The organism is Ensifer sp. ENS03, from assembly GCF_014852035.1.
Classification (GTDB): Bacteria; Pseudomonadota; Alphaproteobacteria; order Rhizobiales; family Rhizobiaceae; genus Ensifer; species Ensifer adhaerens.
Map to the genome: position 1 here is coordinate 393,490 of NZ_JACVAV010000004.1, position 48,092 is coordinate 441,581.

Below are 48,092 nucleotides of genomic sequence, written 5' to 3' on the forward strand. Positions count from 1 at the left end.
GAACCACAATGAACTGCTGTCGGCGGCCGAATGCGCCGACCGTCTCGGCCTTACCATCCGCGCTCTCAAGGTCTATGAGGACCGCGGCCTGATCACGCCGCGGCGGACGCAGAAGAAGTGGCGGCTCTATGGTGTGGTCGAAATCGCGCGGCTGACCGAGATCATGGCTTTGAGGCGGCTTGGCCTTAGCCTCACCCGGATTACCGAAATGCTCGCCGGTACTGCGCCGGCCCTCGGACAAACGCTAGCCGTTCAGCAATCGGCGTTCTTGGACCTGCGCGGCCGTGTCGAACACAGCCTGTCCTTGATCGATGCGGCGCTCCAGAAGATCGAGCACGGCGATGCCCTGTCGATCGACGAACTCGCCATGCTCGCCCGAAAAACCGAGATGACCGGCCTGTCACCTGACGCCGTCGCATGGAACCGCTACGAGCAGACGCGCCCACGCCGCGAGGTCTCCTTCGTCCCCGAGAATGGCTGGGCCTGAAACAGGCGCAAGAAGGGCAGCGCGCTCTGCGCCGATGACATGCGACCGATCACGGCTTCAGGCGCCGCCGGTGCCTCCAAAGGACCATAGTGAGTTTGCTGTCGAGCGGGCAACACAGGGGCTCTGGAGCCGGTGGATCGCGATCGACCCACCGGCTTCCTTGTGATGCGGGCGGGACAGGCGTGCTTACGCCCGCCGCCACTCAATATTCCTTTTCGAAGAAGACGCCGCCCGAGGCCGAACCGTCGCCGGCGGCCGAGCCCTTGAGCTTCACGCCCTTGCCGACATCGAGATTGATGACCGCCTTGCTGGAGGCGGAATCGGAACCCTGCTGCAGCTCGATATAGGTGCGGTCGTTGAGATACTTGCCGGCGCGCACGGACGCGCCGCCATTCTCGTCGGTGGTGACGTCGAGATCGTCGACGCCGAGCTTGTTGCGCAGGCCGTCGAGCAGCGAGGTCGATCCGCCACCGGCAAGCTGGCTGACGGCCGAGGCGAGCTGGGCGATCTGGAAGGCCGAGAGGTTTGACAGCGACCGGTTGAAGATGAGCTGCGCCAGGATTTCGTCCTGCGGCAGCGCCGGGGAGGAGGAGAAGGCGATCTGCGGATTGTTGGCGAGGCCCGCGACAGCGACGGTGATGGTGGTCGCGCCGACGCTGGAGGTCGCCTTGAGGTCGAGCGTCGGGATCAGGTCGCCGCCAAAGCCGATATTGCCGTCGGTGAAGGTCAGGCGCTTGCCGAGGATTTCGAGCCGTCCGCGGCGCATCTCAAAGCCGCCGGAAACAATTGGCTGCACGGCGGTGCCACGGATCGTCAGGTCGCCGCCAAGCTCCGCGTCGATGCCGCGGCCGCGCACGAAGATCTGGTGGGCGTTGACGCCGAGATCGAAGGCAATCACGCCGCTGGCATTGGCGCCTGCGGCCGGCACTTCGTCCTTGCGCAGGTCCTTGACCATCTTCCGCACCTTGGGCGGTGCATTCTTGTGCTTGATGTCGATGGCCGAAAGCGACGTCGGCAACTTCTCCGGAATGGTGATCGATGCCTTGCGGATCGTCACCTTGCCGCCGAGCGTCGGGGTCGCGACCAGGGGACCGGTCAAGGTCATCTCGCCGGCAACGTTGGCGTTGAACAGGGTGCCATCGACGTAGGTCGCGTTGTTCAGCTTGATCGTCAGGTTGGCCGGGAAGCCGGAGCCGGGTACGGTGCCGACGGTACCGCTGGCTTCGACCGAGCCGCCGGTCGCGAGATTGGCCGAGAGCCTGGAGATCGTCGCCTGCTTGCCATCGAGCGCGACATTGGCGGTCAGGTCGTTGAGCGCCAGGTTGCGACGCACGTCGACGAGGCGCCCGCCGGACGTGGTGATCGTGCCAGCGATCTGCGGCGCCTTGGCGGAACCGGAGATTGCCACATCGACATTTGCCTGGCCCGTCAGCGTGAAGCCTTTCTCCGCCATCAGGTTGGCGATGAGGGCGAAGGGGACGTTGCCGTTGAACTTCATCGCGATCGGCATGTTGCCGCCGATGTCGACATTGCCGCCGCCCTTGAAGGAAAGTCCGCCGGCGCCCGAAAGCGTCGTATCGAGCGTCACTTTGTTGTTGGCAAACTTGCCGTCCGCCGTCACATCGAAGGCCGCAACGCCCGCGGTGCGGGCTGCCGCGAGCGAGGCGCCCGACCATTTGAGGTCGTAGGCGACGACCGGGGCAGACGCTGCGCCCTCGACATCGACGGTGCCGGCGATCGTGCCCTCAGCGCCGAGGTCCGGTGCGAAGGCGTTGACCAGTGCTGCGGGCAGGGCGTTGAGCTTCGCAGTGATGTCGAGCTTTTCGCCAGCCGTGCCGTTGACTGCGATCGTGCCTTTCGATGCCTGGATCGTCAGCGCGTTGAGACGGACGGTGCCGTTTTCGATGGCGATCACCGTCGGCTGCGCCAGTTTCAGGGCAATGCCCTTCGGCGTTGCGCCAAAGGATGCGAGGCGGATTTCGGTGCGGCCCTTGGCGCTCGCAAGGTCGCCCTTCATCGTCAGAGGTCCGCCGTCATATTTGCCGTCGACGGCAAAACCGGTGCGGCCGGCCTGTTGCTCGAAATCGACGGCAAGTCCGGAAACACGGTTTTCGCCCTGCGCCACCGTTTCGGCGCGGATGCTGCCCTTGATCGCCAGGGCCGCGAGGTCGGCGATGGTGATGTCGGCGGTCGGCCTGGAGATGGTCAGCTGGTCGCGTTTGATGCCGCTGCCGCCGGCCTTGACGACGACGGAGGTGATGCCGTTTTGGGTCTTGATGGCCGCCGAGCCGTTGAGGTCGCCGGAGGCCTTCTGCCCGGCCATGGCGGCCAAGAGGCCGAGATCGGGCAGGTCGAAGCTGACCGTGCCGTCCGGCTTGAAATCGGGGGTGAAGCTGATTGCCCCGGTCAGCTTGTTCTCGCCGATCCTGGCCTCGAGCACCGGGATTGCGGTCTGGCCATCCTTCGAGACGACGTCGGCCTTGACGTCGATGGCCTGGCCGTCGAGTGCACCGGTCGCCGTCAGGCTTGCCTGCGGGCTCGAAGGGTTGGCCTTGGCGTCGGCCTTGACGTTGAGGTCGCTGAGCGTGCGTCCGGCCAGTGTCGCGCCGCTCGACGTCAACTCGGCCTTGATGCCGAGTTCCGAAAGCGGGCCGGTCACGGCGGCGGTAAAGTCGGCCTTGCCCTTGGCATCGGCAAGCAGCTTGCCGAGATCAGGCAGGGTACCCCTAAGGTCGGCCGTCAGGTTGCTCTGCGCGAGCGCAACGGTGCCGGCGGCCTCGATCGTGCCCGACTTGAGCTCGAGGCCCTCCACGGTGACGCCGCCGTCGGTTGCCGTCTTCACTTCGCCCGAGAGTGCGATCGTGCCATCGAATTTCGCGGCGGCCGCCGGCGGCAACGCGTCCGGAACGGCGAAGAGCTTGAAGGCCGCGGAAACCGTGTTCTCGTCGCGATAAAAGGCGCCGGTGAGCGAACCGCCGATACCGGGGCTTTCGATCGTCACCGGGTTGAAGGCGATGTTTTCCTTCGTCACGGAGAGGATTGCGTCCACCTTCAGCGGCACCTGGACCAGGCGGGCGAGGTTGGGGTCGTTGAAGCCGGCTTCGCCCACCTCGATTGCCGCCTTCACCGGACCGGATTGCGCCTGGAGATTGAAGCCGTCGCTGCGTGCCGAAAGCTTGACTGCGCCGAGCGCCACGTCGGGCACCGCCAGGGAGGTGACGTCTGCGGTAAGATCGAGGATCGCGGCTTGCGCGTCGCCGATCAGCGAGAAATCGACGGCATTGATCTTGGCCTGCGCTTCACCCTTCTGCAGCGGCCAGCGGAAGTCGACAGGGCCGCTGGTGCCGGCAAGCCTGGCCTTGAGGTTGTTCTCGCCCTTGCTGTCGTAAGTACCGAAAGCGGCAAAGGAGAGCGCGCCCGTCGTCACATGAGCCTTGTCGACCTGAACCAGCCCCTGGTCGTTGAACGCGGCGGCGATGTCGAGACTGGTGTCACCCTCGAACATCGGGCGCAGCGCCGGCGGCATCAGCGAGCCGAACCCGCCGCCGCCGTTGACGGTCAGCCGGTGCATTCCGTCGGGCGTCTGGACGTGGCGACCGTCGAGCTTGAGAATTTCGCTGCCGTCGAGTGCGGCCGTGGCGCTGCCGGTCCAGTCGGAAAGGGGGCCTTCACCGGTCAGCTTGATGTTGACTGCGGGCTCGTTGGGCAGGCGAAGAAGCTTTGCCAGCACGCCGTTGTTGGGCTCGTCCACGGTCGCCTCGAGCTTCAGTTCGTTGCCCGCCGGATTGAAGACGATATCGGCGACCGCGCGCGCCTCCGGCCGGTCGCGCTGGGCGGCCGCAAGCTGAAGGGCGATGCTCTCGTTGGTCGCGTTCACCTTGCCGCTGGCGGTCAGGAACTGGTCCTCGCCGGCGATCGCCTTGCCGATGATAATCTCCTTGAGATCGATCGCGTCGATCTTGACGTCCACGGGAAGCGCAAAGGTCGAGCGGACTTCCTTGGTCTCGGTGGAGGGGATCGGCAGGCGCTCGACGCGCACCGAGCCGGCCGAGAGCGCCGCGGCTTCGAAACGGAAGGAGAGAAGGGCGGCGGGCGACCAGGTGAGATCGAGGTCGCGCACTTCGGCATAGACGCCCTCGCCATCGAACAGCGTGATGCTTCCGGCCGTGAACTTGCCGGTCAACAGCGCGCTCGGATCGGCGATCCGCACGATCTGGTCAGGGGTTGCCGCATACTTCTCGATTGCCCAGGCGACGAGCCTTGCGCCGGGTGTGGTGAAGCCCACGAAGGCGACGAGAAGAAGGGCAACGACCGCAATCACGCCAAGCACACGAAGGCCATAGCGCAGCGTCGCGCGAAGGAAGCGGACGACCTGATTCATGATCTACCCATAACGCAAGTTGCTCCCAAGCGGAATCGCCGCCGGCAGAAACTATCCGGCAATGGCGGCGATTTGCCGGTTCTGGTGGAAGAAACGGCCCGGATCAGAAGGATTGGCCGATACCGGCATAGATGCCGTACTTGGTGCCGCCGGGATATTTGTTAAGCGGAACGGCAAAGTCGAGGCGGATCGGGCCGAAGGGCGTGGCGTAACGCAGGCCGATGCCAGCGCCAGCGCGGATGTCGGAGAAATCCGGCGTCGTCTTCGCAGACACCGTACCGGCGTCGATGAACGGAACAACCCCGATCGTGTCGGTGATGGCGATGCGGGCTTCGAGCGAGGCGTTGACATAGGAACGTCCGCCGGTCTCCTCGTTGTCGGAATTGCGCGGGCCGATCTCCTGGTAGGAATAGCCGCGTACCGAGCCGCCACCGCCGAGGTAGAAGCGGCGGTTGGCAGGAATGTCTTCGAGCCCGCTGCCGCCGACGAGCATGCCGGCGCCGATCTTGCCGGCAAGCACGAAGCGCTTCTCGTCGCCGAGCGCATGGTAACCGGATGCCGAGGCTTCGAAGGACGAGAAGAAGGTCTGCCCCTTGATTTCGTAGCTCGGCTTGGCGTTTATCATCGCCCGGTAGCCTTCGGTCGCGTTCAGCTTGTCGTTACGGGTATCGCGCACATATTCGAGCGGGATCGCGGCCGTCAGATAGGAGTTCGAGCCGAAGGCGTCGTCGATATTGGCCCAGCTGAGCTCGCCGCCGCCTGAGACGGTGTCGGTGTCCGAGAGCTCGAAGGTGGCGCCGGCCGCTGCCGTCAGGATCTTGGCGCGGTAGGCGTCTGGGTCCTGGATGTTGGCCTTGACGCTCGCGGTAAAGGTGGAAGCCGGGCCGAAGGCACCGGGTTTGGCAAACAGGATGCCAACCGAATAGTCGAGCTTGTCCAGTTCCTTGGTCTCGCCGATGCGGTCGACCGATCCTTCGATGCGCAGCGATTCGGCGCGGCCGAAAAGGTTGCGGTGTCCCCAGTAGCCCGAAAGCCCGAGGCCGTCGGTGGTCGAGACCTGGGCGCCGAAGCCGAAATACTTGTGCTTGCCTTCGGACACCTCGATCTTCATCGGGAGAGATCCATCGGGCGAAAGCGCATTGGCTTCCTTGATGGTGACGCTCGAGAAGACGCCGAGCTGGCGCAGGCGCTCGGAGGCTTTGCGGATGTCCGCGGGCGAATAGGGACGGCCTTCGTTGAGGCGTGAGTAGTCGCGCACGAAACCCGGATCGACGGTCTTCGTTCCGTCGACGCTGACTTCGCCGACTGGGGCAACCGGGCCGCCGCTGGCGCCGATGACAATGTCGACGGTCGAGTTGGCGTGGTTGGCGACAGCGCTGCGTTCGGTGAGCTTGGCCAGGGGGCGACCCTGCTCGCGCAGATCGTTCACGACCTTTTCGCCGGCCTTGATGATCAGGGTGGAATCGGCACGCGCGCCGGCGGGCAGGCCGTAATCAGCGGGACTGAAACCGGCCGCATCGCCTTCGAACTTGACGGAACCGACGTTGAAGACCGGGCCCGGCGTCACGGTCACGGTGACCGGAATCGGCTTGCCATCCGGGAAAGACGGATCCGGCGGCAGACTGTCGATATCCTGGCCGTTGATGCGGATCGCGATGGTGCCGCCGTAGCGGGCCTTTTCGTAGAGTGCGGCAAGCAGCCGGTCGCGGTCGTCGCGCGCCCGAATTGCCAGGCCAAGATCGCCGGAGACAGGCTTTTCCTGGCCCTGCACGAGCTGCGAGCTGTTTTCCAGCGCTTCCTTTAGTTCCTTGTCTTCGGTGCCGGCGTCGAAGGTGAGAGTATAGTTGACCGGGTCGATGACCGGCGTCTCTTCCTCGTCGCTCTCGAAAAACTTCATGCCGAAGAGCTTGAAGGCAAAGGCCTTCTCGGCGGAAAGCGGGCCGAGCGCGCACGAAAAGGCAACAGCAAGCGAAGTCGCTGCCTTCCAGTACGCAATACTCGACCGTGGTGGGGACATTCGCTTCCGCATCCCGTCTTCAGGCGACCCAATACAAACTGCCTGCTTATGCGGCTGGGTCACTATCGCATGCCTAAGGTTTTCCATCTGTTAACGATGACGATCCGCTGCATCCACCCCTGATGCCGAATTTCGGTGCCGATTCCGTCGAAAAAGCGCGGAAATGTTGTCGGCGCAGCACAACCACCGCCGACAACCAGTAGGGCGCTGCGCCTTTTTGGAGGCTTAAATGCCGCCTTGTCCGCTGTATCGAGCCGCTACGCCGCCTCGGGCAGCGCCCGCAATTGCGGTACGCCGGAAGCGATGATGACGAGGAACTGGATGAGGAAACCGACCGCTGCGACGGCAAGGCACGCCTCGACGCCGAAGCGTGTGGCGACGACGGCGCCGAGCGCTGCACCGATCGGCCGGGCCCCGAAGGTGGCGGTGGTGATGAAGGCCGATACGCGCCCGAGCATCGCATTGGGGGTGACGGCCTGCCGCAAGGTGAGCGTGGCGATCGACCAGAGCACCGGGCCGGCGCCGAACAGGAAGAAGCTCAGACCGGCAAGGGCGCCTGAGGGAACCCAGATGGTCGAGAGCATCACGGCCGCAGCCGTCAACCCGCCGAGCGGGCCGAGGGCGATCATCAGGCCGAAGGGGATCCGGCGCGCAATGGCGGGGGCTGCGAAGGCGCCGATCATCATGCCGGCGCCATAGATGCCAAGCGTGATGCCCACGCCGATCGCCGTCAGCCCGAGGGCCTGAATGGCATAGGCGACATAGACCGCCTGCAGCACGAACCAGGCAGTGTTGAAGACGATGGCGGTCACCAGAATGGGCCTGAGCAGCGGGTGGCCGCCCAGGAACCGGGCGCCTTCGGCGAGATCCTGAAGGAGGTTGCGCCTGGGAGCGGTCGGTTGCTGCTGGTCGCCAAGGCCGGCGAGCAGGACGACAGAGAGAAGGGACAGGGATGTGGCGGCGACATAGGCGAGCGATGCGCCGGTCCATGCGACGATCGCGCCGCCGATCGCCGGTCCGCCGGAATAGGCGAGACTGCGGGCGAGCTCCAGCCAGCGATTGGCGTCGGCGAGTTGGTGACGGGGCACGATCGCCGGCACCAGGGCTGGGGCGGCGACATTGTAGCAGACCGTGCCGATGGCGCCGACGAAGCCCATGACGGCGAGCAGCGGCAGCGACAGAAGGCCGCCGAGCATCAGCAACAGCGTGGCAACCAGCGACAGCGCGCGCAGCATTTCCGAGGAAACCATCAGCTTGCGCCGCGATGCGCGGTCGGCAACGAGACCGGCGGGAATGGAGAGCAGAAGGAATGGCAGCGTCTGCGCCATCTGCAGCCATCCGGTTTCCGCAGGGCCTGCGGCGAGCAGAAGCACGGCGGCGAGCGGAGCGGCGGCCAGCGCCATCTGCTCGGAAAACTGTGCGAACAGGTTGGACCAGCCGATGCGCTTGAAGGCCGGTGGCAGGGTGTCGCGTGGTGGGTTTGGCATGGAAGAACCTCGATCATGAAACGTCGAGGTCAGCAGACGAGATTGCTTCGGCGGTTGCCACCCGTTTTCGGCGCCTTCGTTGGCCGTTGCGTGTTGTGTGCGGCAGAGGATGCGGTTGCCGCAACGAAAAACCCCCTCAGGGCGGTCAGCCGTGAGGGGGAAACATCAAACCAGACCGTCGGGCGGCTCAAGCTGCAGCCGACGGCAGGCTGCCTGTCGCCTTAGCGCGGGCAGGAGTCGATGTAGCGGCGGCCGTAGCGGTCGCGATAGTAGCACTGGCCGGGCTGCTCGGTGACGTTGCCGATGACTGCGCCGGAAACACCGCCGATTGCCGCGCCGACTGCAGCGCCACGGACGTCGCCGGTAACAGCGCCGCCGATGATCGCGCCGGAAACGGCACCGATGCCGGCGCCCTTTTCCGTCTGGGTGCAGCTTGTGACCGCCAGGGCGACCAGCACAAGTGCGATGGCTTTCTTCATGTTGTTCTCTCCGATGTCTACGGATCTCAAGCCTATCGCTCAGTCCGTCCCGTGGATGATGGCGAAGCCGGGAACATCCCGCTCCACCGGAACTTGCGGTTCGGAAAATACGCGGTCCCCATCGAAAGTCTACGGGAGCGCTGCGGTTTCTTCCTGCCGGCAAGATAATGATATCGTTCCTGAACGGGACATGAAGGCAGTTCCCTTCGGCACAACCGGCGTGGAAAAATTTTGTCGTTCGGCGGGCAGGGGCGGTTGCGGCATTCCAAAAAAAGACAAATGATACAAACAAGCCTGCGAAAATCCGGAGGAGCGGATCCGTGGGCGACGGGCATTGATATCAGTTGGCGCGTCCCCTAGTCGCGTGAACCATCTCACCCGACTTTCCGGCCGCGCTCGTGTTGGCATTGACCGACCCCGGAGGAGCGAAATGGCGAAAGTAACAATGACGGTCAACGGCCGTCAGGTGAGCGGTCATTGCGACGACCGCACATTGCTGGTGCAATTCATACGCGAAAATCTCGGACTGACCGGCACCCATGTCGGCTGCGATACCTCGCAGTGCGGCGCCTGCGTCATCCATTTGGACGGAAAGTCGGTCAAGAGCTGTTCCATCCTCGCCGCGCAAGCCGCAGGCTCTACGATCACCACCATCGAAGGGCTGGCGGCCGATGGCGAACTGCATCCGGTACAGGCGGCCTTCAAGGCCAATCACGGCCTGCAATGCGGCTTCTGCACGCCCGGCATGGTGATGACGGCCGTTGACATGATCCGCAGGCATCAGGGTCAATTGGACGAGGCGACGGTACGCGCCGAGCTCGAAGGCAACATCTGTCGTTGCACCGGTTACCACAACATCGTGAAGGCGATCCTTGCCGCCGCCGCCGAAATGAGCGGCGCCCGCGTGGCCGCAGAATAGCGGCAGAACGGGGGCGGGATCTCGCCCCTGACGCATGTCACTCAGGACCGATGCATGGCCGTCGGGACTGTCGCTGGATATCTCGGGAGGAGATAGGCAATGGGCGTTGAAGGCATTGGCGCGCGCGTGGCGCGCAAGGAGGACAAGCGGTTCCTGACCGGCAAGGGCCGCTATACGGACGACATGTCCGTGCCGGGGATGAAATATGCGGTGTTCGTGCGCAGCCCGCATGCGCATGCGAAGATCCTCAAAGTCGACGGGTCGGCGGCGATCGGCATGCCAGGCGTGATCGGCGTGCTCGACGGCAAGCAGTTGCTCGCCGATGGTATCGGCAACCTGATCTGCGGTTGGATGATCCATTCCAAGGACGGATCGCCGATGAAGATGGGCGCCTGGCGGCCGCTCGCGCACGAGACCGTGCGATACGTCGGCGATGCTGTGGCGATCGTCGTTGCCGACAGCGTCGCCGAGGCGCGTGATGCTGCCGAAGCCGTCGTCGTCGAATACCAGGAGCTTCCCGTCGTGATCGACGCCTCAAAGGCGCTTGAGTCAGGACAGCCGCAGCTTCACCCGGAAGCGCCTGGTAACCTGATCTTCGACTGGCAGATCGGCGACGAAGCGGCGACCGACAAGGCGATCGGCGCTGCGGCGCATGTCACCGAAATCACCATCCACAACAACCGGCTTTCGCCCAACCCGATGGAGCCGCGTGCGGCGCTCGGCATCTACGACGCCGGCGACGACCACTATACCTGCTACACCACCAGCCAGAACCCGCATGTGGCCCGGCTGGTGATGAGCGCCTTCTACAATGTCGCGCCGGAAAACAAGCTGCGGGTGATCGCGCCCGATGTCGGCGGCGGCTTCGGCTCGAAGATCTACATCTATCCGGAGGAGATCGTCTGTCTCTGGGCGTCGAAACGCACCGGCGTGCCGGTCAAATGGACGTCGGACCGCACCGAAGCGTTCCTCACCGATGCGCATGGTCGCGACCATGTGTCGAAGGTGAAGATGGCGTTCGATGCGAGCAACCGCATCATCGGGCTCAAGGTCGATACGATCGCCAATCTCGGCGCTTACATGTCGCTGTTCTCCTCGGCGGTGCCGACTTATCTCTATGCGACGCTGCTCTCCGGGCAGTACGACATCCCGGCGATCCATGCGAATGTGCGCACCGTCTATACCAACACCGCGCCCGTCGACGCCTATCGCGGCGCCGGGCGGCCGGAGGCGACCTATCTCTTGGAACGCACGATGGAGACGGCGGCCCGCGAACTCGGCGTCTCGCCTGCCGAATTGCGTCGGGTCAATTTCATCCGCTCCTTCCCGCACCAGACGCCTGTCATCATGAACTATGACGCCGGCGACTACGACGCTTCGCTCGAAGCGGCGATGAAGGCGGCCGACTGGAACGGCTTTGCCGGTCGCAGGGCGGAAGCCGCCGGTCGCGGCATGAAGCGCGGCATCGGCATGAGCTGTTACATCGAGGCCTGCGGCATCGCACCGTCGGCAGCGGTGGGTTCGCTCGGTGCTGGCGTCGGCCTTTGGGAATCGGCCGAAGTGCGGGTCAACGCCGTCGGTACGATCGAGGTCCTGACCGGCTCGCACAGCCATGGCCAGGGCCACGAGACGACCTTTGCCCAGCTCGTCGCCGACCGCTTCGGCGTGCCGCTCGACAGCGTCAACATCGTGCATGGCGATACCGACAAGGTGCAGATGGGCATGGGCACCTATGGTTCTCGTTCCGGTGCCGTCGGCATGTCGGCCGTCGTCAAGGCGCTCGACAAGGTCGAAGCCAAGGCGAAGAAGATCGCCGCACATCTGATGGAAGCGGACGAAAGCGACATCGTCATCGAAAACGGCGAACTGAAGGTCGCCGGCACCGATAAGGCCGTGCCGTGGTTCCAGATGGCGCTTGCCGCCTATACCGCCCACAATCTGCCGGCCGGCATGGAGCCGGGGTTGAAGGAAGGGGCCTTCTACGACCCTGCCAACTTCACCTTCCCGGCCGGCTGCTACATCTGCGAGGTGGAGGTCGATCCGGAAACGGGCCGAACCAAGATCATCCAGTTTGTCGCGGCCGACGACTTCGGCAACATCATCAACCCGATGATCGTCGAGGGACAGGTGCATGGCGGCATTGCCCAGGGCATCGGCCAGGCGCTGCTCGAGGGCGTGCACTACGACCCATCCGGCCAGCTGCTGACGGCGAGCTACATGGATTACGCCATGCCGCGCGCCGACGATCTGCCGTCATTCCAGGTCTCGACCTCGAACACGCCCTGCCCGAACAATCCGCTGGGCATCAAGGGCTGCGGCGAGGCCGGCGCCATCGGCTCGCCACCGGCGCTGATCAACGCCATCACAGATGCCATTGGCAACAACGCACTTACCATGCCGGCGACACCGCAGAAGGTGTGGGCGGCGGCGCACGCGGCCAAGTGAACGGGAGGACACCTCATGTACGAGACCCAATATCACCGGGCGTCCTCGGTTCAGGACGCCGTCAGCCGAATGGATGCGGCCGGCGAAGGCAAGTACGTCTCCGGTGGCATGACCCTCATTCCGACGATGAAGCAGCGGCTGGCGTCGCCGAGCGATCTGATCGACCTTCGGCACATCGCCGAGATGCAGGGCATCTCAGTCAACGGCCGATCCGTGCGGATCGGCGCGGCCACGACACATTATGAGGTCGCCTCGTCGGCGGCGCTCAAAGCTGTGTGTCCGGCGATCTGCAGCCTTGCCAGCCATATCGGCGATCCGCATGTGCGACACATGGGCACGATCGGCGGCTCCATCGCCAACAACGATCCGGCGGCGGATTATCCGGCAGCGATGCTCGGGCTCGGCGCGACGATCGTGACCAACCGGCGGGAGATCGCGGCCGACGATTTCTTCACCGGTCTGTTCGAAACGGCGCTGGAAGACAGCGAGATCGTCGTCGCGGTCAGCTTCGACGCCCCGGCAAAGGCCGCCTACCAGAAATTCGCCAACCCGGCCTCGCGCTACGCGATGACCGGTGTCTTCGTCGCCAAGCGCGACAATGGCGAGATCCGGGTCGCGGTCACGGGTGCGGGCGCAAATGGCGTTTTCCGTCAGGCGGAGATGGAGGCAGCCCTTGCTGCCAACTGGACGCCGGATGCGCTCGGCAATATTAGCGTCGATGCCTCGGAGCTGCTCTCCGACATTCACGCGGATGCGGCCTATCGCGCCAATCTGGTGAAGGTCATGGCCAAACGCGCCGTTGCGGCGGCATGACCAGCCTTCGCCGTCACACCAACATTGAAAAAGGACGGCTTCGGCCGTCCTTTTTTCATCCTTGCTTGACTTCGATCAAGCTTGACGTGATGAACATGCACTAAGGCTTTCTTTGGAATGTTTCAAAACTAGGGCTGTTCCCGTTGAAACGGTTTCAGTGAAAGCAGCGAAGATGCTCAGGCTCAAAAATGCTAGATCATCTCGGATGCACTCGCTGGGAAGGCAGCGCGTCAAGGGCCTTTTGCCGCAGTTGGCAGATGCCGGGCATTCCGAGGTTGACCCCAGGTCGCTTTGATTGAAGAAAGCGGCCGGGCACTGGAGAAAATGATGGATTTCGAGAATTTCTTTAAGAACGAGCTGGACGGGCTGCATCAGGAAGGCCGCTACCGGGTTTTCGCAGACCTCGCCCGTCATCGCGGCCAATTCCCGAAGGCCGCGCGCCATACGGCTGAAGGCGTTCAGGAAGTCACCGTCTGGTGTTCGAACGACTATCTCGGCATGGGCCAGCATTCTGTCGTCACCGAGGCGATGAAGCGCGCCATCGACGAATGCGGCGCCGGCGCCGGCGGCACCCGCAACATTTCCGGTACCAACCATTACCACGTCCTGCTTGAGCGCGAGCTCGCGGACCTGCATGGCAAGGAATCGGCACTGCTCTTTACTTCGGGCTACGTGTCCAACTGGGCCGCGCTCGGAACGCTCTGTTCCAAGATTCCCGGTGTTATCGTCTTCTCGGACGCCGGGAATCACGCTTCGATGATCGAGGGGATCCGTCACTCCAAGTGCGAACGCGTCATCTTCAAGCATAATTCGGTCGCTGACCTCGAGGCCAAGCTCGCTGCCGCCGATCCGCGTGCGCCGAAGCTCATCGCTTTCGAGTCCGTCTATTCGATGGATGGCGACATTGCGCCGATCAAGGAATTCTGCGACCTCGCCGACAAGTACGGCGCCATGACCTATCTCGACGAAGTGCATGCGGTCGGCATGTACGGTCCGCGCGGCGGCGGCATTGCCGAGCGCGAAGGCCTGATGCACCGCCTGACGGTGATCGAAGGCACGCTCGGCAAAGCCTTCGGCGTCATGGGCGGCTACATCACCGGCTCCGCCGCACTCTGCGACTTCATCCGCTCGTTTGCCTCCGGCTTCATCTTCACGACGGCGCTGCCGCCGACGCTTGCCGCCGGTGCGCTCGCCTCGATCCGCCACCTGAAGGCAAGCCAGGTCGAACGTTTCGCGCACCAGGAACGTGTCCGTCGCCTGCGCTCGCTGCTCGACCAGCGCGGCATTCCGCACATGCCGAACCCGAGCCATATCGTGCCGGTCATGGTTGGCGACGCTGCCAAGTGCAAGTGGCTCTCGGATCTCCTGCTCGACAATTTCGGCGTTTACGTGCAGCCGATCAACTATCCGACGGTGCCGAAGAAGACCGAGCGCCTGCGCATCACCCCGACGCCGCTGCATTCGGATGCCGACATCGACCATCTCGTCGGCGCGCTGCATTCGCTGTGGTCGCGCTGTGCGCTGGCCCGCGCTGTCGCATAAGGCCAATCTTGCCGGCGCCATGCGCGCCGGTCAGAAAGCTCTGAATTAGTGAAGCAGCCCGGCCGCCAAGTGCCGGGCTTTTTCGTCGGCGGCAAAGACGTCGTCCATCGTTGCGGCCCCCGGCAGGTCGGCAAGCTTGTCCATGACCTTTTCAACGATCTCTGCCATGGCGAGAAAGCCGGTGCGGCCGGCGATGAACGCGTCGAGCGCGGTTTCCTTGGCGCCGTTGAGGACCGCACCCTGTACGCCGCCTTCGACCATGGCGCGCCGCGCCAGGCGGATGGCAGGGAAGCGCACTTCGTCCGGCGCCTCGAAATCGAGGCGCGACAGCTTGGCGAAATCGAGCCGCTCGATCGGCAGGCTGCAGCGGCTCGGATAGGAGAGCGCATAGCCGATGGCGGTGCGCATGTCCGGGCAGCCGAGCTGGGCGAGCACCGATCCGTCGGTATAGCCGACCATCGAGTGGATCACCGACTGCGGATGCACGATCACCTCGACCTGCGCGGGTTCGAGCGCGAAGAGGTGCTTCGCCTCGATCATCTCCAACGCCTTGTTGAACATAGAGGCGCTGTCGATCGAGATTTTCAGCCCCATCGACCAGTTCGGATGGGCGCGCGCCACGTCCGCCGTCACGTGACGCATTTCTTCCAGCGACTTGGTGCGGAACGGGCCGCCGGAAGCGGTCAGGATGATACGCTCGACCGCATGGCGCTGGTGTTCTTCCAGAACCTGGAAGATGGCATTGTGTTCGCTGTCGACCGGAAGCAGCCGACCGCCGCCTTTCTTCACCGCGTCGATGAACAGACTGCCGGCGGAAACCAGGCACTCCTTGTTGGCAAGCGCGATGTCGGCGCCGCGGCGGGCCGCGGCAAGCGTCGGCGCCAAGCCGGCATTGCCGACGATCGCCGCCATCACCCAGTCCGCGTTGCGCTCGGCCGCCTCGATCAGGCCGCTCTTGCCGGCGGCAACCTGAATGCCGGTGCCGGCGAGCGCGGCCTTCAGGTTTTCGTACTGGCTATCGTTGGCGGTGACGGCGAGTTCGGCGCGAACTTTCACGGCCTGCTCGGCGAGCAGGGGAATGTTGCCGTTGCCGGTGACGGCGACGACGTCGAAGCGCTCACGGCCGCCAAGGCGCTCGATAACGTCGAGCGTGTTGGTGCCGATCGAGCCGGTCGAGCCGAGGATCGTCAGTCGGCGCTTCGCACTGTCGTGGGATGCCATGCCAATACCCATGTTCTTCTTTTCGGACGGAATGCCCGGCTGAGCCTTCGCCGCGGGCGCATGATCTTCACGAGATCGATCCGAGTCTTTTATGTTGTTTGCTAGGCTCTACAGGCGAAATCCGCCGGCAACAAGGGTGCGGTCTTCATTCCGTCTCGTCCGCAGGCTAAGAATTGGGTGCCTTGAGTCGGGGTCCGGAGGAGTTCGCGATGCTGAAAATCATAACCGCCGTTTCCTGCGCCTGTGTCGCGATCGAAATGGCATCGATGCAGCCGGTTGCGGCAGAAAACGTGCCGCCGCAGCTCGTCGCCACCTGGCTTGCCGAAGATATCGGTGGGGGTGGGGTCATCGACAATCTCCAGTCGACCCTGGAGATCCGCGAGGACGGCACCTATGGCGGCATGGCCGGCTGCAACCATTTCACCGGTACTTTCAGTCTCTCCGGCTCGAAGATCACCTTCGGCCCGGCGGCATCGACACGCAAGATGTGCGTGCCCGCGGTGATGAACCAGGAGCAGAAGTTCCTCAAGGCGCTCAGCAACGAGCTTTCCTGGTCGGTGGAAGGATCGAAGCTCGTGCTTGGCAAGGCCGGCGGCGGCATCGCCCTGAAACTGGCGTCTATGACAGCAGCGTCTGAAGGCACCGACGTGACGATCCGCGTTCCCGGCGCCGATGCGGTGGACCGGCAATCGGTCCGCTACGACTGCGGCGGCAAGGCGATCGAGGCGGAATACATCAATGCCGGCCCGGTTTCGCTGGTGACCTTCACCATCGACGGCACATTCGTCGTCGCCTCAAACGTGATAGCTGCGTCCGGAGCCAAATATGCCGGCGGGCAATATGTCTGGTGGACGAAGGGCGAGGAAGCAACGCTGTATGATGCCACCAAAGGCGACGAGGATCAGGGAACCGCCTGCAAGCCGGCATCCTGAGCCGGCTTCTCGCCTGAGCGGAAACACCAGGCTCGGCCTGCGCCTGGGTGAACGAGTGGCATAAGTTGTCGCCTCGATTGGAACTTTTTCCTTCGCGTCCTAGTTACAATCCCGACGCCATCGCGGCGCTGTTGTGTGAAAATGGGAGTGTTCCATGGGGCTGCTTATCGGAATTCTGATTACCTTCCTCGTCATCGTGCTGGTGCTCTATCTCGTCCAGCGTCTGCCGCTCGACGCGCGCGCCAAGCAGATCGTCCAGATCATCGTCATCATCATCGGCATCATCTCTCTGTTGAAATATCTCGCCGTCTTCTGACGTGTCGCCTTCCTGCCAAAGGCCGCCGGATCGCAAGGCCCGGCGGCCTTTGGCTGTCCGGTTGATGCTGACAGGATCTGACAGCGGCAGTGCCTAGTGTCCGGGCATCGAAAAGGAGACCCGACGATGCTGTCACCGAACCTTATCCTGCTCTATGTCGAAGACCCAACCGGAAGCGCTGCCTTCTATACCGGCCTGCTTGGACGCGAACCCGTCGCATCCTTCCCGACCTATGTCGCCTTCGAACTCGAAAACGGACTGACCTTCAGTCTCTGGTCGACAGAGGCACGGGATTTCGTCTCGTCCGGCACCGGCCATCGCTCGGAAATCGCCTTCATGGTCAAGGACGACGCCGAGGTCGAGCGGCTTTACGCTGATTGGCAGGAGCGCGGGCTTACGATCGAACAGGAACTGAAGACCGCCGTCTTCGGCCGCACCTTCGTCGCGCTGGACCCGGATGGCCATCGGCTGCGCGTGTGCCGGCCGGACGGCTGAGGGCTTTATTGCGCGGTCGTTGGCGCCCTGCGATCGAGAATTGCTTGAAACAGGGTGGCCTGCCTTTCCGTGGCAGCACGGATCGCGCTCAGTTGTCGCAGCATCGATCCGAAGGCAGCCAGAAGAATGCCGGTAAGGATCGCGCTCCAAGTCCAGGGGAGAATAGACAGTGCGCGCAAATACGCTGTCGCTGGATCGCCTACCAGCATGGCTAAGCCGACAACGATGGCGGCCACGATAATGACGATGCCGATGATCTGCAGAAGCTTACCCATGGTTTCCTCCCGTCATGCGAGCAAACTCGGACAGGCAGCGGCTACTGTCAAGCATGTAGAATGGCAGCCAAGGCTGACAAACAAAAAAGGCCGGGGCAAACCCGACCTTCCTCATCACCTTCGCCGATGCCAGTCCATCCGTGGTCATCAAGAAGGTATGCCCAGTGTCTAGCCGCTGTTCGTGACAGGCAAATGACGAAGCCGCTTTTCCTGATGGGCCGGCGGGTTGGAATGCCGACCACGATCATTTCAATCCGCCACTTCGACCAGAAGTTCGACCTCGACCGGCAGCCCGAGCGGCAGGCTGGCGACGCCGAGGACAATGCGGCCGGACAGCATTTCGGGACCGAAGACCTTGGCGAGCAGGTCGGACGCGCCGTCTGCGACCGTCGGATGATCGCGGAAGTCGCCAACGGTCGCGATGTAAATCCCGAGCTTGGCGACGGCCGTGACCCGGTCGAGCGAACCGAGTTCCGCCTTGATTGCCGAAAGCGCGCTCATCGTCGCGATTTCGGCTGCGCGGCGCCCCTCGTCGACCTCAAGCTCGGCGCCAAGCCGGCCGACGAACTGCGGCTTGCGGTCGATCACCGGCAGCATGCCGCTCAGATAGAGCAGCTTGCCGATCCGCACGCCCTCGGCATAATTGCCGAAGGGCGTCGGCGGAGAAGGCAGAACGATCCCGAGTTCCGTGAGCCGCTGTTCTGCGCCTGCGGCAGGCGCAGGTTTCCGGTCTACCATTTGCCCAGATGCGCGCCGCCGTCCACGTTCAGCACCTCCCCGGTTATGCGCGGCGCCCTGGTCAGGAACAGGACGGCATCCGCGATCTCGGCCACGCTGGAAATGCTGTGCATCGGCGAGAGCGTGTTCAGGAAATCCCGCGGGTTGTCCTTGTGGAGCGGCGTGTCGACGACACCGGGGGCCACGACGTTGACGCGGATTCCGTCCCTTGCGTATTCCATGGCGATGTTCTTCGAGATCGCGTTGATGCCGCCCTTGGTCAGCATGGCGACCGAAGCGTTCATGCCTGCAATCGGTCGGTCGGCAAGGGGTGTCGTGATGCTGACGATGCTGCCGCCTCTTTTCTGCGAAAGCATCTGCTTGATCACAAGCTGGGTCGTGTGGAGGAATCCCTCGATGTTGGTGGCGCTCAGCTGCCGGTAGTCTTCGGCGGTGTAGTCGACGAAGGGCTTGGTGAAGAAGATGCCGGCATTGTTGACGAGCGCGTCGATCGAGCCGAACCGGGCGATCGCGGTTTCGACCACGCGTTTCGCCGTCTCCGGATCGCCGATATCGCCGTCGACCCGGGCCAGCCGGTCCGATTCGGTGATTTCGCGCGATTGGCTGACATTGCGCGAGGTTGCGACGACGCTGTAGCCCTCTGCCAGAAAAGCGTTTGTGAGGCCCGCGCCGATGCCCTGGGATGCACCGGTGATGATGGCGACTTTGTTTGTCATCTGATCTCTCCGTGGATGGACGGTTTCGGTGAGATCAATATGGCTGCTGCCAGATTGTGCGATTAGGCGGAAATATCTGGAATTACTTTTCCAACGATGCAAAAATCTTCCCATGGTCGATCTGAACGATATCGCGGTCTTTGCGGCCGTTGCCCAATACGAGAGTTTCAGCCGGGCGGCACGCTCGCTCGGCATGCCGGTCTCCACCGTCAGCCGCAAGGTCACGGCGCTCGAGGAGCAACTGGGCGTCACGCTCATCCAGCGCACGACGCGCAAGCTCAGTCTCACGGCGCAGGGGCGCGCCTATTATGCGGAATGCGGCGAACCGCTGAAGCAGCTTCGCGACGCGGAGCGGGTGCTGAGCGAGGCGCAGAGAAGGCCGGAGGGGTTGCTGCGGGTCACCGTTCCCATGACCCTCGGGCAGCCGCCCTTCTTTGATTTCCTGTCCGCATTTCTGAAGACGTATCCCGAGATCGAGCTCGATCTGCTCGTCACCAATATGTTCATGGACCTCGTTGCCGAAAACATCGACGTCGCAGTGCGGTTCGGAGAATTGCGCGATTCGTCGCTTGTCGCGCAGCGTTTGGGTCGAAGCACCCATTTCCTGGTGGCCGCACCCGGCTATCTCGACAAACATGGCACCCCATCGCGACCCGAAGACCTGAGTGGCCACCGCTGTGTCCTGGTCAATGCCCGGGGCAACGAGGCCGAATGGCATCTGGTCAAGGGTGGCGAAGCGGCCAGCCTGCGTGTGACCGGGGCGGTGTCGGTCCACGATATCCAGTCGGCGAGTGCCATAACCGAGCGCGGCCACGGCATCGGCCGGCTCCCGCCGATCTTCTGCGACAGCCTGCTTGCGAGCGGCAAGCTTCTGCGCGTGCTTCCGGGATGGTCCGCGCCGGATGTCTTTGTGCATGCGGTCTACCCGACGCGGCGCTTCCTGCCATCGCGGCTGCAGGTGTTTCTACAGGAACTCAAAGCCTGGCGCGGCCCGGCGTGGCAGCCGCTTCGGTGAGCGTGCGTTAGGGCACGATCTCCTCGAGCTTCTGCGCAAAGGCGTTGAAGCCGGCGCGGCGATAGGTAGCCTGCGCCTGCGGATGATCCCATTCGTCCGTATGTAGCCAGATCCGGTTTGCGCCACGGTCCCAGACGGCGCGCAGCGCGCTATCGAGCAGAAATGGCCCCAGCCTTTGGCCGTAAACATCCGGGATCAGGCCGAAATGGGTGAGCTCGACATCCTCGGTATCGGCGCGGTCGAATTCACAGAGCCCGACTGCGCGGCCATCCAGCCGGAGGATGTAGAGGATCGTGGAGGCGCTTCTGAGAAAGTCGTCGAGATCGGCCGTCGGCATGCGCAGCCGCTGATCCCAGCGTAACGGTTCGCCGACGGCGCGAAAGAGCGAAAGAAACGCAGCGGCATCCGGACGTTCGGACGCGACCACCGCTTGCGCGATCGGTGCCGGAAACGCATCGCCCGCCGGACGTTCGAGCATTTCCATATAGGTCACGAGCAGATGAACCGTGTTTTCTCCGGAGGGGGTTGCTTTGCTGTCATCCACGGCGTCAGCACGGCGTGCGCCGCGTCCAATTCGATTAAGAGGGGTCTTGGAAAATGGTGATCCCGCCGCGATTCGAACGCGGGACCCCCAGATTAGGAATCTGGTGCTCTATCCTGCTGAGCTACGGGACCACTTGAATAGCACCCATACAAAAGCAAGGGCTCTTCGCCAAGTGTTTTTGCGTGCGTGCCCGCGGAAATGCAGGTGGCGGCGAGCTTGGGTCGTCTCGTCCGGGTGGTGTGCCGACGCGGACCGGCAGGCTTGAAAACGACGATGAAACGGGGGCTGGTCTTCCATGTCCTCTGAATGCTAAGCAAAGCAAGCGCCGGCCCGAGGAAGCTGGCGCTCCCCATTGAGTCCTTCATCAGAGACCTGATCCACATATGTTCATCGGAATAGATTGGGGCGGCACAAAAATGGAAGTCATCGCGCTTGGCCGCGATGGCGAAACACGCGCCCGTCATCGCGTCTCGACCCCGACCAGCGGCTATGACGATTGCATCCGCGCCGTTCTCGATCTGGTTGCTGCCGCCGAGCAGACGGCGGGCGAACAGGGCTCGATCGGCATCGGCATTCCCGGCAGTCCCAATCCGCGCACCGGAATCGTGCGCAATTCCAATGCGGTGCTGATCAATGGCAAGCCCCTTGGGCGTGACCTCGAAACGGCGCTTGGCCGGCCGGTCCGGCTTGCCAACGACGCCAATTGCCTGGCGGTCTCGGAGGCGGTCGACGGCGCCGGCAAGAATGAGCATGTGGTCTTCGGCGTTATCGTCGGCACTGGCCATGGCGGCGGCCTTGCGATCGACAAGAAGGTGCACGCCGGCTACCAGGGCGTTGCCGCCGAGATCGGCCATTATCCGCTGCCCTGGATGACGCAGGACGAATATCCTGGCCACAAATGCTGGTGCGGCAAGCACGGTTGCCTCGACATGTATGCCTGCGGCACGGGTGTCGAGCTCGACTATCGCCTGACGACCGGCGGCGAGAAGCGCGGGCGCGATATCATCGAGGCGAAGCGGGCGGGCGATTCGGTTGCAACGGGCGTCTATGAGCGCTTCGTCGACCGGCTGGCGCGCAGCCTGGCACTGCTCACCAACATCGTCGACCCGGATGTCTACGTGCTTGGCGGCGGCATGTCGAATGTCGACGAGATCTACCAGGACGTGCCGCCGCGGGTCGTCAACTACCTCTTCGGCGACACGTTCGAAACGCCCATTCGCAAGGCCCTGCACGGCGACAGTTCCGGCGTGCGCGGTGCGGCCTGGCTCTGGAAGGAATGACCCCCATGAATATCGACAAGGACCTCGCCCGCATCGCGCGGCAGGAACAGGAATTGCAGTTCGAGCGCTTCGATCTCGATGCGGCGTGGGAGCTTGGCTCACTGCTGCGCAAGATGGCGGCCGAGCGCAAGCTTGGCGTCGTCATCGACATCACGCTCTTCTCGATGCAGGTGTTCTATGCCGCGCTCGACGGGGCGACGCCGGATAATCCGAACTGGGTGCGCCGCAAGCGCAACACCGTGTTCCGCCTGTTCAAGAGCAGCTATGCCACCGGCCGCGAGCTCGCCAAGGCGCAGACCAATCTGCAGGCCAAGCTCGGCCTTGCCGATGCGGATTATGCAGCGCACGGTGGCAGCTTCCCGATCGTCGTCAAAGGCACCGGCTGTATCGGTGCCGTCACCGTATCCGGCCTGCCGCAACGCGAGGACCACAACATGGTGGTCGAAGCGCTCTCGGCCCTGCTCGGCAAGGATCATGGCGCCTTGAAGCTCGAGGACTGAGAATTGGCATTGGATATTATTTCGCAATCACGCGTGCTGTCGGATTGGCTGGCAGACAAGGCGCTGCCGCTCTGGCGCGACAAGGGTGTCGATCATTCAGGCGGCTTCGTCGAGACGATCGATATGGCAGGCGAGCCGACCCGCGCCAACCGGCGTGCACGCGTTCAGCCGCGGCAGGTCTACTGTTTCGCCGAGGCCGGGCGGCGCGGCTGGTCCGGTGATTGGCGCGGTGCCGCCGAAGGCGGGCTTGCCTATTTCGATCGCATTTTCAAGCAGCCGAGCGGCTTTTACGGCGCGCTCGCCGATGCCGACGGCATTCTGCTCGATCCGTCCTTTGACCTCTACAACCAGGCCTTCGCGCTGCTTGCCTTCGCCTATCTGGGCGAGGTCGTGCCGGCCCGCAAGGCCGAGATGATCGAGCGCAGCAATGACCTTCGCTCGCGGATCGAGGCGCATGTCAAGCATCCGGTCGCCGGCTTCGAGGAAGACAATCCCTCGCGCCTGCCGCTCTGCTCCAATCCGCATATGCATCTATTTGAGGCGTGCCTGGCGAGCGAGACGGTCGAGGGCTTCGATCGGGTTGGCTGGGCGAACCTCGCCGACGAAATTGCGCATCTGGCGATGGATTATTTCATCGATGCCGAGAGCGGTGTGCTGCGCGAATTCTTCGATCACGACTGGGCGCCGATGGCAGGCGAAAAGGGCCGGATCGTCGAGCCTGGACATCTGTTCGAATGGGCGTGGCTGCTTTTGCGCTGGGCGGAGCGCCGCGGCAGCGCCGAGGCGATCGTCAAGGCACGGCGGCTGTTCGATATCGGTGAGGCCCACGGCATCTGCGCGAACCGCAACGTCGCGATCATGACGCTTCTCGACGATCTGTCGGTGGCCGATCCGATCGCGAGGCTTTGGCCGCAGACCGAGTGGCTGAAGGCGGCCGTCCGCTTTGCCGCACTCACCAATGGTGCCGAGCGCGAGCGTTATCTTGCTTCGGCCGCGCGAGCAGCGGCGGCCCTTCAGACGTTTCTGGCGACGCCGGTTGGGGGCCTTTGGCGCGACAAGCAGAAGGCCGACGGCACCTTCGTCGAGGAGCCGGCGCCGGCGAGCAGCTTCTACCATATCCTCTGCGCCATTTATGAAACCGAGGACTGCCTAGCCCGGATCTGATTTGCCGATCCAGAGTATCGCTATCGTTATGGCCCGTCGCGATTGCTGCGGGCCATTTTCTTTGCTCCGAGGGGTAAATGTGATTGCTGCATATGTTGACATAAAGATATCTTTATGTGATTGACTTGCCTTAGTGTTTGTCGTTTTCAGAACGGGAGATTTCCCATGTCCGCCATCGACGCCCTTTTCGGCGATGTTTCCTGCAAGCCGGATGGCTCCGAGATCAAGCGGGCGCTGGCCCAGGCTGCGCGCGAACGCATCCTGATCATGGATGGCGCGATGGGCACGGAGATCCAGCAGCTCGGCTTTGTCGAGCAGCATTTCCGCGGCGACCGATTCGGCGGCTGCGCCTGTCATCAACAGGGCAACAACGACCTTCTGACGCTGACCCAGCCGAAGGCGATCGAGGACATCCATTACGCCTATGCCATCGCCGGCGCGGATATCCTTGAAACCAACACGTTCTCCTCGACCCGCATCGCCCAGGCCGATTACGGCATGGAAGACATGGTCTATGATCTCAACCGCGATGGTGCCCGAGTGGCTCGGCGCGCGGCCAAGCGGGCCGAAGCCGCAGACGGTCGCCGCCGTTTCGTCGCCGGCGCGCTCGGGCCGACGAACCGCACGGCGTCGATTTCGCCCGACGTCAACAATCCCGGTTATCGCGCCGTCACCTTCGACGATTTGCGCGTCGCCTATGCCGAACAGATCCGCGGTCTGATCGACGGCGGCGCCGACATCATTCTGATCGAGACGATCTTCGACACCCTGAACGCCAAGGCGGCGATCTTCGCGACCAAGGAAGTCTTTACGGAGAAGGGCATCGACCTGCCGGTCATGATCTCCGGCACGATCACCGACCTCTCGGGCCGCACCCTGTCCGGGCAGACGCCGACCGCCTTCTGGCACTCGGTGCGCCATGCCGAGCCTTTCACCATCGGGCTCAACTGCGCGCTCGGCGCCAATGCCATGCGCGCCCATATCGACGAACTTTCAAGCGTTGCCGATACCTTCGTCTGCGCCTATCCCAATGCCGGCCTGCCGAACGAGTTCGGCCAGTACGACGAAACGCCGGAGCAGATGGCCGCCCAGGTGGAAGCCTTTGCGCGCGACGGGCTGCTCAACATTGTCGGCGGCTGCTGCGGCTCGACGCCGGCCCATATCAGCGCGATCGCCAAGGCCGTTGCCAAGCATCCGCCGCGCGAGATCCCCAAGGTCGAGCCGCTGATGCGGCTCTCCGGGCTGGAGCCCTTCACGCTCACCTCCGACATTCCCTTCGTCAACGTCGGCGAGCGCACCAACGTCACCGGCTCGGCGAAGTTCCGCAAGCTGATCACTGCCGGCGATTATGCGGCCGCTCTCGACGTCGCGCGCGACCAGGTGGCGAACGGCGCCCAGATCATCGACATAAATATGGACGAGGGCCTGATCGATTCGAAGCAGGCGATGATCGAGTTCTTGAACCTCGTCGCCTCCGAGCCGGATATCGCCCGCGTTCCCGTGATGATCGATTCGTCGAAGTGGGAAGTGATCGAGGCGGGCCTGAAATGCGTTCAGGGCAAGCCGCTGGTCAATTCCATCTCGATGAAGGAAGGCGAAGAGGCGTTCCTGCACCATGCCAGGCTTTGCCGCGCCTACGGTGCCGCCGTCGTCATCATGGCCTTCGACGAGGTCGGCCAGGCCGACACCCAGGCGCGCAAGGTCGAGATCTGCACACGCGCCTACAAGCTCCTGACGGAACAGGCGGGCTTCCCGCCCGAAGACATAATCTTCGATCCGAACATCTTCGCCGTGGCGACGGGCATCGAGGAACACAACAACTACGGTGTCGACTTCATCGAGGCGACGCGCGAGATCATCAAGACCCTGCCGCACGTGCATGTGTCGGGCGGCGTCTCCAACCTCTCCTTCTCGTTCCGCGGCAACGAGCCGGTGCGCGAGGCAATGCACGCGGTGTTCCTCTACCACGCCATCCAGGCGGGCATGGACATGGGCATCGTCAACGCCGGCCAGCTCGCCGTCTATGACGCCATCGATGCCGATCTGCGCGAGGCCTGCGAGGACGTGGTGCTCAACCGCCGCGCCGATTCGACCGAGCGCATGCTGGAGATCGCCGAGCGCTATCGCGGACAGGGCGGCTCGCAGGGCCGCGAGAAGGATCTTTCCTGGCGCGAATGGTCGGTGGCAAAGCGTCTCGAACATGCGCTGGTCAATGGCATCACCGAGTACATCGAGGCTGATACCGAGGAGGCTCGGCTTGAGGCAGCGCGGCCGCTGCATGTCATCGAGGGCCCGCTGATGGCCGGCATGAACGTCGTCGGCGACCTCTTCGGTTCGGGCAAGATGTTCCTGCCGCAGGTGGTCAAATCCGCACGCGTCATGAAGCAGGCGGTCGCCGTGCTCTTGCCGCACATGGAGGCGGAAAAGCTCGCCAATGGCGGCGAGGCGCGCGAAAGTGCCGGCAAGATCCTGATGGCGACGGTCAAGGGCGACGTGCACGACATCGGCAAGAACATCGTCGGCGTCGTGTTGGCCTGCAACAATTACGAGATCATCGATCTCGGCGTCATGGTGCCCTCGGCGAAGATCCTCGAAGTGGCGCGCGAGCAGAAGGTCGACATCATCGGCCTCTCTGGCCTGATCACGCCCTCACTGGATGAAATGGTGCATGTCGCCTCAGAGCTTGAGCGCGAAGGCTTCGATGTACCGCTGCTGATCGGCGGCGCGACGACCAGCCGTGTGCACACCGCCGTCAAGATCAATCCGCGCTACGATCGCGGCCAGACGGTCTACGTGACGGATGCCAGCCGCGCCGTCGGCGTCGTATCGAGCTTGCTCTCGCCCGAAGCGCGCGACAATTACATGGAGACGGTTCGGGCGGAGTATCGCAAGGTCGCCGATGCGCATGCGCGCAACGAGGCGGAAAAGCGCCGCCTTCCCCTGTCGCAGGCACGTGCCAATCAGCATCGGGTTGACTGGTCGAATTATCAGGCCAAGACGCCCTCGTTCCTCGGCACGCGCGTGTTCGAAAGCTGGGATCTGGCGGAGCTTGCCCGCTACATCGACTGGACGCCGTTCTTCCAGACCTGGGAGCTGAAGGGCGTCTATCCGAAGATCCTCGACGACGAGGCGCAAGGTGTGGCTGCCCGCCAGTTGTTCGACGACGCGCAGGCGATGCTGAAAAAGATCATCGAGGAGGAGTGGTTTGCGCCGAAGGCGGTCGTCGGCTTCTGGCCGGCGGGCACGGTCGGCGACGATATCCGGCTCTTTACCGGAGAGGATCGGGCCGCTGAACTTGCGACCTTCTTCACGCTGCGCCAGCAACTCAGCAAGCGCGATGGCCGTGCGAACGTGGCCCTTTCCGACTTCGTCGCGCCTGTTGACAGCGGCTCCAACGACTATGTCGGCGGTTTCGTTGTCACAGCCGGCATCGAGGAAGTGGCGATCGCCGAGCGCTTCGAGCGCGCCAACGACGATTACTCCTCGATCATGGTGAAGGCGCTGGCCGATCGTTTCGCCGAGGCCTTTGCCGAGCGCATGCATGAATATGTGCGCACCGAACTCTGGGGTTATGCGGCGGACGAGACGTTTACGCCCGTGCAGCTGATTGGGGAGCCCTATGCCGGCATCCGCCCGGCGCCGGGTTATCCGGCCCAGCCCGATCACACGGAAAAGGCAACGCTCTTCCGGCTGCTCGACGCAGAAGCAACGATCGGCGTCAGCCTCACCGAGAGCTATGCGATGTGGCCGGGTTCGTCGGTTTCCGGCCTCTATATCGGCCATCCCGAAGCCTATTACTTCGGTGTCGCCAAGGTCGAGCGCGACCAGGTCGAGGACTATGCGACACGTAAACGCATGCCGGTGCGCGAGGTCGAGCGCTGGCTGTCGCCGATCCTCAACTACGTCCCGATGCCGGAGACCGAAGCGGCCGAGTAGCGTCGCCGGAGGGCGAGATGACGAGCCGACAAGGGCTCGTCACTGCCGTCATTGCGCGTCGCCTTTGGGCTCGTCTTCGAGTGCGACAAGGAAGGCCGTGAGCGCGGCATTGAAGCGGTCGGGCCGCTGCAGCGGGGCGAAGTGGCTGACGCCGTCGAGAAGGATGAACGCGGCGCCGGGAATGCTGCGGGCGAGATGGTCAGCATGCTCGTGTTTGATGAACTCGTCGTTTTCGCTTTGGACGATCACGACCGGCACTCGGATCTTGCCGAGATCTTCCGCCGTGTAGTTCGGCTCGGTTCTCTGCATTTCGCTGACGGCGTCGACGAAGGCGCTGAAATCGTCGGGCGTCGCCGACAGCGCGCGGTAGTCTTCGGCATGACGGCTGAAGCAACGGTCGAGCACCGGGCTCGGCTCGATGTCCTTCGTTCCGCTCGGGTCCATGTTGCAGGCGAAGAAGAAGACGCCGCTGACGCGTTCCGGCGTCTGTGAGGCGAGGGTAAGTGCGATGCAGGCGCCATCGCTCCAGCCGGCAAAGGCGGCCTTCTGAATATCCAGCCTGTCCATCACGGCAAGCACGTCCGCCGCCATCAGTTCGTAGGTGTAGGGCTTTCGGTCGCGGGTGCTGCGGCCATGGCCGCGGCTGTCGATCAGGATGACGCGGTGGCCAGTGTCAAGCAGAGCCGGGACTTGAAAGCCCCAGTTGCCGCTGTGACCAAGGCCGCCGTGCAAGAGGATAACCGGTTCGCCCGATCCATAGGTCGCATACCAGATTCGTGCGCCGTCACGCTCGACACGGCCTTCACCCGTTGCTGCGGGCAGGGGCGTTGCGCCATGCTCGGCGAAGGCCGCAAGGTTGTCATCGCTGTGTTCCATGCATGCGGCCTCCGCTGCCAAATTCGCGGCACGCCTAGTTTACCGGCTGCGGCTCGGGAAAGTGCCAGGTTCCGTCGAGGATTTCCTTGCGCGGCCGGTAGAGCCGCACCGTATAGTTCCAGCCGTCGACCACGGGCAGGCAGTTGGCGATCTTGCCGTCGCAGCCGCCGAACTGGATCGAGACGCTGCCATCGTCGCCCTTCTTGGCGGTGATGTTGTTGATCGCGTAGGCATTGTAGGCGTTCTTTTCGTAGAAGCCTTGCGCGTCGTAGACGCTGACCGACCAGAAGGCATCGACCGGTACGTCCTTGACGTCGAGCTTGTAGATGGTCTTGCCGTCGTTCTTGGCGGGCGTGACGTTGAGATAGGACGCGTCCTTGTCGGGGTTGCCGCCCCAGCCGGTCGCGGTGCCGATCAGATGGCGGATCGGGTCGACGTCGGCCTTGGTGCCGAAGGCCTTCTTGAAGTCCGGCATGGTGGCGCCGAGCGCAAGCAGGGCTTCGCGCACCTTCTTCTGGCTGGCCGGGTCCCAGGCCGGGATTTCGAACGTGCCTTCCTTCTCCTGGGTCACCTTGATCGCATCCTGCAGGGCGTGGACTTCGGCGATATCCTTCTGGTCGGTCGGATCGACCAGGGTGCGGACGCCGACAACGGCGTAGCGCGTGCCGACCTTTTCCTTGGTCAACGTCACCTCTCCGGCGCCGTAGACGACCTCCGGCACATAGTGGTCCTCATTGACCACCTGCAGCGACATGAAGCGTTTTCCCGCGTCCGGCATGGTGACCGTAACCGGGCCCGCGTCGAGATCGAACACGGCCGATGAATAGAGCGTATCGCGGTTGAGGCGGATGACGGTCTGATTGTCGATCGAAGCCGGTTCGCGCCGATGCACGAATTTGCCGAAGGCGCCGTCCTTGACCATGGAGGCGAGGTACATGTCGCTCTCGGCACGAACGAAGTTGTCGACACCGACGGTTACGGGGTCGGCGGCGCTTGCCTGGGTTGCGGCAGCCATCGCCAGTGCACTGGCAATGAGGAACGAACGATAGTGTTTCATATTCAAATCCTCGTTGATCAGTTGGCGCGCCGCATCGGCGGCGCTTTCCATTTTCCGTCCAATGCGTCCGGCTTTGGCCAGTAGAGCCGCATGGCGTTGAAGAACGGGCCGCTCGGCGCCGGCAGCCAGTTTGCTTCCTTGTCAGGCCCAGGGCTCTCGTGCTGGACGTAGAGCGTCACGCCGCCATCGGCGTCCTTTTGCAGGTTCGGTAGCATCGGCGAGTTGATGAGATAGCGGTTAAGCGGATTGGCGTAGAGCAGGCTCGACGGCAGTTCGTAGAGGGTCAGCGACCAGAAGGCGTTGACCGGCGGCAGTTGCCCGGGTTCGAAGCGCAAGGTGTAGTGGCCCGACCCGGTCAGCGGCTTCTTCTGGTCATCGACGAAATAGGCGGGATAGAGAGCTTCGTCCTTCGAGTTGCCGTAGATACCGAGAACCGCGCCGGACATGCGCTGCATATAGTCGTTCTTCAGGAACTCCCGCGTGCCGAACGCGTCGGCACTCGAAGCCTTGCCGGTGTCGATTTCGGTTTCCTTGTGTTCCTTGAACGCCGCCCAGGCGTCCGCCATGCCGTCAGTGATCGCCTTCTGGATCTCCGGCGAGAAAGCCGTGATGTCGAACGTCTTGCCCGCACCGATGTTCAGATCGGCGAAACGCTGCATCAGCGCCGTTGCGGACGGGTGCGTCGGGCAGTACTGCAGGATAAAATTCAGGACCCTGTAGAAGTCAGGCGAGGTCTTTTCGTCAGCCGCGCTCAACGGGGCGATAAAATCGACGGCCGCGGCCGGTGCCGGAGCCGGCTGACCAAGGAAGCTCGACAGCAGCTCGACCCTGTAGCCCGCCTGGATCTTCTTGACGTTCTCGATGTCGGCGGGATCAAACATCTGCGTGCGGTAAAGCACGAAAGCGAATTCCGTTTCCGACCGGATCACCGCCTTGATCCCGGGCGGGGTTTCACCCTTCCAGCCCGGTCCCGCCAGCAGGAAGGTGCCAGCCTCGCTGCCGGTGGCGCGACTTCCGACATAGGCGAAATTGAAGGTGTACATGTCGACGAACTGGAGCGAGTAGTAGCGCTCCTTCTCGACCGCCGGCACGGTCAGGACCAGCGGCTCGGCGCGCAGGTCCGCGCCCAGGAAGGAGTAGGGCGTATCGGAATTTGGCGTCTGGATCGCCTTGTCGTCAGGCGTATAGACCCGCGCGGTATTGTTGAGCGTATTCCAGCCGCTCTTGAACTCGGGATTGCCGTGATCGACGAAATAGGAATGCTGCACCCTGTAGCTGTCGACCAGCGGGAAACCGTAGATATAGGCGTCCTTGGCAATGGCGCGCGCCTCGTCCGCAGAGAGGCCTGCATCGGCAGCCCTCGCGCTCGTCAACTTGAGTGCGGGAAGTGCCGTGGCAAGAGCGCCGAGCACCAGCAGAGACCGTCGTTTGAGCATGGCAGCTTCCTTCGGATGATCGCCTGTAATCGTGGCACTTCAGCGAGGTCCTGCAAGTACGTAACGGTTACGGCCTGGTCGACGCGTCTCATCCATGCGTGCCGATGGCGCCGCCCGCCAAGCTGCGGTACCATTGCCGCTGGAGTACATCGCACGTTGAGAGCCCGTCGATGGAGCGCCGTCTCGCAGCCGTCCTGATCGCGGATGTCGTCGGTTACAGCCGCTTGAGCCGGCTGGACGAGGAAGGGACGCGCTTGCGATTCCAGTCGGATCTCGGCGATATTCTCGAGCCGCTTTTCCGCGAGCATCACGGGCGTCTGGTGAAGACGATGGGCGATGGCCTGCTCGTCGAATTCCGCAGCGTTGTCGACGCGACCCAATGCGCAGTCGAGATCCAGCGGCGCAAGGCGGAGGCGGAAGCCGACAAGGCGCCAAATGGCGAGAGGCTGGACTTCCGCATCGGCATCAATCTTGGCGACATCATCGTCGAGGGTGACGACATCCATGGCGACGGCGTCAACATCGCCGATCGGGTCCAGGGACTTGCCGAGCCGGGTGGTATTGCGATCTCCGGCACGGCTTACGACCAGGTCAGCTCCAAGCTGAAAGTCGGATTTGCGTCCCTGGGTCAACAGACGGTCAAGGGGCTTGCCGAGCCGATCCGGGTTTACCGGGTCCTCCTCGATCCGGGGGCCGCCGGCAGGACGGTTGTCGAGAAGCCTCGACGCAATGCGGCCTGGGTGAAGGGATCGGTCGTTGGTCTCGTCGCGATTGCGCTGTCGACTGCGGTCGCCTGGTGGCAGCCGTGGACGTGGATCGGGCAGGAGGGGATGGCGCAGCGCTTCGCCTATCCGCTGCCGGACCAGCCTTCGGTTGCCGTGCTGCCCTTCATCAATGTCAGCGGCGACAGCGATCACGACCATTTGGCCGAGGGGCTGACGGACGATCTCATCACAGAACTCTCGAAAGTGTCCGGCCTCTTTGTCATCGCGCGCCATTCGGTGTTCGCGCTGAAGGGCAGTACCGACAAGATCCAGGACGTGGCCGCCGAGCTTGGCGTACACTATGTGCTGGAGGGCACGCTGCAGCGGGCGGACCAGCGGTTGCGCATCAACGTCAAGCTGATCGATGCGATGAGCGGTCTTTCGCTCTGGGCCGAGCGCTACGATCGGCAATACGCCGACCTCTTTGCGGTTCAGGACGACGTGATCGGCAAGATCATCGCAGCGCTCGAGGTCAAGCTCAGCGAGGGCGAACGCGACCAGCTGGCGCGCATTCCGACGGACAATCTCGAGGCCTACGACAACTACATGCGCGCCGAGCAGCAGGGCTTGATCTGGCGCGACGTCGACACCTATCGCCAGACGCTTTCCTATTATCAGCGGGCGATCGATCTCGATCCGAAATTCGCCGATGCGCATGCCGGTATCGCCCGGGTCGCCGTCGACGTCTGGCGCAACGACTACAACTATCTCTGGTCCGCGGCCGTGGCGCGCAAGATCGCCTATGATGCGGCGGGACAGGCCCTGAAGCTCGACGCCAACAACGCCCGCGCCCATACCGTGCTGGCGCTGCTGCAGCTGGTGGACGGCCGTCCCCTTGAGGCAAAGGAATCGGCGCTTCGAGCCGTCTCGGCGCAGCCGGGGGATGCCGAGGCGCTCGCCAATCTGGCGCTGATACTGGCCCAGACCGGTGAACACGAGCAGGCGCTCGACGATATCGAGCGGGCGCTGAGGCTTGATCCGTCGCCATCTTCGAGCCTGCAGCTGCTTTCGGGCATCGTCTATTACACGACGCGTCACCTTGAGAAGGCGATCCCGCTGATCGAAGCGGCCGGCGCATCCTTGCCAAAGGCGGAGGCGGTGCGGGAGTATCTGGCGTCGGCCTATGCCCAGCGCGGCGACCAGCAGAGTGCGGCCGCCGAAGCGGCCGAGCTGTTGAAGCTCTTCCCGGACACGAACCTGAGCTACTACGGCTATCTCTACGACTACTGGCGCGAAGAGGATCTCTATCGCCACCTCTTCGGCCTTCGCGTCGCCGGTATTCCGGAATGGCCCTTCGGCTTCGTCGGCGCCGCCAGCGACCGGCTCGGCCCGGCCGAGCTGAAACAACTGACCACCGACAAGACCTGGGTCGGCGTGCACAAGAACGGCACGGGCTTTGCGCAGTTCTTCGACAAGGACGGCAACACCGCCTATCGCACCAGCAACACCAACATCACCGGTCGGATTGAAGTGAAGGGCAACCAGCTCTGCGAAAAATATGACGGCTATTTTCTCGACCGCATGGTCTGCGGCTATGTCTACCGCAATACGGCAAAGGGCGAGCGCACGGCGGACTACATCAATGTCACGCCGCAGTCGCTGAAGTTCTTCTCGATCGAGAAGTGACGGTTGTCATCGCCGAGCCGCCGGCCTTCAGGGCCGGGGCTGCGTCCAGTTGATGTTCGCCTTCTCGGTGAGCAACGTCTGCTCGACCTCGGACCAGTGCTTGCGCGAATCGACCACCTTGTTCGGGTTCTTCACCAGTCCGTCGGCTGCGCCCGGATCGTAGCTGAGATAGAGCTTGTCCTTGATGATGCGCCAGGCCTTGGGATCGATGTTGGTCGTGACCGTGCCGAAGGAGACCCCATCGGCGCAGTAGCCGCCATATTGCGGCGCATAGCGGGTCGGCTCCTTGATGAACTGGTCGCGATGCTCGGCGCTGGCAAACTGCCAGGTGGCGCCAAGCCAGCGATAGCTGAATTCGGGTGATCCTTCGACAGCCTTGTTCTCGGTGAAATAGGCGACGGGATCGTAACCCTTGATCGCCACGTCACCAAAGTAGCCGGTGTTCACGGGCTCTTCTGCCAGTGACGGGACGGCCGGCGCAAGGAACGCCGCTGACGCCGCGATTATAAATCGTATGGAGTGTCGAGACATGCCGTTTCCTCCGTTTCCGGATCTATTGACGTTTCGTGCATTCGCCGTAGAGCCATTCGCCGACAAGCTCGGCCTTCTGGCAGGTGGCGCCGGCCTTCAACAGAAGTTCGGCGGCCGGCCAGTAGGACCGCCAGCCGGCCTGGGTGAGCGGCGTATAGCCATTGCGCTCCTTGGCTTCGATGTCTGCCTTGTTGGCAAGCAGGAAGGCGACCACTTCGGCGTGGCCCTCTTCGGCCGCCGCATGCAGCGGCGACATCTTGTAGAAGTTGGCGACGTCGTTGACCGCCGCGCCCTTGGCGACGAGTAGTTTGACGGTTTCGAGATTGCCGCCATAGGCCGCGGCGTGAAGCGCGGTGAGACCGCCCTTGTTGCGGATCTCGATGTCGTTGCCGCGGTCGATGAGAAGGGCGACGACCTCGGCGCGACCCTTGAGAGCGGCAATCAACAGCGCCGGTTCACCGGCCGCATCCGGCTCGGTTATATCGGTTCCCTGATCGAGCAACTGTTTGACGCGTTCCGTGTCGCCGTCCCGTGCCGCGTCATGCAAAGGACCCGCGTTCGCCGCCGCGGCGAAGAACGCCACCGCGACTAGCGAAGCAAAGAGAGATTTCATCGCGTAACCTCCGCCCCAGCTTCGGTCTCGCCAATTAGGAAGGGCGAAAATACCACAGGGCGGCCGGCGGAAACAGGCATTAGCGCCGCCCGATCCATACTCCTTTTGGGTGTCTGCGATGAGGAATGCCTGTCAGGCGGCGACCTGCATCAGGTCGAGCATGCGGCCGATTGCGCTCGGGATGGGGGCGATAATCGGCGTCGAAAACATCGGCTGGAGCTCGTCGGCCGCCTGGCCGAGCGGGCCGCCGCCGATGATGACGGCCTCGGCGCCGTCGAGCTCGATGCATTGGCGGACCGCCTCGCCGAGAGCCGAAAGCAGCCGATCCGGGTGGGCGGAAAGCGCCAGCGGATCACCCGAAGTGCAACGGATGCCGGTATATTGTTCCCAGACGCCGAGATCGCGGGCGCGGTCGTCGATCGCCTGGATCAGTTCCGGCGTCGTGGTGGCGACGCCGAATTTGCGGCCGCCCTGTGAGGCCTCGATCATCGAGGCCTCACAGATTCCGATGACGGGGATATCGAGCCGGTGCTTGAGCGCGGCAAGGCCGGGATCGCCGAAGGCGCTGACGACGATGCCGAGGCATCCGACCTCATGCTTTTCGCCGATCTCGACGACCTCGGCAGCGGATGCGTCCAGCTGCTCCGGTGTGACGATCATCGGCGGGTTCCGCATGGCCGTGGCGACTGCCACGGCCATGCGTCCTGATGCTGCCCGGCGTGCGATGGCGACCATCATGTCGCTGGTGGCACGCGAACTGTTCGGGTTGATCAGAAGGATATGTGCGCTCACGTTCTCAGTTCCACGCCGACTTTGATTTCAGAAGTGTCAGCCTTTGCCAGGTCGGCATCGGCAGGCTGGGTGAGGTCTTCCATCGACATGCCGTAGGTTTCGGGGCCGAGCTGGATGCAGAAGGCAAAGACCGCATACATGCCTGCGGCAAGCCCGAAGACACCGACCATGCCGTAGACGTCGAAGAGGGCGCCGGCGATGGTGGGGACGAAGGAACCCGCGGCCGAACCGGTTGCCAGGATCAGCGCCACGCCGAAGGCGCGGATGCGGGTCGGAAAGAGTTCGGGCGCATAGATCCAGATCGAGGTGTTGAGCAGCAGCACGAAGAACTGGAAGATCGCGCCGAACATCAGCACCAGATAGATGTTGGTGCCGAGATAGGCGATCGAAACCGCCGCAAGGCAGGCGAACACGGCGCCGAGCGTCAGCACCTTCTTGCGCGGGAAGTAGTAGCCGAACATCGAGGCGGCGATGGCACCAAGCACGCTGCCGCTCTGGATGATCATGCTGTAGAGCAGGCTGCCCTGCAGCGTATAGCCCATGGAGACGAAGATGATCGGCATCAGCGTCAGCACCGAAAGCTGGGCGCCGTAGCTCATCAGGATGGCGATGGCGACGGGGATCGTGCGGCCGATGAAGGGCGCGCGGAAGAGTTCCTTCCAGTCGCTCTTGGCCGGCTCTTCGTCTTTCAGGTGATCCTTGGTCAGATACTCCTGGACCTTGAGATTGCGCGGGCGTAACGAGCCGGAGGCAAGGATGGAGAGCACCTTGTTGGCTTCGTCGATCTTGCCCTGTGAAGCCAGGAAGCGCGGGGTCTCCGGCACGAAGCGGCGATAGAAGACGACGAGCAGAGCCGGGAGCGCGAGGGCGGCGAAGAGCCAGCGCCAGCTGTTTTCACCCGGGAAGAGGGTGAAGATCATCAGGCCGAAGGCGGGCGCCAGGAAGTTGCCGAAGCCGCCGGCGCCGACATTGACGAGGCCGGCCGCCGTGCCGCGGAATTTCGGCGAGCAGAATTCCGACAGCATGGTAACGGCCGTCGAGATTTCGCCGCCGACGCCGAAGCCAACGATGGCACGGGCAAAGCAGAGCGTGGCGAAGTTCGGCGCCATGGCGCAGGCGGCCGAGCCAATGGTGAAGAGCAGGAGGTTGATGGTCAGCATCACGCGTCGGCCGTAGCGGTCGCCGAGGATGCCTGAAAGCAGGCGGCCGATCGCCGCGCTGCCGAAGGTGATGGTGTTGAGGAAACCGATGTCGGTGCCGGTAAGGCCCCAATGTTCTTTCAGGATCGGGCCGGCAACGCCGATGGTGTTCTGTTCGAAGCTGTCGAACAGGCAGCCGATGAGCACGAGGGCGAGAATTTGCTTGTGGGCGCCGGTGACGCCGATCTTGGTGAAGGCTGATTCCAACTGTCTGATGACCGGCGATGACCTGCCGGACGGTACCATATTTTCCGCTGCCATGGTTCGTTCCCCTTTATGGCTTAACAACGTGAAAATGTGAAAACTCAGTTTCATGAAATCTACATCATGAAATCTGAGTTTCATAGGAGATTCTATGATGCGCTGCGAAAGGAAATGGCCGCTCGCAACCCAGGCTATGGAATGCAGATTTCGTGCCACTCGGTGGGAAACGACAGTTTCTCGTTTGCCGTCAAAAGCTTGGCGACAAATTGCACTCTAACGGGCGGTTGAAACCCAGATTTCTTGTGCTCGAAAAATGTTCTGCCGTTTCAGGCAAATGCCCAATCGGCGCTCACAATTCGTCGAGCGCGTCGTTGATCGCCTCGATGCCGCGCAGGCGGTTTCGGCCGGCGGGACCGGCGATTTCGATGCAACGCGTGGTGAGCAGATGGCAGAGCGCCATCACAGAGACGTGGTTGAACAGGGGCCCCGGCGCTAGCGTCTGGCAGCGGAAATGCCATTCTGCCTGGTTGAGGAAGGGAACGCCTTCGTCGGTGATATAGAGCAGCCTTGCGCCCGATTTTTCGAGCTGCGCGAGGATCGGTTCCATCAATGTGACGCGCCGGCGCAGGCCGAAAAGGATGACGACGTCGTCGTTGTTGATGCTGACCAGATGTTCGCCGAGCGTCTGGCCGCCGCCGGGAATGGCCGAGATGTGCTCGACCACCTGTGTCATCTGCCATTGCAGATAGGTGGCGAAGGAATGGCTGGCGCGAAAGCCGATGACCCAGACTTTGCGGGCGCCAAGGATGGCGGTTGCCGCCGCCGTCACCTGGGTTTCGGAAATGGCGAGAAAGGTCGCTTCGATATTGGCCACGCCCTGCGCCACATGGGACGTGAGCGACTGCTCGCCGCCGCTGTCGGTGGCGGTTGCAAGGAACAGGCGCGAACCGGTCTGCTTGTCGGCGCGGGCATGCCGACGCGCTTCTTCGTAATTGTCGTAGCCGAGCCGCTGGATGAAGCGAGAGACCGTCGCCTTCGACACATGTGCGAGCGCCGCCAGTTCCTGGGCTGAGTAGCTGGCGACCTCGCCTGGAAAATCGCAGAGGAAGTCGCCCAGCCGCCGCTCGGCCGGATGCAGTTCCGGCAGCACTTGGCGAACACGGGTGAGGAAGGAACGTTCTTTCGGGCTCATGCGATGTCCATGAAACTGGCGTTTCACGGCAATCTCTGATTTTCGCGGGGATATTGCAAGCGAGGCGGGCGGATGCCGCCTTGCTTTCAACGGCTGCAGACGCGGGCAGTTGCCCGCGTACGTCAGTATTTTGACGGCACGTAGAGTTCCGGCGGCAGAACCTTGCGCTCGTAATCCGGGTTGAAGACGCGTTCCGGTAGGGAGATTTCCTCGTGCGGCACGTCCTCGTAGGGGATCTGCCTCAACAGGTGGTCGATGCAGTTCAGACGGGCGCGCTTCTTGTCGTTGCCTTCGACGATATGCCAGGGCGCTTCCGGGATGTTGGTTCGGGCGAAGGTCTCCTCCTTGGCCTTGGTGTAACCTTCCCAGCGCACCCGCGACTGCAGATCCATCGGCGACAGCTTCCACTGCTTCAACGGGTCGTGAATGCGCACCAGGAAGCGCATCTGCTGCTCCTCGTCGGTGATCGAGAACCAGTACTTCACCAGCCGGATGCCGGAGCGAACCAGCATGCGCTCGAATTCCGGCACGTCGTCGAAGAACTGCTCGACCTGGTCCTCGGTGGCGAAGCCCATGACGCGCTCGACGCCGGAGCGGTTGTACCAGGAGCGGTCGAAGAGCACGATCTCGCCGCCGGCCGGCAGGTGCGGCACGTAGCGCTGGAAATACCATTGCGTCTTTTCGCGGTCGGACGGTGCCGGCAGCGCGACGACACGCACGACGCGGGGATTGAGCCTCTGGGTGATGCGCTTGATGACGCCGCCTTTGCCAGCGGAATCGCGGCCCTCGAAGATCACCACCACCTTTTCCTTGTGATGGACCACCCAGTCCTGAAGCTTGATCAGCTCCGACTGCAACTTCAGCAGCGAGCGGAAGTAATCGATGCGCGGGATCGATGGCGGGTGGCTCTTGCGGTAGATCTTGCGGATCTCTTCCGACAGCGCCGGTTCGGAAAGCTCGAGTTCGTAGTCCTCGTCGAGCGTGTCGGCCAGTTCTGCTTCCAGCCAGTCCTGCGTTTCGATCTCGTCGTTCGACTTGTTCATCTGACCCTCCGGATTGCGTGTGTTCGACGACAACTTTGCGTGATGCCATCGTTAGTCGGCTTATTTCACAGCCGCATGAAGGGAATTTGACGCTGACCTCCACGCCCCGATCGGTGCTATCCCTTGATGTACCAGCCCCAGGGCTCGTCGGCGTCGAAACTGGTGATCTGCTTGGTCTCCAGATAATTGGAAAGGCCCCAGCGGCCGAGCTCACGGCCGATGCCCGATTGCTTGTAGCCACCCCAGGGTGCTTCGGTGAAGGTCGGCTGCGAGCAGTTGATCCAGACGATGCCAGCGCGAAAAGCGCGGGCGACGCGCTCGCAGCGGTCCCTGTCGGCCGACATGACGGCGGCTGCAAGACCGAAGCGGCTGTCGTTGGCCATGCGGATCGCGTCGGCCTCTTCGCCAAACGGCTTGACGCAGACGACCGGACCAAAGATCTCCTCGCGCCAGACGTAACTGTCTTCGCGCATATCGGTCAGCACTGTCGGTTCGATGAAGTAGCCGCTGTTGAGGCCGGCCGGGCGGCCGCCGCCGGCAGCCACCGTGGCGCCGTCCTGGCGGGCGCGGTCGATCGCGCCCATGATCTTGTCGTACTGACCCTTCGAGACGATCGGCCCGAGCAACGTGCCCTCGTCGAGGCCGTTGCCGATGGTGATTTTTGCTGCCTCCTCGCAGAGGCGCTTGACGACGGTCTCGTAGATCGTCTCCTCGACGAGCACGCGCGAGGTCGCCGAGCAGACCTGGCCCTGGTTCCAGAAGATGCCGAACATGATCCATTCGACGGCCTTGTCGATGTCGCTGTCGGCAAAGACGACGAAGGGTGACTTGCCGCCGAGTTCGAGGCTGACATTCTTGATGTCCTGGGCACCGGCCATCATCACCTTGCGGCCGGTGACGACGGAGCCGGTGAAGGCAAGCTTGTCGACCAGCGGATGCTCGGTCAGCGGCTGGCCGGCGTCCTGGCCGGTGCCGGTGAGGATGTTGAGCACGCCGGCCGGCAGCCCGACTTCCTCGGCGATGACGCCGAGCTCAAGTGCTGTCAGCGGTGTCAGCTCCGACGGTTTGAGCACGATGGTGCAGCCGGCGGCCAGCGCCGGCGCCACCTTCCACGACACCATCAGCAACGGATAGTTCCACGGGGTGATCGCGCCGACGACGCCCAGCGGTTCGCGCACGGCGCGTGACGTGAAGCGGCTGTCGCCGACGGCGATCGCCTCAGGGCTGGTGTCCAGTTCCTCGGCGAGGCCGGCATAATAGCGGAAGCAGCCTGCAGCATCGTCGATGTCCCACAATGCTTCCGGCAGCGGCTTGCCGTTGTCGGCGACTTCGAGCCGGGCCAGCGAGTGGCGCTTTTCCTCGATCTTGGCGGCGATTGCACGCAGATAGGCGGCGCGCTCGCTGCCCGAAAGCTTTGGCCAGGGGCCGCTGTCGAAGGCGATGCGGGCCGCCTTTGCGGCCCTGTCCACGTCTTCGTAAGTTGCCGCAGGCGCACGATGGATGATCTCCTCCGTCGCCGGATCGATCACGTCGAGCGTGCCGCCGCGCCGCGGTTTTTCCCATTTGCCATCGATGAACAACCGGTCCTGCATGCAATACCCCTTTATAGCCCGGTGCGAGTATGGCCAGTCAAAGTGAAACACGCCAGCCGTAAGTTACGGCTGGCGTTGATCTTTTTGCCGCGAGACACTGCTCTGACGGTCGGTCGCCGACCCGCGCCACGCGAGGAACGGCAGAACCGGAAGCACGGCGCAGGCGCTGGCAAAGAGCCAGAACTGCCCGAGGGTCACGAGATCGCTGGTATAGAAGGCTCCCGAGACGATGCCGGCGATCAAGCAGGCATCCATGAGCGGCAAGCTCACGGCATAAAACACTGCCTGGCGCTCCAGGGACAGGCAGCGTTGCACAAGGGTAAAGTAGGTGGAGAAAGCGATCATCTCCGGTATGCCGCCGACGATCAGCAGTCCGCTGGCCACCAGGGAGTTGGGGGCAAAAATCAGCGCAAAGGTCGAAAGGCCCTCGAGCAGGCTGGAGAGGAGATAGGCGCGAAGCAGCGCCTGCGTACTGGTCAAAGCTCCCGCCAATCGGTGCGAGACGACGGCACCAATCAGGGCGCCGGCGCCCTGTGCCGCCAGAAGCAAGGTCCACATCGCCGGGCCGAGATGAAACTGGTCACGATTGAGCCAGAACAGGAACGGCTGCAGTGCCCCGAGCGAGACCATGTAGCCGAAGGCCGGGAGCAGCAAAGCCCAGAGCAAGGGGGTCTCGCGAAACATCGCAAGGGTTTCCCGTCCGAAGCCCGATGCGTGCGAGGGTGCCGCGTTCTCTTGCACCGGCTTGTCGCGTGGTTGAAGCACCAGCAGAAGGGCTGCCCCGATCTGGGCAAGGGACAGCGCAAGAAGGGTTGTCACGATCGAGGTGGAGGCAGCTGCCAGACCCGCCGCCGGCGGACCGAAAATCTTGGCGAAGCGGTCGATCGCCTGGAAGGCGGTGTTGGCCTCCATGTTGCGGCCGGCTGGAACGACGGCGGCGCGCAGCATCAACAGACCCGGCGTGACCACTGCGTCCGCAGCGCCGATGACCACGACGATCATGTGCAATGTCATTGCGTCCGGCGCGAACGCAAGGCCGGGAATGGCGATGGCGGTCACCGACAGGCAGCACAGCACCGGAAGCTGCGGGCCGCTGCGTCGTAGGAGCGAGGCGACGATTGGCGCAAGCAGGAGGCTCGGCAGCAGACGCAAGGCAAGACTGCCGACCAGTTCCGCACCGGCGCCGAAGCGGCTTGCAACGACGAGCGGCAACGCGGCGACGAGCATCCAGGAGCAGAAGGAATCGACGGTGAGGACGAGGCTGATGCGCCGGAAGGCGGCATCGCCCCAAAGATTGGAATTGTCCATAGGAGAGCCCGATGAGACGCAATCGATCTCGGGTCTGCTGTATTGGGCAGGTTTGATGAGATCGAACGCGAACAGGATAAGCCCGCGCAAGAGGCGGACGGTTCTGGGCTCACAGATGCAAGCCCCGCCTTGCGGGGCAAATCAGGCCATCAAATGGGGTTCGCTCGACATGGTCAGCCATCTACCATGGGTGCTTCTCAGGTGACAAGCGGCAGCCTTGATCGTCATGGCTGCCGCTGCCGAGATGCGGCTCTGTGCTATCGCGGCGCGTTGGCCAAGGCCGGCGTGACATTGGCGATCTGGGTGATCACCATGCCGCCGACGATGAAGAACAGGCCAGTCAGCCGCGCCGCATTGACCGGCTTTTGCGGGAAACCCATAAGGCCGTAGTGATCGATCAACATGGAAATGACCATCTGGCCGGCGATGACGGCGACAATGAAGCTTGCCGCGCCGAGCTTCGGCGCAAGGAGGAGAGCCGCGGTGATGTAGATCACGCCGGCGAGGCCGCCGACCCAGATCCACCACGGACCCTTGAATGCCACAGCCAGGCTGGGCAACGGCGCTCGGAAGGCAATCAGCATCGGCAGGATGAGCGCGAGACTGACGCCGAGCGAGACGACCGTCGCCCAGAGCGGATGGCCGAGGAGGCGGCCAAGGTTGGCATTGGCGCCGGCCTGGAGGGGGACGACGGCGCCGGCGAAGATCGCCACGGCAAGCAACAGGAGGGAGGAGAGATTGGGCATTGTTTTTCCTTTTTGTTGCGGCGATCCTCCATCATCTATCTTGGGAATGGAAATTCCAATTTTTCACGTGCTATATTCGTATGATGAATAATCTTGGCGCAATCGACCTGAACCTGCTCGTGGTGCTCGACGCGCTCCTGGCGGAGCGCCACGTCTCGCGCGCGGCTCTGCGGTTGAACAAGAGCCAGCCTGCCGTCAGCCATGCGCTGGCGCGGTTGCGCGCTCTGTTCGACGATCCCTTGCTGGTTCGCCATGGCGGCCAGCTCGAGCCGACGGTGCGGGCGCTGGAGATCGCGCCGCAGCTTGCCGAAGCGCTCGCGCATATGCGTCTGCTCATGGGGTCTCATCCGTTCGATCCGGCGCGCGAGCCCCACGTCTTCCGGCTGGCGATGTCCGACTACGCTGCGCTTGTGCTGCTGCCGCAACTGATGACCGTGCTGCGCCGGCAGGCGCCGAACGTCGATCTCCTCGTCAGCCAGGCAAGCCGCGAAGTGATGATGGCACAGGCCGTCGACGGCGAAATCGATCTGGCGCTCGGGGTTTTCCCGACGCTTGCCGAGGATCTGAGGACATCATTGCTGTTCGAGGAGCACTTCGCCTGCCTGGCCGATCGCGCGAGCCTCGGCGGCGAAAAGACGATGGAACTTTCGGCCTATCTGCAGCGGCCGCATATTCTCGTCTCCCTGCGTGGCGATACCGGCAACGAGATCGACCTTGCGCTTTCGGCTATTGGACACAAGCGCCGCATTGCGCTGGCCCTGCCTCATTGGAGTGCGGCGCCGGGTCTCGTTCCCGGAACCGATCTCGTGCTTACGGTTGCGCGCCGGATCCTGCCCCGCGACGGGGAGATCGGGCCGCTCGCCATCTTCGCGCCACCCTTCGCGATCCCGCCCTTCGCCTTCCGGCAGATCTGGCACCGGCGGCGCGACGGCGACCCCGCCCATCGCTGGCTGCGGGATCTGATCACCGGCATCCTCGCGCCGCCGACTGTGGCCCCCGCGGCCGTGTGATTGGACAAGCCTGAAAACGGAAAGGCCCGGTGCGGCGATGCCGACCGGGCCTTTTTTATAGGCTTTGTTGCGCGTCAGTCGTGGCTGACGCCCTGGATCGCCGAAACCTGCCATTCGGCACCCGGCTTTCGCACGAAAGTCCAGAGCTCGACGGCTTCCGTCAGATTGTCCGGATCGCCGCTGATCACCTTGCCGGTGGTGCGGTCGCGCATGACGTCGATGCTCTCGTAGCGCATGGCGACGGTCGCAAATTCGGTTCCGTTTTCCGACCAGGCTTCGGCGACGTCGCCCTGAACGAGGTGCACGTCGCGCACATCGTTCTTGACGCCGCTCGTGGCGTTGTCGCTGAGCTCTTCGGCGAGGTACGACATGGCTTCCGGCGTCGTCAGGCGACGCAGCGTGCCGTAGTCTTCCGCGGCGTAAGCCGCCTGCACGTCCTTCAGCATCTTTTCGAACTGCTCGAGGTCGGACCCCTGGACGCCGATTTCATCGGCCGGGCCGTCGGTGACGGGCGCCGCCTGAGGGGCTGCCTGGGGTCGAGCCTGCGCCTGACCGCTTGCCTGGCCGCCGCCGATGCTCGGGATCTTGAACGACGGCATGCCGTTCGATGGCTGCTGGCCCGACGAGCGCTCGGACGGGCCGGCATAGGCTGTCTGCTGGCGGTTGCGGTTAAAGAAGCGCATGGCGAGCATGATCAGGCCACCGATCAGGAGCATCTGCACGATCAGGCCGAGGAAGCCGGCAGCACCGCCGAAACCGCCGCCCATCAGCATGCCGATGAGGCCGCCAACCATCAGGCCACCGAGCAGCGAACCGCCGAAGCCGCTGAAGAAGCCCGGACGGGCGTTCGGCTGGGTGGCGTTCGGGCGCGTCTGGCCGGCTGCCGGATTGGTTGCGGCCGGGCCTGCGTCCTGGCGCGGCGTCATCGAACGGTCGATCGGTGCCGCGTTGGTCGGCGCGGTACGGGTGACCGGCGGCTGCGAGAAGGTGCGGGTGCCGCGGCTACCGAAGCCGCCGCCCGAACGCCGCGCTTCGGCGACGTCCACAACGGTCAGCGCAACGACCATGCCGATCGCCATCATTGCCAGAGTTCGTCCAAAACGCCCAAATCGCTGCATTGCCATCACAACCCCTAAATCTTGCTTGGGCTCAAACCGAGCCATCAGGACCTGATATAGGGGCTCGACGCCTGAGATTTAAGCTTTTCGCGTCGCTTTTCGGCCAGTTTACCGTTATCCGACACCGCTAGCTGGCCGAATCCGGCGTGGAATCAGCATCTTCGGCGGACGCCCGAGTGCCGCCCGCCCTTGCCGCTGACGCCTAGCGATTGACTGCCAGGATCATCGTCGCCGCCTTTTCGGCGATCATGATCGTCGGCGAATTGGTGTTGCCCGAGGTGATCGTCGGCATGACCGAGGCGTCGGCGATGCGCAATCCCTTCAGACCGCGCAGGCGCAGTTCCGGATCGACGACGCTCTCCGGATCGGCGCCCATGCGGCAGGTCCCAACCGGATGGAAGATCGTCGTGCCGATATCGCCGGCCGCGCGCTTCAGGTCCTCCTCGGTCTCGTAGGACGGGCCCGGCTTGAACTCGACCGGGTTGAAGCGGGCGAACGAGGGTTGCTTGACGATCTGCCGCGTCAACCGGATGGCGCTGACCGCGACATCGCGGTCGGCCTCCGCCGTCAGGTAGCGCGGCCTGATGTCCGGCGCGGCGGCAAAATCCGGACCCTTCAGATGTACCGATCCGCGGCTTTCCGGGCGCAGATTGCAGACGCTGGCGGTGATTGCCGGGAAGGAATGAACCGGCTCGCCGAACTTGTCGAGCGACACCGGCTGCACGTGATACTGCAGATCCGGCGTTTCCTTTTCCGGCCCGGAGCGGGTGAAGATGCCGAGCTGGCTCGGCGCCATTGCCATCGGCCCGGAACGCTTCAGCAGATATTCGAGCCCGATCGACGCCTTGCCGAACAGCGAGTTTGCCTTTTCGTTGAGCGTCGGCACGCCGGTGACCTTGTAGGCCATGCGGAGCTGCAGATGATCCTGCAGGTTTTCGCCGACCCCGGCTCGTTCGTGGCGAAGCTCGATGCCGTTTGCCTGCAGCACGTCACCACGGCCGATGCCGGAGAGTTCGAGGATATGGGGCGAGCCGATCGCGCCGGCGGAGAGCACAGTTTCGCGGGTTGCGCCGGCGCGCTTGACTGTGCCGTCATGCTGGAATTCGACGCCGGCGATGCGATCGCCCTCGATGACCAGCTTGCGCACATGCGCCTTGGTCAGAACTGTGAGGTTGCCGCGCTTCTGCGCCGGGCGCAGGAATGCCTTTGCGGTGTTCCAGCGGATGCCGGAACGCTGGTTGACATCGAAATAACCGGAGCCTTCGTTGCTGCCGCGGTTGAAATCCGGCGTCTCGGGAATGCCGGCTTCGCTTGCCGCCTTCTGAAAAGCGTCGAGCACGTCCCAGCGCACGCGCGCCTTTTCCACCCGCCATTCGCCACCGGCGCCGTGCATCTCGTTGGCACCGCGATAGTGGTCCTCGGATTTCCTGAAGAGCGGCAGCACGTCGTCCCAGCCCCAGCCGGTACAGCCGAGCTGGCGCCAGTGGTCGTAGTCCTCAGCCTGGCCGCGCATATAGATCATGCCGTTGATCGACGAGCAGCCGCCGAGCACCTTGCCGCGGGGATAGCCGAGCGAACGGCCGTTCAGGCCCTCTTCCGCTGCGGTCGTGAAACACCAGTCCGTGCGCGGATTGTTGATGCAATAGAGATAGCCGACCGGAATGTGGATCCAATGGTAGTTGTCGCGGCCGCCGGCTTCGAGCAGCAGCACGCGATGCCCCGGGTTTTCCGAAAGGCGGTTGGCAAGCACGCAGCCGGCGCTACCTGCCCCAACGACGATGAAGTCGTATATGTCCATGGTTCTCCCTCGATATGTACGGCGCGACCCTTCAGATCCCGGGTTCGGGCGACATCGCTCCTTCAGCCGCGCCCCGGCGCCGCATTCTTGAGCTTCGTCATCTTGTCTTCGTCCTGAACCGCCAGCCGCCGCGAACGAACGCAGGAATACTCCGGCGCCGGATGGTGGCCGCCGGGGGCGTTCGTTTCGGTCTGTTCATATTTGGCCAGACATGCTCCTCAGATGTCCGCTCTGACGCGTACAATCGGGAAAAAACCGCTTGGATGCAAGCGTCCGGAACCGTAAATTGCAAAACAGGATCTGTTCATTTTCGGACAGACGGGGAGTAAGCATGAATCCGAATTTCACCTGGGACGATCTGCAGTTCTTTCTGGCGGTGGCCCGCACCGGGCAACTGTCGACGGCGGCGCGGCGCTTGAGGACCAGCCATGCCACGGTGTCTCGTCGCATCGACAGGCTGGAATTCGCGCTCAAGGTCAAGCTGTTCGAGCGCAATCCGCGCGGCTACATCTTGACCGGCATGGGCCAGCGCTTCGTCGAAACCGCCGAGCGGATCGAGCGCGAGACCGAACAGTTGCAGCTCGACATCAATGACGGTCTGACGGCGCAACGCGGCGTCGTCCGTCTCAGCACACTCGAAGGCTTCGGCAACTTCTTTCTGGCCGACCGGCTGGCGGACTTTGCGGCGCGCTATCCGAACGTCTCCCTGGAGATGCTGGCGATCCAGCAGATCATGTCTCTGTCGCGCAAGGAGGCGGATATCCAGGTGGCGCTGACGGCGCCGAAGGCTGGGCCTTACCAATCCGAGGTGCTGACGCCCTATACGCTGCATGTCTATGGCGCGCGCAGCTATCTCTCGAAGCACCCGCCGATCACCGGGCGCAACGATCTCGCCGCACACCGCTTCGTCGGATACATCGACGACATGATCTTCGCGCCGGGTCTCGATTACCTGGGGGAGCTGCAGCCGGGCCTGCATGCCCATTTCCAGAGTTCGAGCATCCTGACGCAGTTGAAGGCCGTGCGGCAGGGGCTGGGCCTTTGCGTCTTGCCACACTTCATCGCGCAGCAGGAAGACGACCTGGAGATCGTTCTGCCGGAAGAGATCGAGCTCAAGCGCACCTACTGGCTGGTTTGCCATAGAGACCTGGTTGCCGTCCCGCGGGTAAGGGCGGTGCGCGAATTCCTGATGCAGAGCGTCAGGGAAAACCGCGGCCATTTCACCCGTGAAATGGCACTGCCGACCACAGACGTTAGGCACCTGTCGCGCTCCTAAATCCTGCCTGATTGTGGCGATATATGATCTTGCAACCAAGGGCAGTGATTTGCGGACCGAAAGACCGTGGTCTCGCGGATCAAAATCGACCTAGTTTATCAACAGCTGGAATTATTCTGTAAATTCAGTGAGTTGTCGATTTTTGAAGTTTTTTTGAACGTGGCTGTTGACGTGTCGGATGTGTGGGGTCTATAAGCCCGATCACTGAC

General features: G+C 63.3%; 39 protein-coding genes and 1 tRNA gene (1 of these 40 running past the window's edge). 16 read left to right on the top strand and 24 right to left on the bottom strand.

Annotated elements, in window-relative coordinates:
* Positions 1–487, top strand: the 3' portion of a protein-coding gene (locus IB263_RS18245) for a MerR family transcriptional regulator (protein ID WP_192438800.1). Its footprint begins 8 nt before the window's first position; the window shows 487 of its 495 coding nt (coding positions 9–495); its start codon lies beyond the left edge, outside the window; the stop codon is at positions 485–487.
* Positions 488–689: 202 nt separating this feature from the next.
* On the opposite strand, the gene IB263_RS18250 is transcribed toward IB263_RS18245, so the two are convergent.
* The 4 genes from IB263_RS18250 to IB263_RS18265 form a co-directional block, all read right to left on the bottom strand.
* A complete protein-coding gene (locus IB263_RS18250) occupies positions 690–4,868 on the bottom strand; it encodes a translocation/assembly module TamB domain-containing protein (RefSeq protein WP_192438801.1) in 4,179 nt (1,392 codons plus the stop codon).
* Positions 4,869–4,971: 103 nt separating this feature from the next.
* Entirely contained in the window at positions 4,972–6,885 is a 1,914-nt protein-coding gene (locus tag IB263_RS18255) for an autotransporter assembly complex family protein (RefSeq protein ID WP_192438802.1), read from the bottom strand.
* 257 nt (positions 6,886–7,142) lie between these two features.
* On the bottom strand, positions 7,143–8,372 hold the full coding sequence (locus IB263_RS18260; protein WP_192438803.1) for an MFS transporter: 1,230 nt from the start codon (positions 8,370–8,372) through the stop codon (positions 7,143–7,145).
* A gap of 221 nt (positions 8,373–8,593) precedes the next feature.
* Complete coding sequence (locus tag IB263_RS18265; RefSeq protein ID WP_060611047.1) at positions 8,594–8,851, bottom strand: glycine zipper domain-containing protein; 258 nt, start codon at positions 8,849–8,851, stop codon at positions 8,594–8,596.
* A 430-nt stretch (positions 8,852–9,281) separates the two neighbouring features.
* On the opposite strand from IB263_RS18265, the gene IB263_RS18270 reads away from it, so the two are divergent.
* From IB263_RS18270 to hemA, 4 genes are all read left to right on the top strand, one after another.
* Positions 9,282–9,770 (top strand): (2Fe-2S)-binding protein, encoded by a 489-nt coding sequence (locus IB263_RS18270; RefSeq protein ID WP_060582864.1) that lies wholly within the window; start codon positions 9,282–9,284, stop codon positions 9,768–9,770.
* Positions 9,771–9,869: 99 nt separating this feature from the next.
* The gene (locus IB263_RS18275; RefSeq protein WP_060611045.1) at positions 9,870–12,215 is read left to right on the top strand and encodes a xanthine dehydrogenase family protein molybdopterin-binding subunit; all 2,346 of its coding nucleotides are present in this window, start codon (positions 9,870–9,872) and stop codon (positions 12,213–12,215) included.
* Positions 12,216–12,230: 15 nt separating this feature from the next.
* Positions 12,231–13,028, top strand: coding sequence for a xanthine dehydrogenase family protein subunit M (locus IB263_RS18280; protein WP_060582866.1), 798 nt, complete (start codon positions 12,231–12,233; stop codon positions 13,026–13,028).
* Between the two features lie 327 nt (positions 13,029–13,355).
* Positions 13,356–14,570 (top strand): 5-aminolevulinate synthase, encoded by a 1,215-nt coding sequence (gene hemA, locus IB263_RS18285; RefSeq protein WP_113506000.1) that lies wholly within the window; start codon positions 13,356–13,358, stop codon positions 14,568–14,570.
* 45 nt (positions 14,571–14,615) lie between these two features.
* On the opposite strand, the gene dxr is transcribed toward hemA, so the two are convergent.
* Positions 14,616–15,791 (bottom strand): 1-deoxy-D-xylulose-5-phosphate reductoisomerase, encoded by a 1,176-nt coding sequence (gene dxr / locus IB263_RS18290; protein ID WP_112975142.1) that lies wholly within the window; start codon positions 15,789–15,791, stop codon positions 14,616–14,618.
* A gap of 209 nt (positions 15,792–16,000) precedes the next feature.
* On the opposite strand from dxr, the gene IB263_RS18295 reads away from it, so the two are divergent.
* The 3 genes from IB263_RS18295 (at position 16,001) to IB263_RS18305 (ending at position 17,534) form a co-directional block, all read left to right on the top strand.
* Positions 16,001–16,723, top strand: coding sequence for an META domain-containing protein (locus IB263_RS18295; RefSeq protein ID WP_192438804.1), 723 nt, complete (start codon positions 16,001–16,003; stop codon positions 16,721–16,723).
* 154 nt (positions 16,724–16,877) lie between these two features.
* Positions 16,878–17,039: a Thivi_2564 family membrane protein gene (locus IB263_RS18300; protein ID WP_089044368.1), complete on the top strand. Its 162-nt coding sequence runs from the start codon at positions 16,878–16,880 to the stop codon at positions 17,037–17,039.
* Positions 17,040–17,165: 126 nt separating this feature from the next.
* On the top strand, positions 17,166–17,534 hold the full coding sequence (locus IB263_RS18305) for a VOC family protein (protein WP_192438805.1): 369 nt from the start codon (positions 17,166–17,168) through the stop codon (positions 17,532–17,534).
* A gap of 5 nt (positions 17,535–17,539) precedes the next feature.
* Here the strand turns inward: IB263_RS18305 and IB263_RS18310 are convergent, their stop codons facing one another.
* The 3 genes from IB263_RS18310 to IB263_RS18320 all read right to left on the bottom strand — a co-directional run bounded on the left by IB263_RS18310 (position 17,540) and on the right by IB263_RS18320 (position 19,263).
* Complete coding sequence (locus tag IB263_RS18310; RefSeq protein ID WP_112985095.1) at positions 17,540–17,809, bottom strand: hypothetical protein; 270 nt, start codon at positions 17,807–17,809, stop codon at positions 17,540–17,542.
* Between the two features lie 249 nt (positions 17,810–18,058).
* Positions 18,059–18,547, bottom strand: coding sequence for a RidA family protein (locus IB263_RS18315; protein WP_192438806.1), 489 nt, complete (start codon positions 18,545–18,547; stop codon positions 18,059–18,061).
* A complete protein-coding gene (locus tag IB263_RS18320) occupies positions 18,541–19,263 on the bottom strand; it encodes an SDR family NAD(P)-dependent oxidoreductase (protein WP_034802380.1) in 723 nt (240 codons plus the stop codon). The genes IB263_RS18315 and IB263_RS18320 overlap by 7 nt, the downstream gene beginning before the upstream one ends.
* Before the next feature lie 112 nt (positions 19,264–19,375).
* On the opposite strand from IB263_RS18320, the gene IB263_RS18325 reads away from it, so the two are divergent.
* Positions 19,376–20,278, top strand: coding sequence for a LysR family transcriptional regulator (locus IB263_RS18325; protein WP_192438807.1), 903 nt, complete (start codon positions 19,376–19,378; stop codon positions 20,276–20,278).
* Positions 20,279–20,285: 7 nt separating this feature from the next.
* Here the strand turns inward: IB263_RS18325 and IB263_RS18330 are convergent, their stop codons facing one another.
* Positions 20,286–20,822, bottom strand: a complete 537-nt coding sequence (locus IB263_RS18330; protein WP_371814141.1) for a GNAT family N-acetyltransferase — start codon at positions 20,820–20,822, stop codon at positions 20,286–20,288.
* Between the two features lie 54 nt (positions 20,823–20,876).
* Positions 20,877–20,953: transfer RNA gene (locus IB263_RS18335), tRNA-Arg, on the bottom strand.
* Between the two features lie 252 nt (positions 20,954–21,205).
* On the opposite strand from IB263_RS18335, the gene IB263_RS18340 reads away from it, so the two are divergent.
* The 4 genes from IB263_RS18340 (at position 21,206) to metH (ending at position 27,702) form a co-directional block, all read left to right on the top strand.
* Complete coding sequence (locus IB263_RS18340; protein WP_113554188.1) at positions 21,206–22,102, top strand: ROK family protein; 897 nt, start codon at positions 21,206–21,208, stop codon at positions 22,100–22,102.
* Between the two features lie 5 nt (positions 22,103–22,107).
* Positions 22,108–22,602, top strand: coding sequence for a heme-degrading domain-containing protein (locus IB263_RS18345; protein ID WP_034802370.1), 495 nt, complete (start codon positions 22,108–22,110; stop codon positions 22,600–22,602).
* 9 nt (positions 22,603–22,611) lie between these two features.
* Positions 22,612–23,766, top strand: coding sequence for an AGE family epimerase/isomerase (locus tag IB263_RS18350; protein ID WP_371814145.1), 1,155 nt, complete (start codon positions 22,612–22,614; stop codon positions 23,764–23,766).
* Between the two features lie 165 nt (positions 23,767–23,931).
* Positions 23,932–27,702, top strand: coding sequence for a methionine synthase (gene metH / locus IB263_RS18355; RefSeq protein ID WP_192438809.1), 3,771 nt, complete (start codon positions 23,932–23,934; stop codon positions 27,700–27,702).
* A 48-nt stretch (positions 27,703–27,750) separates the two neighbouring features.
* On the opposite strand, the gene IB263_RS18360 is transcribed toward metH, so the two are convergent.
* Genes IB263_RS18360 through IB263_RS18370 form a run of 3 tightly spaced genes read right to left on the bottom strand, consistent with a single transcriptional unit; the run spans position 27,751 to position 31,071 of the window.
* Positions 27,751–28,578 (bottom strand): alpha/beta fold hydrolase, encoded by an 828-nt coding sequence (locus tag IB263_RS18360; RefSeq protein WP_192438810.1) that lies wholly within the window; start codon positions 28,576–28,578, stop codon positions 27,751–27,753.
* Positions 28,579–28,612: 34 nt separating this feature from the next.
* Positions 28,613–29,635 (bottom strand): DUF1254 domain-containing protein, encoded by a 1,023-nt coding sequence (locus IB263_RS18365; RefSeq protein WP_060521564.1) that lies wholly within the window; start codon positions 29,633–29,635, stop codon positions 28,613–28,615.
* 17 nt (positions 29,636–29,652) lie between these two features.
* Positions 29,653–31,071, bottom strand: a complete 1,419-nt coding sequence (locus IB263_RS18370; protein ID WP_192438811.1) for a DUF1254 domain-containing protein — start codon at positions 31,069–31,071, stop codon at positions 29,653–29,655.
* A 170-nt stretch (positions 31,072–31,241) separates the two neighbouring features.
* Between IB263_RS18370 and IB263_RS18375 the strand changes: the two genes are divergently transcribed.
* The gene (locus IB263_RS18375; RefSeq protein WP_060611018.1) at positions 31,242–33,461 is read left to right on the top strand and encodes an adenylate/guanylate cyclase domain-containing protein; all 2,220 of its coding nucleotides are present in this window, start codon (positions 31,242–31,244) and stop codon (positions 33,459–33,461) included.
* Between the two features lie 27 nt (positions 33,462–33,488).
* Here the strand turns inward: IB263_RS18375 and IB263_RS18380 are convergent, their stop codons facing one another.
* The 9 genes from IB263_RS18380 to IB263_RS18420 form a co-directional block, all read right to left on the bottom strand.
* Positions 33,489–33,992: a YHS domain-containing (seleno)protein gene (locus IB263_RS18380; RefSeq protein WP_234824600.1), complete on the bottom strand. Its 504-nt coding sequence runs from the start codon at positions 33,990–33,992 to the stop codon at positions 33,489–33,491.
* Positions 33,993–34,014: 22 nt separating this feature from the next.
* Positions 34,015–34,605 (bottom strand): ankyrin repeat domain-containing protein, encoded by a 591-nt coding sequence (locus tag IB263_RS18385; protein ID WP_034802356.1) that lies wholly within the window; start codon positions 34,603–34,605, stop codon positions 34,015–34,017.
* 132 nt (positions 34,606–34,737) lie between these two features.
* Positions 34,738–35,397, bottom strand: coding sequence for an aspartate/glutamate racemase family protein (locus IB263_RS18390; RefSeq protein ID WP_034802354.1), 660 nt, complete (start codon positions 35,395–35,397; stop codon positions 34,738–34,740).
* Positions 35,394–36,857 carry an MFS transporter gene (locus IB263_RS18395; RefSeq protein WP_034802351.1) on the bottom strand — a complete coding sequence of 488 codons (1,464 nt, stop codon included), beginning with the start codon at positions 36,855–36,857 and terminating at the stop codon, positions 35,394–35,396. The genes IB263_RS18390 and IB263_RS18395 overlap by 4 nt, the downstream gene beginning before the upstream one ends.
* Positions 36,858–37,149: 292 nt before the next feature.
* Positions 37,150–37,992 (bottom strand): MurR/RpiR family transcriptional regulator, encoded by an 843-nt coding sequence (locus IB263_RS18400; RefSeq protein WP_034802348.1) that lies wholly within the window; start codon positions 37,990–37,992, stop codon positions 37,150–37,152.
* Positions 37,993–38,114: 122 nt separating this feature from the next.
* Entirely contained in the window at positions 38,115–39,035 is a 921-nt protein-coding gene (ppk2, locus tag IB263_RS18405; RefSeq protein WP_192438812.1) for a polyphosphate kinase 2, read from the bottom strand.
* 116 nt (positions 39,036–39,151) lie between these two features.
* Positions 39,152–40,627 (bottom strand): aldehyde dehydrogenase family protein, encoded by a 1,476-nt coding sequence (locus IB263_RS18410; RefSeq protein WP_192438813.1) that lies wholly within the window; start codon positions 40,625–40,627, stop codon positions 39,152–39,154.
* A 63-nt stretch (positions 40,628–40,690) separates the two neighbouring features.
* Positions 40,691–41,935, bottom strand: a complete 1,245-nt coding sequence (locus tag IB263_RS18415) for an MFS transporter (RefSeq protein ID WP_192438814.1) — start codon at positions 41,933–41,935, stop codon at positions 40,691–40,693.
* 257 nt (positions 41,936–42,192) lie between these two features.
* The gene (locus IB263_RS18420; protein ID WP_060521346.1) at positions 42,193–42,681 is read right to left on the bottom strand and encodes a DMT family transporter; all 489 of its coding nucleotides are present in this window, start codon (positions 42,679–42,681) and stop codon (positions 42,193–42,195) included.
* Positions 42,682–42,761: 80 nt separating this feature from the next.
* Between IB263_RS18420 and IB263_RS18425 the strand changes: the two genes are divergently transcribed.
* Complete coding sequence (locus tag IB263_RS18425) at positions 42,762–43,691, top strand: LysR family transcriptional regulator (protein WP_246811034.1); 930 nt, start codon at positions 42,762–42,764, stop codon at positions 43,689–43,691.
* 74 nt (positions 43,692–43,765) lie between these two features.
* Here the strand turns inward: IB263_RS18425 and IB263_RS18430 are convergent, their stop codons facing one another.
* Both IB263_RS18430 and IB263_RS18435 read right to left on the bottom strand, forming a co-directional pair.
* A complete protein-coding gene (locus tag IB263_RS18430; protein WP_371813730.1) occupies positions 43,766–44,770 on the bottom strand; it encodes a Tim44 domain-containing protein in 1,005 nt (334 codons plus the stop codon).
* 241 nt (positions 44,771–45,011) lie between these two features.
* Positions 45,012–46,607, bottom strand: coding sequence for a GMC family oxidoreductase (locus IB263_RS18435; RefSeq protein ID WP_192438815.1), 1,596 nt, complete (start codon positions 46,605–46,607; stop codon positions 45,012–45,014).
* Positions 46,608–46,938: 331 nt separating this feature from the next.
* Between IB263_RS18435 and IB263_RS18440 the strand changes: the two genes are divergently transcribed.
* Entirely contained in the window at positions 46,939–47,883 is a 945-nt protein-coding gene (locus IB263_RS18440) for a LysR family transcriptional regulator (RefSeq protein ID WP_060521343.1), read from the top strand.
* Positions 47,884–48,092: the final 209 nt, after the last annotated feature.

What these genes read in the sequence shown, in the direction of transcription:
- IB263_RS18300 (WP_089044368.1), top strand. Translation starts at nt 16,878, where the DNA reads ATGGGGCTGCTTATCGGAATTCTGATTACCTTCCTCGTCATCGTGCTG.
- IB263_RS18360 (WP_192438810.1), bottom strand. Translation starts at nt 28,578, where the DNA reads ATGGAACACAGCGATGACAACCTTGCGGCCTTCGCCGAGCATGGCGCA.
- IB263_RS18435 (WP_192438815.1), bottom strand. Translation starts at nt 46,607, where the DNA reads ATGGACATATACGACTTCATCGTCGTTGGGGCAGGTAGCGCCGGCTGC.
- IB263_RS18265 (WP_060611047.1), bottom strand. Translation starts at nt 8,851, where the DNA reads ATGAAGAAAGCCATCGCACTTGTGCTGGTCGCCCTGGCGGTCACAAGC.
- IB263_RS18395 (WP_034802351.1), bottom strand. Translation starts at nt 36,857, where the DNA reads ATGGCAGCGGAAAATATGGTACCGTCCGGCAGGTCATCGCCGGTCATC.
- IB263_RS18275 (WP_060611045.1), top strand. Translation starts at nt 9,870, where the DNA reads ATGGGCGTTGAAGGCATTGGCGCGCGCGTGGCGCGCAAGGAGGACAAG.
- IB263_RS18310 (WP_112985095.1), bottom strand. Translation starts at nt 17,809, where the DNA reads ATGGGTAAGCTTCTGCAGATCATCGGCATCGTCATTATCGTGGCCGCC.
- metH (WP_192438809.1), top strand. Translation starts at nt 23,932, where the DNA reads ATGTCCGCCATCGACGCCCTTTTCGGCGATGTTTCCTGCAAGCCGGAT.
- IB263_RS18325 (WP_192438807.1), top strand. Translation starts at nt 19,376, where the DNA reads ATGGTCGATCTGAACGATATCGCGGTCTTTGCGGCCGTTGCCCAATAC.
- IB263_RS18420 (WP_060521346.1), bottom strand. Translation starts at nt 42,681, where the DNA reads ATGCCCAATCTCTCCTCCCTCCTGTTGCTTGCCGTGGCGATCTTCGCC.
- IB263_RS18345 (WP_034802370.1), top strand. Translation starts at nt 22,108, where the DNA reads ATGAATATCGACAAGGACCTCGCCCGCATCGCGCGGCAGGAACAGGAA.
- IB263_RS18370 (WP_192438811.1), bottom strand. Translation starts at nt 31,071, where the DNA reads ATGCTCAAACGACGGTCTCTGCTGGTGCTCGGCGCTCTTGCCACGGCA.
- IB263_RS18425 (WP_246811034.1), top strand. Translation starts at nt 42,762, where the DNA reads ATGATGAATAATCTTGGCGCAATCGACCTGAACCTGCTCGTGGTGCTC.
- IB263_RS18305 (WP_192438805.1), top strand. Translation starts at nt 17,166, where the DNA reads ATGCTGTCACCGAACCTTATCCTGCTCTATGTCGAAGACCCAACCGGA.
- IB263_RS18380 (WP_234824600.1), bottom strand. Translation starts at nt 33,992, where the DNA reads ATGTCTCGACACTCCATACGATTTATAATCGCGGCGTCAGCGGCGTTC.
- IB263_RS18295 (WP_192438804.1), top strand. Translation starts at nt 16,001, where the DNA reads ATGCTGAAAATCATAACCGCCGTTTCCTGCGCCTGTGTCGCGATCGAA.
- IB263_RS18320 (WP_034802380.1), bottom strand. Translation starts at nt 19,263, where the DNA reads ATGACAAACAAAGTCGCCATCATCACCGGTGCATCCCAGGGCATCGGC.
- IB263_RS18430 (WP_371813730.1), bottom strand. Translation starts at nt 44,770, where the DNA reads ATGGCGATCGGCATGGTCGTTGCGCTGACCGTTGTGGACGTCGCCGAA.
- IB263_RS18340 (WP_113554188.1), top strand. Translation starts at nt 21,206, where the DNA reads ATGTTCATCGGAATAGATTGGGGCGGCACAAAAATGGAAGTCATCGCG.
- IB263_RS18315 (WP_192438806.1), bottom strand. Translation starts at nt 18,547, where the DNA reads ATGGTAGACCGGAAACCTGCGCCTGCCGCAGGCGCAGAACAGCGGCTC.
- IB263_RS18410 (WP_192438813.1), bottom strand. Translation starts at nt 40,627, where the DNA reads ATGCAGGACCGGTTGTTCATCGATGGCAAATGGGAAAAACCGCGGCGC.
- IB263_RS18415 (WP_192438814.1), bottom strand. Translation starts at nt 41,935, where the DNA reads ATGGACAATTCCAATCTTTGGGGCGATGCCGCCTTCCGGCGCATCAGC.
- IB263_RS18250 (WP_192438801.1), bottom strand. Translation starts at nt 4,868, where the DNA reads ATGAATCAGGTCGTCCGCTTCCTTCGCGCGACGCTGCGCTATGGCCTT.
- IB263_RS18375 (WP_060611018.1), top strand. Translation starts at nt 31,242, where the DNA reads ATGGAGCGCCGTCTCGCAGCCGTCCTGATCGCGGATGTCGTCGGTTAC.
- IB263_RS18400 (WP_034802348.1), bottom strand. Translation starts at nt 37,992, where the DNA reads ATGAGCCCGAAAGAACGTTCCTTCCTCACCCGTGTTCGCCAAGTGCTG.
- IB263_RS18385 (WP_034802356.1), bottom strand. Translation starts at nt 34,605, where the DNA reads ATGAAATCTCTCTTTGCTTCGCTAGTCGCGGTGGCGTTCTTCGCCGCG.
- IB263_RS18260 (WP_192438803.1), bottom strand. Translation starts at nt 8,372, where the DNA reads ATGCCAAACCCACCACGCGACACCCTGCCACCGGCCTTCAAGCGCATC.
- ppk2 (WP_192438812.1), bottom strand. Translation starts at nt 39,035, where the DNA reads ATGAACAAGTCGAACGACGAGATCGAAACGCAGGACTGGCTGGAAGCA.
- IB263_RS18365 (WP_060521564.1), bottom strand. Translation starts at nt 29,635, where the DNA reads ATGAAACACTATCGTTCGTTCCTCATTGCCAGTGCACTGGCGATGGCT.
- dxr (WP_112975142.1), bottom strand. Translation starts at nt 15,791, where the DNA reads ATGGCATCCCACGACAGTGCGAAGCGCCGACTGACGATCCTCGGCTCG.
- IB263_RS18280 (WP_060582866.1), top strand. Translation starts at nt 12,231, where the DNA reads ATGTACGAGACCCAATATCACCGGGCGTCCTCGGTTCAGGACGCCGTC.
- hemA (WP_113506000.1), top strand. Translation starts at nt 13,356, where the DNA reads ATGGATTTCGAGAATTTCTTTAAGAACGAGCTGGACGGGCTGCATCAG.
- IB263_RS18270 (WP_060582864.1), top strand. Translation starts at nt 9,282, where the DNA reads ATGGCGAAAGTAACAATGACGGTCAACGGCCGTCAGGTGAGCGGTCAT.
- IB263_RS18255 (WP_192438802.1), bottom strand. Translation starts at nt 6,885, where the DNA reads ATGTCCCCACCACGGTCGAGTATTGCGTACTGGAAGGCAGCGACTTCG.
- IB263_RS18440 (WP_060521343.1), top strand. Translation starts at nt 46,939, where the DNA reads ATGAATCCGAATTTCACCTGGGACGATCTGCAGTTCTTTCTGGCGGTG.